Origin of the sequence: Streptomyces sp. CBMA291, from assembly GCF_014596525.1 — a bacterium.
Classification (GTDB): Bacteria; Actinomycetota; Actinomycetes; order Streptomycetales; family Streptomycetaceae; genus Streptomyces.
The window spans coordinates 1-57671 of record NZ_MSJP01000036.1 but is presented as its reverse complement, the minus strand read 5'-3'; the positions used below and the strand labels follow the sequence as shown (position 1 = coordinate 57671).

Sequence of the window (57671 nt, the reverse complement as noted above, 5' to 3'; positions counted from 1 at the left end):
CCGGGGACTGCGACATCGCCCTCGCCGGAGGCAGCGGCGGATCGGTGCCGGAGGCCGGATACCGCTACGAGGCCGGGGGCATCGTCTCCGAGGACGGCTACTGCCGCTCCTTCGACGCCAAGTCCAGCGGTACGGCCCCCGGGGCGGGCATCGGCGTGGTGGTGCTGCGGCGGCTCCAGGACGCGCTCGCCGACGGCGACCACGTGTGGGCGGTCGTCGAGGGCAGCGCCGTCAACAACGACGGCGCCGACCGGCCCGGGTTCACGGCGCCGAGCCCGCGCGGTGTCGCCGACGTCGTCCGCGCCGCGCTCGACTCGGCCGGTACCGACCCCGACCGGATCGCCTACGTCGAGGCGCACGGCTCCGGCACCCCGCTCGGCGACCACGTGGAACTCCAGGGCCTCGCCGAGGCGTTGCGCAGTCCCACGGGCCGCACCGGCTTCGCCGGACTCGGCTCCGTCAAGGCCAACGTGGGCCACTGCGGCTCGGCGGCGGGAATCGCCGGTCTCCTCAAGGCCGTTCACATCGCCCACACCGGGCAGCTGCCGCCCCACCCGCAGTTCACCGCCCCCCGGGACCCCGGGATACTCGCCGGCAGCTCGCTGCGCATCGACACCGTTCCGGGGCGGTGTACGGACCCGGACCGCAGGATCCTGGTCCACTCGATGGGCCAGGGCGGCACCAACACGGCCGTGGTGCTGCGGGCTCCCGACCCGGTGTCCCGCACCGCCGATGCCGACGACCCGGCGCCCGCGACGGTACGGCTGACCGTGTCCGCCCGTACCCGCACCGCCCTGGACGCGCTGTGCGGGCGGCTCGCCGACGCCCTCGACGAAGGCACGTACCGGGTCGCCGACCTGGTCCACACCCTGCGGGTCGGCCGCCGCTCCTTCGAGCACCGCAGAGTCGTCACCGCCCCGCCGGACCGGCTGGCGGGCGCCCTGCGGATGCCCCGGCCGCCGCAGGCCAGGACCGTGCTGTCCCGCCCGCTGACCCCGCTCGTGGTCCGCACCGACCCGTCACCCGGCGCGGCGGCCCTTGAGGAGGCGGTGCTCGCCGCCCTCGGCCCCGGCGCACGGACCGCGCCCGAGGTGCCCGCGTCCCTCCCCGCCGGCACGTACCTCCTGGTCGTGGGGCCGGGGCAGAGCGGCCCCGACCGCCATGCGACGGGCGGGGCGGGCAGCGCGTCCGACCCCGCCGACACCCTCGACGCGGCGCTGACCGCCGCGTGGCTGGAAGGCGTGGACGTCGCGTGGGCCGCGAGGGCGGACGGTTCCGCCCCGGGCGCCCGCCGGGTGCCGCTGCCGACCTATCCCTTCCAGCGGCGCCGGTTGTGGGCCCTCGACCGGATCGGCGACGTCCTGCGCGGGCGGCCGGACGGCCCGGCCGCACCCGGCCGCGACAGCGCCGCGTCCCGAACCGACCGGGACCGGGCCGTCACGGCGGACGCCCGGCCCGACCGGCTCGGCGCCCCGGTGCCCGCGGCCGACGCGCTGGAGGCCGAACTGGTCGCCCTGTGGGAGGAGTTGTTCGGCATCGCGCCGATCGGCGTGGACGACGAGTTCGACCGGCTCGGCGGCACGTCGCTGCTCGCCACCCGGATGGCCCTGGAGATCGGCCGCCGTCACGACGTCCGGCTGAACCTGCACCGGGTGGGCGGCACCCGGGCCACCGTCCGCCGGGTCGCCGACGCCGTCCGCACCCGGCTCGCCGGAGGGGGCCTCGGGGGAGAGGCCCTGGACGGTGACGGGGCCCTGGTCGACGCCGACCTGGAACTGTCCCTCGGCGAGGCGTCGCCGCAGCGCCCCGGCGGCGCGGTGCTGCTGACCGGCGCCACCGGCTTCATCGGCGCCTTCCTGCTGCGTGAACTGTGCGCCGCCGACGAGGCGCCCGTGTACTGCCTGGTCCGGGCCCGCGACGAGGAGCACGCCTGGCGGCGCCTGAGAGCCGCCGCCGACGCCTACTCGCTTCCCCGGCCCGATCCCGCCCGGGTCCGGGTCGTCGTCGGCGACCTCGCCGAAGGCTCCGCCGCCCTCGACCGGGTCCCGGAGGCCGCCGCCCGCGTCGGCCGCGTGGTGCACTGCGCCGCCCGGGTCGTCTTCACCGAGCCGTACCGCGCCCTGCGCGAGGCCAACGTCCTCGGCACCGTCGCACTCCTGCGCTGGATGCGGGCGCACGGCGTCCCCGATCTCAGCTACGTCTCCAGCCTGGCCGCCGCCACCCCCACCGGAACGCCCCGCCGCGTCCGCGAGGAGCGCGACCAGCCGCTGTCCGCCGAATCCGGCGGTTACGGCACCAGCAAGTGGGTCGGCGAGCGGCTGATCGAACGGGCCGAGAAGGACGGCATGCGGGTCCGGGTGTTCCGGCCCGGTCTGGTCCTGGGCGACTCGGTCAGCGGAGCCTGCAACCCGAAGGACATGACCTGGCGGATACTCGCGGGCAGTCTCGCCACCGGGCTGCGCCCCGCCGACGACCGGCCCCTGTTCATGGCTCCGGTCGACACCGTGGCCCGCGCGGTGGTGGCCCTCGCACACCGCCCCGACACCCTGGGCCGGGTCCACCACCTGGTCGACGCCGAGCCGACGACACTGCGCGCCCTGATCGGCGGACTCGTCGCCGAGGGGATGCCCACCACCGAGGCTCCGGTGCGGGACTGGCACGCCGCCGTGGCCGATCTGGCCCTGGACAGCGGTGACGAGACGCTCGCCGCGATCGCCCTGATCCGCACCGAGGACGCCCCGGCGGACACCTCGGGCGCACCGGACGACGCGCACGTCACCGTCGACGCGGACGCGTGGCGCCCCTGGCTGACCGCCGAAGGCGCCTCCTCCGCCGTCGCACCCCGGGCACTTGTCCGGAGCCTGCGCCGTCTCGCCGACCGGCCGGAGTACCGGCGGTCGATCGGTTCCGGACTCACCGACACGAGAGGAGAACGAGGATGAGCGAGCCGACACTGGCGGTGATCGGCGCGGGCACCATGGGCGCCGGGCTGGCCACGCTGGCCGTGGGCCACGGGGTTCCGGTGCTGCTCGTGGACGACAGCGCCGAAGCCCGCGCACGGGCCGGGGACGTCGTACGGCAGAACCTGCGCATGGCCCAGATGCTGGGCAAGCTGCCCGCGGAGGCGAGCGCCGACGGACTCCTGGAGTCCAGTGCCGACCTGCGGGCGGCGGCCGGCGCCACCGTGGTCGTCGAGTGCGTCGTCGAGCGGCCGGAGGTCAAGGCCGCGGTGCTCGCCGGGGTCTCGGCGGCGGTCGCCCCCGGCACCCCGCTGCTCACCAACACCTCCGCCATTCCGGTGGACGAGCTGGCCGGGTCGGCCGCCCGGCCATCGGACGTGCTCGGCGCCCACTTCATGAACCCGCCCTACCTCATCGAGGGCGTCGAGGTGGTACGCGGCCCGCGCACCGCGCCGGAGGTCCTGGAGCGGGCCCTGGACCTGCTCTCCCGGCTCGGCCGCACGCCGGTCGTGGTCGGCGACGGACCCGGCTTCGTGATCAACCGCGTGCTCCAGCGCATGATCAACGAAGCGGCCTCCATCGTCCAGGAGGGCCTGGCCACCCCGGAGCAGGTCGACGCCCTCTTCACGAGCTGCCTGGGCCACCGCACCGGCCCCCTCGCCACCGGGGACCTCATCGGTCTCGACAACGTCGTGGACACCCTCCACGTGCTGCACGAGCGCACCGGATCCGACGGGTACCGCCCCTGTCGGCTTCTGCTGGAGAAGGTCGAACAGGGGCGGTTCGGACGCAAGACCGGATCGGGCTTCTACGCATACGGAACGGGGATGGCATGAGCACCGACACCACCACCGGGATCGAGACCGAGATACTCGCCTTCATCAAGGAGCGCACCGGGATCGAACTCGCCGCCGACGAGGACCTGTTCGCGACGGGTGCGGTCACCTCGCTGTTCGCCATGCACCTGGTGACCCATGTCGAGCGGACCTACGGGGTGAGCGTCACCGCCGGTCTGCTCAGGCTGGACAACTTCCGGTCGGCGTCCGCCGTCGCCGGGCTCGTCACCACCCTGCGGCAGGAGTCGTGACCGCTCGGCGGAGTACCGGTGCGCGGGGTCCGCAGGAGCTGCTGACCCGGTTGGCCGCCCCGCACGCCGACGCCTGGGACCGGGCGGGCGCGATCCCGGAGACGGTCGTCCGGAGCCTCGCGGAGGCCGGTGTGCTCTGCCCGGAGGTGCCGGAGAAGTGGGGCGGTCTCGGTCTCGACTCGCTGGCCGCCGGTCTGCTGACCGCCCACGCGGGCACCCTCTGCGCCTCGGTCCGCTCCCTGATGACGTCGCAGTCCATGGTGGCCTGGGCGCTGACCCGCTGGGGCGACCCGGCCCAGCGCGAACGCTTCCTGCCCCGCCTGGCCACGGGCGCCACCGCTGCCGTGGCGTTCAGCGAGACCGTCGCGGGCAGCGACCTCTCGGCCATGCGCACCACCGTCACCGACCGGGGCGACACGGTGCGCATCGACGGCGCCAAGGTGTGGACGACCGGCGGCACGTACGCCGATCTCGTCCTCGTCTTCGGCCGGTACGGTGACGGCACCGCCATGGTCCTCGTCCCCACCGACGCCCCCGGGCTGCGCGTGGAGCGGCGTCCCGACCCGAGCGGCTGCCGCGCGGCCGGTCACGCCGACCTCACCTTCGACGGCGTCGAACTCGACCGGGGCCATCTGCTGCCGGGTGCGGGGGCGCCGCTGAGCTTCACCGGACAGTCCGTGCTCGCCGCGGGACGTCTCTCCGTCGCCTGGGGCTGTCTCGGCATCGTCCAGTCCTGTCTGCGCGAGGCGGTCCGGCACGCGCGGACCCGTGAGCAGTTCGGACAGCCGCTGTTCCGGCACCAGTTGGTCGCCCGGCACATCGGCGAGACGCGCGCCGCCGAACAGGCCCTGCTGCGTCTGTGCGAACACGCCTCCCGCTGCTGGAACGAGGGCGTTCCCGAGATGTTCGACGCGGCGCTCGTCGCCAAGCACGTCGGCGCGTCCGCCGCCGCGTCCGCCGCGTCCGCCGCCGCCCAGGTACTCGCCTCGGCCGGGGCGCACGACGGGCACCCCGTCGCCCGCGCCCTCCGCGACGCGAAACTGATGGAGATCATCGAGGGCAGCAACGAGATCTGCCAGCTGCGACTCGCCGAAGAGGCCATGGGGGTGTACGCGTGACCACCGCCGCGGCGATCGGCATCGGTCGCATCCACTGCGTGCTCCCGGAGCGGTTCGTCGCCCCCGGCGAACTGCCCGAGGCGGCCGAACTCGACTCCGCCGGGCGCGACTTCCTCTCCGTCTGCGGCATCGACACGGTGGGAGTGGTCGAGGAGAGCGCGGGCGCCCTCGCCGCCCGCGCCACCGCCGAGTTCGTCACCGCCCACGGCGCCCGCCCGGACGTACTGCTGCACGTCGGGGCCCGCTCTCCGGACGTGCTGCTCGGCTCCGACGCCTGCCGTGCCCAGGCCGAGGCCGGGCTCACCGCCGCCTTCGCCTTCACCGTGGACGGGCTGGGCTGCACCGGTTCCAGCGCCGCCTGGGGGCTCGCCGCCGACCTGCTGCGCGCCGACCCCGCCCGCCGGCAGGTGCTGATCGCCCACGCCAGCCGGCCCACCGGGGCGGACCGCGTCCGGCCCCCCGTGACGGTCACCGGCGACGGCGCGTTCGCCATGACGCTCGAACGCGGCGGCCGGCCGGTCCTGCGGGCGCACCGGGGCGAGACCGACGGCACCTTCCACGACCTCTTCCAGGTCGACTACAAGCAGAGCCCCTGGTACGAGTGGCGCGAGGAGTGCTCCTCGCCCGACCGCTACCGCTTCGAACTGGCCCTGCACAGCGGTCAGCGCCTCGGCAGGCTGGTCGACGAGGTGCTCGGGGACGCGGGCGCCGCGCGCGGCGAGGTCGGCGCGGTGCTCATGCAGAACGTCACCGCCTCCGCCTTCGAGTTCTACGAGACGCTGCTCGGCCTGCCCGTCCACGGAGTGTGTCGCGACAACCTGGCCCGCTACGGCCACCTGGGCGCGATGGACGTCGTACTCAACCTCAGGGACCTGCTCGCCAAGGGCGAGATCGCCCCCGGCGGGCTCGTCCTTGTCCTCAACAACAGCCCGGTGGCCGCGTGGGCCGCGACTCTGTGGGAGGTGTGACCATGCCGGTGACCGATAAAACGGGCGGGACGGACGGGACGGCGCAGACCGAGCGCGGGACCGGCGCGGACAGGGCGGCCGGTGCCCCGTCCGCCGCGTCCGCGCCGCCGGTCAAGTGCCTCGTCTGGGACCTCGACGGGACCCTGTGGCAGGGCACCCTCCTCGAAGGCGACGAGCCGGAACTACGCCCGGGTGTACGCGAGTTGATCGCCGAGCTGGACCGGCGGGGCATCCTGCACGCCGTCGCCAGCCGCAACGACCACGACCAGGCGTGGCCGCACCTCGAACGGCTGGGCGTCGCCGAGTACTTCGTGTCCGCGCGGATCGGCTGGGGTCGCAAGCCCGAATCGGTCCGCGGCATCGCCGAACGGCTCGGCTTCGCCACCGCCGCCCTCGCCTTCGTCGACGACACGGAGTACGAGCGGGCCGAGATGGCCGCCCACCTGCCCGAGGTGAGGGTCTACACGCCCGAGGACCTCGCGTCCCTGGCCGAGCGGCCCGAGTTCACCCCCGGCACGGTCACCGCGGAGGCGGCCGGCCGCCGTCGCATGTACCAGGCGGGCATGGCCCGGGATCGGGCCCGCGAGGAGTTCGACGGGCCGGACGAGGCGTTCCTCCGGTCCCTGGAGATCGAGATGAGCATCGGCCGGGCCACCGAGGGCGATCTGGTCCGCCTGGCCGAACTCACCCTGCGCACCAGCCAGATGAACGCCACCGGCGTCCACTATCCGCACGACGCGCTCGTCCGGCTGATCGCCGAGCCGGGCCACGAGGTCCTCGCCGTCACCATGCGGGACCGCTTCGGCTCCCACGGCGCCGTCGGCGTGGTCCTGCTGCGCACCGACACCCCGCAGTGGCACCTCAAACTGCTCGCCACCTCCTGCCGGGTGGTGTCCTTCGGCGCGGGCTCGCTCATCCTGCGCAATCTGCTCGACCAGGCCGCGCGGGCCGGTACCGGCATCGTCGCCGACTTCCGGCCCACGGACCGCAACCGGGTGATGGAGATCACCTACCGCTTCGCCGGGTTCGAGGACGCGCCCGCCGGGGCCACGAGGGGGCTCCCCCCGGCCGAGGACGGCGTCCAGCGGCTGCACGCGCTGCCGGAGCGGCAGCCGCCCGAGCGGGCGGTCACGGTCCGGGCCGTCGACCTCGGGCACGTCGGCGGGGAGGCCGCGTGAGCGCACCGGCCCCGGGCGGGCGCGTCCAGGACCGCGCCGACGGGGAGGCGCGCTTCGGCCCGACGGGCTGGGGCGACTACCGCCGACTGTGGGCCTCCTCCGCCGTGTCGGCGCTCGGTGACGGCATGCGGCTCACCGCGCTGCCGCTGCTCGCCGTCTCCTACACGACCGATCCTCAGCTTCTCGCCCTCGTGACCGTCGCAGGCACCCTGCCGCTGCTCGCCTCCCCCCTCGCAGGCGTCGCCGCCGACCGGTGGAACCGCAAGCGGCTGCTCGTCACCGCGGACCTGATCCGCTTCCTGCTGATCGCGCTGCTCGGTCTCGCCGTCCTCGCCGACGTCGTCGGCCTGGTCCTGATCTGCGCGGCCGCCCTGCTGCTCGGGGTGTGCGAGGTCTTCTTCGTCGTCACCGCCCAGTCGTTCCTGCCGCAGGTGGTGCGGAAGGACCGGATGACCGCCGCGTACGGACGTCAGCACGCCGCCCAGCTGGTCTCCCGGGATTCGGTGGGCCAGCCGCTCGGCGGGCTGCTCTTCGCCGCCGGCATGGCCCTGCCGTTCCTGCTCGACGCGGCCACCTTCCTCGGCGGGGTCCTGCTGCTGCTCGCGGTGCGCCCGGCACCGGCGCCCCGTGCGGCGGGCCCCGGCTCGGCCCCGGGCTGGGGCGTCATGATCCGGGAGGGGTACCGGTATCTGCGCGGCGAGCGGCTGCTGCTCACCCTCGCCGGGATGCTGGGGTTCATCAACTTCTTCGTCGCGGGTGTGGGCGCGATCCTGGTCCTGTACGTGCTGGAGCGGCTCGGCCTGCGGCCGGGAGCGTACGGCTTCTTCCTGGCGGCCGGAGCCCTCGGCGGCGTCCTGGGCGGCACGCTCGCCGCGCGGGCGCGCACCCGGCTCGGTCTGTTTCCCGCCGCGCTCGCCGGACTGGTCCTGACCGGCGGTTCGGCGCTCGTCCTCGGCCTCACCACCGTACCGGTGCTGGCCGGGGCCGCGTTCCTGCTGATGACCTTCGGCGCGGTGGTGTACCAGACGCTGACCGTGTCGTTCCGGCAGACGACCGTGCCGCCCGGGGTCCTCGGCCGGGTCAACGGCGTCTACCGCCTCTTCGGCACCGGTACGGCGCCCCTCGGCGCGCTGGTGGCCGGCGCCGTCGCCGGCCGGTTCGGCATCCGGACTCCGTTCCTGCTCGCGGGCGTCGGCCTGCTGCTCCTCGCCGTCCTCGCCTGGCGTCCGGTGACACGGATGGCCGCGACGGAGGAACGCGGGGAGCGGAAAGGCGAGGAGCCCCCGGGAGCGCCAGGGGACGTCGGCGGGAAGGACGGCGGATCGGCGGCGGACGACCGGGCGGACGGCGGGCCGCCCGGGACGCCCCGGCCGAGGGGGGAGGAGGAATGAAGGCACTGCCCGGAGGCTGGTACGACATGTCCCCGCCCGGCATGTCCCCGCCCGGCATGTCCCCGCCCGGCATGTCCCCGCCCGGCATGTCCCCGCCCGGCGGGGACCCGCCGGTCCCCGAGGAGAGACCTCGGGGACCGTACGCGCTGCTCTTCCCGTTCGCGGGCGGCAACATCCACTCCATGCGCGAGTGGATCACCGAACTCGGCCCCGGATGGCGCCCGCTGGTGGCCCAGTACCCCAGGCGCGGGCGTCGGCTGCGCACTCCCATGCCCGCCGCCCTGACCGATCTGGGTACGGAACTCGCCGACGCGTTCCTGGAGTTCGCCCCCGGCGAGCGGCCCCTGCTGCTCGGGCACAGCCTCGGCGCGCATCTGGCGCACACCGCCGCCGTGCGGTTCGAGGAGCGGGGCGTCACGCCCCGGCTCCTGGCCGTCGCGGCCTCGCGCACCGCGGGCGGCGGCGCCACCGCAGCGGACACGGTGCCGTTGCACCAGCGCTCCGATGCGGACCTCGTCGACGCCCTCGGCCGGTTCGGGGGCATGCCGGAGGCACTGGCTGATCCGAGGTTCGCCCAGCTGTTCCTGCCGGTGGTCCGCGCCGATCTCCGGCTCGGCCACGACCATCTGGCCGGCGGGTACGACCGTACGGTGCACTGCCCCGTGCTGGCCGTGGGCGGCACCGAGGACCCGCTCGCCGTCCCCGACGACGTGGCCCGCTGGTCGAAGGTCGCTGCGGGCGACTTCGCCCTGGAGCTGGTCGCCGGTGGCCACTTCTTCCAGCAGCGCGGCGGCACCGGTCTGCGCGCCCGCTTCGACCGGGTGCTCACCGGCCCCGCCCGGCACCCGCACCACCACCGTGACGAAAGGGAGGACGCCCGATGACCTCGGTCCCGACCCCGGAGGCCGCCTCCGCACCGGCCCCGACCCACCGTGTGCTCGTGAACGACGAGGAGCAGTACGCCATCGTGCCCGTCCACTTCGAGGCCCCGGCCGGATGGCGGGAAGCGCCCTGCGCGGGCGACGCCGAGGCGTGCGAACGCTGGGTCGACGCGCACTGGCCGGACATCCGTCCGCGCAGCGTCAGAGAGGCGATCCGCCGGTCATGAGCGCCCCCACGGCTCCGCCGCCGTCCGACGTCGCCCTCGACGGCGTCGACCTCACCGATCCCCGTCGGCACGCAGAGGAGGATCTCGGACCGCTCTTCGCGCGACTGCGCGCGCGGGCGCCGCTCGCCTGGCACGCGGCCCCGCCCGGCGCACGGCGGGGCTTCTGGGTGGTCAGCAGGCACGAGGACGCGGTGGACGTGCTGCGGGACACCGCCGCCTTCTCCTCGGCGCGCGGCAACATGCTCACCACCCTCCTCGGGGACGGCGACTCGGCGGGCAACCGCATGCTGGTCGTCAGCGATCCGCCGCGCCACACCGAGCTGCGGACCGAGCTGCGCAAGGCGTTCACGCCCCGCGCGCTCGCCGAGATCGGCGAGGGCATCCGCCGCACCGCACGCCGCGTGGTGCGCGAGGCGGTCGAGCGGGGCGCGGCCGGGGAACCGGTGGACATGGCCGACGACATCGCCGCCCGCATCCCGCTCTCCGCGATCTGCGACCTGCTGGGCGTGCCGGAGCAGGACCGCGCCTTCATCCTGCGGCAGACCAGCGTCGCGCTCGGCTCCCACGAGCCGGTGCCGGCCACCCTCCAGGCCCGGCTCGCCCAGGCCGAGATCCTGATGTTCTTCTCCAAGCTCGCCCGCAAGCGCGGCAGCGGTCCGGCGCTCGACGTCATCTCGCTGCTCGCCCGCGCCGAGATCGGCACGCGCCGGCTGAGCGAGGACGAACTGGTCCTCAACTGCTACAGCCTGATCCTCGGCGGCGACGAGACCACCCGGCTCTCCATGACGGGCGGCGCCCACGTCCTCGCCCACCACCCGGAGCAGTGGCATGCGCTGCGGGACGGCGCGACCGGGGTCGGCGGCGCCGTCGAGGAGATCCTGCGCTGGACCTCGCCGCTGCTCCACGCGGGCCGCACCGCCACCCGGGACGTGGAGCTGCACGGCCGCACCATCGCCGCCGGGGACGTCGTCAGCGTGTGGCTGAAGTCGGCCAACCGCGACGAACGGGCTTTCACCGCGCCCGAGTCGTTCGACGCGGGCCGTGCCTCCAACCGGCACCTCACGTTCGCCCACGGTCCGCACTTCTGCCTCGGTGCCCATCTGGCCCGCATCGAACTGGCCGCTCTGCTTGAGGAGTTGTGCGAGCAGGTGGCCGAGATCGAGCCGGCGGGCCCGCCGAGTCCGGTCTACTCGGCCTTCGTCTCGGGGCCGGCTCACCTCCCCGTCGTCCTGCGCCCCCGCGCGCGGCGCCCGGCGGCTCCGTAGCGCCGCCGTTCCCCGCCCCGTTCCGCCGCGCGGTGCGCCGCGAGCCGGGGCGCCCACTGACACGACCTGGCAGCCCGGCCTCGGACCGGGCCTCACGGAAGGGCAAGCTCCTCATGCGCGACCATTCCCTGCACGGTGTCTTCGACTCCGTGGTGACGCGCTCGCCCGAGCGCACCGCCCTCGTCTCCGGCCGGGAGCGGATCGGCTACGGGGAGCTGAGGCGACGCGCCGACGCGCTCGCCGCCCGGCTGGCCGGGCGGGGCATCGGCCCCGAGGACCGGGTGGCGATCCATCTGGAGCGGTCGGTGGACCTCGTCGTCGCGATGCTCGGCGTGCTCAAGACGGGCGCCGCGTTCGTACCGGTGTCGCCGGAGTACCCGCGTGAGCGGATCGACTTCATGCTGCGCGACAGCGGGGCGGCGGCGGTCGTGGCGGAGCCGGGCGGCGTGCTGCCCGGCGGCGCACCGGTGGTCCCGGTCGCCGACCCGGCGGACGCGGACGGGCCGCGCGGCGAAACGCCCCCCGCGTACCCCGGGCCGCCGACCGCGGGGGCGCCGGGCGACGCCGCCGCGTACGTGATCTACACGTCCGGCTCCACAGGGCGTCCCAAGGGCGTGGTGGTCACCCACGCCAACGCCCTCGGGCTCGTCCGGGGACAGGAGTACGTCCGCTTCGGCCCCGACGAGACGTTCCTCCAGCTCTCGCCGACCTCGTTCGACGCCTCCGCCTTCGAGATCTGGGGCGCGCTGCTGCACGGCGCGCGCCTGGTCCTGCCCGGTTCGACCTACCAGGCGATCGACGAACTCCCGGAGGTCGTGCGGGAACACGGGGTCAGCACCCTGTTCCTCACCCCCGCGCTCTTCCACGAACTGGTCCGCTCCAAGGTCGAGGTCTTCGACGGGGTCGGCCAGGTCGTCGTCGGCGGCGACGTCCTCTCGCCCGCCAGGTCGGGGCAGTTCCTGCGGTACGCCGCCGGGCAGGGCCGCCGGGTCGTCCTGGTGAACGGGTACGGGCCGACCGAGACCACCACCTTCGCCACCGCCCACCCCGTGACGCCCGAGGACACGGCGGCGGACCGGCTGCCGGTCGGACGTCCGCTCGCGGGTGTCCGCGTCCACGTCCTGGACGAGGCCCTGCGGCCGGTGCCCGCCGGTGAGCGGGGGCAGATCTTCGTCGCGGGCGGCGGTGTGACCCGCGGGTACGCGAACCGGCCCGGCGCCACCGCCGCCGCGTTCCTGCCCGACCCGTGGTCCGCCGTCCCCGGCGCACGCATGTACCGCACGGGGGACCTCGGGCGGCTGCGTCCCGACGGCACCGTCGAGTACCTCGGCCGCGCGGACGAGCAGGTCAAGGTCCGGGGCTTCCGCGTCGAACCCAAGGAGGTCGAACTGGCGCTGCTCGGCCTGCCCGGGGTACGGGAGGCCGCCGTGGTCGCGGAGGAGGTCGCGGACGGCGGGAAACAGCTGGTGGCCTACGTGGTCGGGCACCCCGGCGAGGAAACGGACGCGCCCCGGCTGCGTGCGGCTCTCGCCGGGACGCTGCCGCCCCATCTCGTCCCGTCCCGTCTGGTGATCACCGCCGAGCTGCGGCTGGGCCCTTCCGGCAAGCTGGACCGCCGCGCCCTCGCGGAACAGGCCGCCGCCACTGCCGCGCAAGCCGAGGCCGGGCCCGAGGACGGGCGCGGGTCCCCGGCCGGTACGGCTCCGGTCGGCCGCAACCAGGCGATCCTGGCCGAGGTCTGGGCGAAGGTGCTCGACGTGCCGCACGTCGGACCGGACGACGACTTCTTCGCCCTCGGCGGCGACTCCATGCTGGCCATCAGGGCCGTCGCCGACGCCGAGGAACTGGGCGTCACGGTCTCGCTCGCCGACATGTTCCACACCCCCGTACTGCGCGAGGTGTGCCCGGCGGACGACCAGGACACCCCGGAGCCCGTACCGGAGACCGCGGTGGCACCGGACCTGACGGCACCGGACGAGGCCGTACGGAACGAGGGAGCGCCGGACCCGGCGGCCTCGGCCGGGCGGCCTTCGGACCCGGCCCCGGACAGCGGGTCCGGGGACCGGCGGAGAGCCGGAGAAACAAGGGGGCCGGCAGCCGGGGAATCGGTCCCTCCCGGGGCGGCCTCGGCCGGGCTCCCCGACGGGTGCGAGGCGGCCTATCCGGCCACCCGGCTCCAACTCGGCCTGATCTTCGAGGCGGTGAGCAGTCCCGACCAGTCGCTCTATCACGACGTGATGGCCCACCGGGTCGCCGCTCCGCTCGACGAGAGCGCTCTGCGCACGGCGCTGGACCGGACCGCCCGGACCCACGAAGTGCTGCGCACCCGCTTCGACCTCGGCGCGGAGGGCGGACCCCGCCAGGTGGTGGAGACCGTGCCCGCCCTGCCCCTCGCCACCGCCGACCTGAGGGGCCTGGACGAGGCCGCGTTCGAGGCCGAACTGGAGCGGCTGGCCGGCGAGGCGGGCCGTCCCTTCGACGTGGCGCGGGCCCCGATGATGCGCGTGTGCGCCGCCCGGCGGGACGACACCTCCTTCTGGCTGCTCTACGGCTTCCACCACGCGATCATGGACGGCTGGAGCGACACCGTCTTCCTCGCCGATCTGATGGACGCCTACGCCGACGCCCTCGCGGGGAAGGAGACCGCGCCCCGCCGTCCGGCCCTGCCGTACGAGGAGTTCGTACGCCTGGAAGAACGCGCGCGGGAATCGGAGGGCACCCGGGAGTTCTGGCGTGCCCGGTGCGCGGAACTGCGTCCGACGCCGCTGGCCCGGCGCACGGCCGCGCCGAGCACCGGACGGCTGCGCGTCGCCCGTGACGTCCCGGCCGGGCTGCGCGAGGAACTGACCGCCGTATCCGCCCGGTTGAAGGTTCCGCTGAAGAGCCTCGTGGTCGCCGCCCACCTCGCCGTGGTCGCCGGACTCGCCGACACCCGCAGGCCGGTGGTCGGCCTGCCGGTCAACGGGCGTCCCGAGGCTGCCGGAGCCGACCGTCTGGTGGGCCTGTTCCTCAACATCCTGCCGGTCTCCGCCGACCTCGCGGGGGCCAGCTGGGAGGGCCTGGCACGCCAGGCGTTCGACGCCGAGCGCGACGCCCTGGAGCACCGGCGTTTCCCGCTCCAGGACATCCGTGCCCTGGCCGGCGGCCCGCTCTTCGACGTCATCCTCAACTTCGCCCACTTCCGTCTCTGGGCCGAGCTGTCCGACGACCGCGACGGCACTCCCGGCGGCCGCATCCGGGTCGACTCCACCCGCATGTGGGACAAGACCAGCTATCCGCTGGTCGTGGACGCCGTGCTCGACGCCGTCGGCGGCGGTCTGCGCCTCGACGTCACCGGCGACACCGGCCAGTGGGACCGCGACGGCCTCGAACGGGTCTGGACGCTGCACCGCGACGCCCTCGTGGCGCTCGCGGCGGATCCGGCCGGACCGGTGGTGTGACGTGGCGGAGGAACCCGGCACCCCGCTCAGCCCGGCCCAGCTCGCCATCTGGATGCACGAGCAGGTCTCCGCCGAACCCACCCTCTACATCGAACACGCCTGTTACGAGATTCTCGGCGAGCTGGACGAGGACGCCTTCGCCGCCACCGTGGAGAAGGCCCTCGCGTCGCATCCGGCGTTCACGGCGGCGCTGCGCCTGCACCGACGGGTCCCCGGGATGCTGTTCGGCCAGCACACCGTCACCGTGGAGCGCCGCGCGGTCGCCGCCGACGAGCTGGACGCCACGATCGAGCGCGAATCGCTCACCGGCCCCGCCCTCGACGGAGGCCCCCTCAGCCGCTGTCTGCTGCTGTCGGCCGGACCGGGGCGCCGGGTGCTGCTCCTGGTCTGGCACCACCTCGTCGCGGACGGCGCGTCGCTGCGCGTCTTCCTGCGTACCCTCGAAGCCCTCTGGAGCGGGGCGGCGACGACCCCGCCCACCGAAGCCCCGCTTCCCGGGGCCGTCCCGACCCTCGCCCCGGCAGATGCCGCCGCCCGTGCCCGAGCGGTGGCCGAGCGGGTCGGCGGTCTCCCGGTGCGCTCCCTGCCGCCGCTGGAGGACGGACCGGGCGCTTCCCGCTGTCTGGTCCTCACCGAAGGGGAAGGCGCCGTCCCCGGGCTCGCCCGTGCCGCGACCACCGCCCGGGTCACGGTGCCGATGCTCCTGAACGCGGCCTACCAGCGGGCCGTCGGCGAGGTGCTGGGCCTGGAGGAGTTCCTGCTCGGCTGTGTGGCGGCGGGCCGCTGGGCGCCGGGGACCGAGGACGTGGTCGGCTGCTTCGTCAACACCATCCTGCTGCGCGCCGACGGCCGCCCCGGCCCGCAGGACCGGGACCGGCTGCGCTCCCGCGGCAGGGAACTGGCGACCGCCCTCGCCGACCAGGACGTCCCCTTCGGCGCGGTCGCCGGACTCCTCCTGAGGGACGCCCGGCCGCGCCCCCGCTACTTCCCGCAGATCTATCTGAGCATGGACGGCCCGCACCCCCTCGACCTGCCGGGCCTGGACTGCCGCCGGGTGCGCGTCCACCACCCCCAGGCCAAGTTCGAGGTGGCCCTCATCGTGGAGTTCACCCCCGACGCCGTCCAGGGTGTCCTCCAATACCGCACCTCGGCCCTCACGGACCCCGCCGCCCGCCGCCTCCTGAACGCCTTCACGACCGAGGTGCGCCGGCTCGCGGGCACGGTCACGGCGTGAAGGGGACCCTGACGGCCTCGGCGGGCCCGAAGCGGGACACGTCGTAGGCAAGGGGGGAGGCCCGGCCGCACGTCGGCCGGGTGGGGGCGGGGGCGGAGAAGACGGGCGCGGCCACCGTCGACCACCGGTGCGCGAAGCCCGAAGATCGTGCGGCAGCCCCGGCTCACGGCGTGGACCCTGCCCGCCGGCACTCACGCAGGGCGTCACCCTCCGCGCCACGCCGGCCTCGGGGGCTGAGCCGCGATCTGGCCCGTGTATGGCCCGGGACTGCTGGTCAGGACTGGGATACCGATGGGATGGACTGGGAGGAGGAGCGGTATTTCGATACCTCCGCCATGGGAAGGTCCGGGCGCTCCGAGGAGGCGCCTGAGCCGGGGAAATCCCCAGGTCAGGCGCCTTCTTCCGTTCCGCTAGAAGAAGCCCAGCTTCTTCGCCGAGTAGCTGACCAGCAGATTCTTCGTCTGCTGGTAGTGGTCCAGCATCATGTGATGACCCTCCCGGCCGATCCCCGACTGCTTGTAGCCGCCGAAGGCCGCGTGGGCCGGGTAGGTGTGGTAGCAGTTCGTCCAGACCCGGCCCGCCTGGATCGCCCGTCCCGCGCGGTACGCGGTGTTCGTGTCGCGGGTCCAGACGCCCGCGCCCAGACCGTACAGGGTGTCGTTCGCCGTGCGGATCGCGTCGTCGAAGTCGGTGAACGAGGTCACCGCCACCACCGGGCCGAAGATCTCCTCCTGGAAGACCCGCATCCGGTTGTCGCCCTCGAAGACGGTCGGCTGGACGTAGTAGCCGCCCGCCAGTTCACCGTCGTACTCGATGACCTGGCCGCCGGTCAGGACCTTCGCGCCTTCCTCCTGGCCGATCTCCAGATACGAGACGATCTTCCGGAGCTGCTCCGCCGATGCCTGGGCCCCGATCATCGTGGTGGTGTCCAGCGGGTGCCCCGGCACGATGAGTTCCGTGCGGGCGACCGCCGCCTCCATGAACTCGCCGTAGTGCCCGCGCTGGACGAGAGCGCGCGACGGGCAGGTGCAGACCTCGCCCTGGTTCAGGGCGAACATCGTGAACCCTTCGAGCGCCTTGTCCCGGAAGTCGTCGTCCGCCGCCCACACGTCGTCGAAGAAGATGTTGGGCGACTTCCCGCCGAGCTCCAGCGTCACCGGCTTCAGGTTCTCGGAGGCGTACCCCATGATCAGCCGGCCGGTCGCCGTCTCACCGGTGAACGCGATCTTGGCGACCCTGGGGGAGGAGGCGAGTGGCTTGCCCGCCTCCTCGCCGAAGCCGTTGACGACGTTCACAACCCCCGGCGGCAGCAGATCGGCGATCAGGCTCAACAAGTAGTGCACGGAAGCAGGGGTCTGTTCCGCCGGTTTGAGGACCACCGCGTTGCCCGCCGCGAGTGCCGGAGCGAGTTTCCAGACCGCCATCAGGATGGGGAAGTTCCACGGGATGATCTGAGCGACCACCCCCAGCGGCTCGTGGAAGTGGTACGCCACCGTCTCTTCGTCGATCTGGCTCAGCGTCCCCTCCTGCGCCCGCAGCGCCCCCGCGAAGTAGCGGAATTGATCGATCGCCAGCGGGATGTCGGCGGCCAGCGTCTCGCGGACCGGCTTGCCGTTGTCCCAGGTCTCCGCGACCGCCAGCGCCTCCAGATTCGCCTCCATGCGGTCCGCGATCCGCAACAGGACCGCCGCCCGCTCCGCCGCCGCCAGCCGCCCCCACGCCGGAGCCGCCGCGTGCGCCGCGTCCAGGGCCCGTTCCACGTCCTCGGCGGTGCCGCGCGCCAGCTCCGTGAAGGGACGTCCGTCCACCGGGCTCGGGTTCTCGAAGTAGCCGCCCCGCGCCGGGGCGACGTACTCGCCGCCGATCCAGTGGTCGTAGCGGGGCTCGTACGACATGAGCGCGCCCTCGGTGCCGGGTGCGGCGTAACGGGTCATGGACATGGCCTCCCTGGGTCACGCCGACCGTCCCTGACCGGCGCTCACCGGCGAGTGTGGGGGACCGGACGTTGCAAGAGCGTTGCACCGGCCGACAGCTCGGCCTCCAGGCAGTCGAGCCTGGCCCGGACCGGAGGCAGCAGCTCCGCCGGAACGGCCGCGCAGAGCGCCCGCCAGACCGTCACATCGTCCTCCCCCCACGTGCTGTACGCCCAGTCGGCCAGCAGTCCCGGGTCGCCCCGGTCCACCAGGGCGGCACGCATCCGGGCCGCGAGCCGCTCCCGGAGCCGTACCACCGCGGGAGCGGACGAGCCGGGCAGCAGCGGACCCGCGTACGCCCCGGCAGCCGCCGCCACCGCCCCCGAGGCCAACCGCCGTTCCACCGTCGCGAAGTCGGTGTCCACCACGCCCGCGAGCCGGTACGGACGCGAGCGCAGCACCCCGGGACCGAGCACCGCCCGCAGCCGGGACAGCTCCGCGCGCAGCGTCACCGGGGTGACCGACTCGTCCTCGTAGAGCAGCGTGAGCAGTTCCTCGCCGCCCACCCCCTCCGCCCGGTGCGCGAGGAGCACCAGGATCTCGCTGTGCCGACGGCTCAGCCGGACCCGCCGCCCGCCCGCCGAGAGAATCGCCTCGTCCCGCCCCAGCGTGGTCAGCCGCAGCCCGCCGGGCTGCGGAGCGGGCCCCGCGAGCGCCAGCTGGGACTCCGCCGCCCGCGCCACCGCCTGGACGAACCCCAGACTGTGCGGGTGCGCCAGACCGCTGCCGCCCGTGATGTCGACCGCGCCCAGGACCCGCCCGCTGTGCGGGTCGTGCACGGGGGCGGCGGCACAGGTCCACGCGCGCACCGGATGCCGGAAATGCTCGGCCGCGACGACCTGCACCGGCCGGTCGACGGCGAGCGCCGTCCCCGGCGCGTTCGTCCCCACCGCCGTCTCCGACCAGCGGGCCCCGGCCACGAAGTTCATCCGGCGTGCCTTGCGCAGCACGGACGGATGGCCCTCCACCCACAGCAGCCGCCCGGCCACGTCGCAGACCGCGACGAGATGCTCCCCGTCCGTCGCGTACACCCCCGTCAACTCGCGGATCAGCGGCATCACCGCCGCCAGCGGATGAGCGTCCCGGTGCGCGGCCAACTCGTCCTCGTCCCACTCGACCCGCGCCGATCCGTCCGGGCTCACGCGCGCGCGTGCCGAGCGCCGCCACGACGCGGCGACCAGCGGGCGCGGCTGCCGGGCGTCCGCCTCGCCTCGCGCGGGTGCTCGCCCGGCCCCCGCGCCCCTGCCCGCCCCCGACGCCGGCCGTCCGGCCGTACCGTCGGGGGACGGTGGGTCTCCGGCCTCCGGGTCCCCATCCGTCCGCCCGGCCACCCGCATACCGCTCAACTCGGCCTCCCCGTCGAGGTCGTCCCGGCCTGTCGCGCTCATCGTCGTGCGCGAGCGAGCCGCCGACAAGCACTCCGACGGCTGACGGCGGAGACTCGCCGGGACACGCCTGTGCCGCCTGTGTCGGCTGTGCCGGCTGCGCTGTCGGAGTCGGAGTCGGAGGCGGCGGGACGAGCCTGTACCGCCGGACGCACAGCCCGCGCAGGACGCACCGGATACGCCGAGTCTGCTCGGCCCACCGGGCCGCCGGGCCGGTCTGGTCTGTCGTCCCCGCTCTCGCCCGGCCTGTTGCGTGTAGATGGTCAGTCTGTCCGTCCCCGTCTGGCTCTTCCGGGTCTGAACGGCGGCCAGCCCTGCCCATTCCGCAAGCCTGTCCGGTCTGCCAGACCCCTCTGTTCTGCCGTTCCTGCCGTTCCTGTCGGGCCTCGGCGGTCAGTCGCGAAGGGCCGCGCCGAGTCCGGCCGTCCGCGTGGTGTCAGGCCCGGGGGAGTGCGCCCCGTGCAGGAGTCGGCCGCGACCTGCCCTTCAAGTCCGGCGGCGACGGCGGTAGCCGGGCCCGGTCCGGGTGGGCAGGCCCCGCCGCCCCCAGAGTGCTCACGTAGAGTTGGCCTCGGGCCGTGACTGGCGCTTGAGGTGGACGACCACCGGGGAGCGGCCCGACGGGGCCGCGCCCGGCGCGGCGCCCGTACCGATGCCGTGCGCCTGGGCGAGCCACCGGTCAGACACGACGCCCAGGAGTCGCCATGTCCCCCAGCACCGCCACCCTCATGGACGGCACGGCCCTCGCCCGCCGTACGGTCGAGGAGACCGCCGCCCGCGCCGCCGAGATCACCCGCCGCACCGGCGTCACCCCCTGTCTCGCCACGGTCCTCGTCGGCGCCGACCCGGCCTCCGTGACGTACGTGAAGATGAAGCGGAATCGTTGCGCCAAGGCCGGAATCCGCTCCCGGCACGTCGAGCTGCCCGCCACCACGACGACAGAGGAACTCGTCGCCGAGATCACCGCGCTGTCCGCGGATCCCGAAGTCCACGGCATCCTCCTCCAGCACCCCGTCGGCCCGCACATCGACGAGCGAGCCGCCTTCGAGGCGATCGCCCCGGAGAAGGACGTCGACGGCGTGACCATGACGTCCTTCGCCGCCATGGGCTTCGGCCTCCCCGGCTTCGTGTCCTGCACCCCGGGCGGCATCATGCGCCTCCTCGACGCGTACGACGTCGACCCACGCGGCAAGCGGGCCGTCGTCGTCGGACGCAGCGCGATCCTCGGCAAGCCCGCGGGACTGCTCCTCCTCGGCCGCGACGCCACCGTCACCTACTGTCACTCCCGCACCGAGGACCTCTCCTCCGTGGTCCGCGAGGCCGACATCCTCGTGGCCGCCGTCGGCAAGCCGAACTTCATCAAGGGCGCCGACATCAAGCCGGGAGCCGTCGTCGTCGACGCCGGGTACAACCCGGGCAACATCGGCGACGTCGACTTCACTTCGGCCGCCGAGCGGGCCTCCCTCATCACCCCGGTCCCGGGCGGCGTCGGCCCGATGACCATCGCCGTGCTCCTCGCGCAGACGGTCGAGGGTGCCGCCCGTCAGCTGGGTCTGCGGGTCGCCTGATGACGGGACGGGCGTCGGGGAGCCGCTGGACGCGAGCGCGGTCGGTGATTGTCACGGTTCTGTACGGGGAGGGGCCGGTGGCCGAAAAAAGGTGGCCGCGAAGGCGCCGACGGGTGAACCTTGACGGCGTGCCCCACCCGCCGACCGCCGCCCCGCCGCCGGAGCGCGAGCCCGCCCCCGTATCGCCCGCGCAGCCCCCGGCGGCGTCCCCGGCTCCGTTCCCGCCCCTGTCTTCACCAGCCGCACGTTCCGGCCGGCCCGGGGCCGATTCCGGCTGGTCCCCGCGGATCGCCCGGCTCGGCGCGCCCCGGCCCGGACCGGCCGCGCGGCGTGCCTGCCGGTTCGGCGTGCCGGTCGTCCCGATGCTGGTGGCAGGTCTTGTGGCAGCCGCCTTCCTGACCGTCAGGTCGGGGCAGACGCCGGTCCTCGAAGGACGGCCGGGCGGCGATCCGCCCGCCGTCGCCACCGACGATCGGACCACCGACACCCCGAACGGCGAGCCGGGAGCATTCGGCGGTGCCCGGCCCGACGGCACCACGGTCACCGTCGCGCCCCTGGCCGAGACGGCAGCCCCCGGCGCGTCCGGACTCGACACGCCCACGACCGACACGCCCACGACCATCCTGTCCACGAGCGGCACGCCCTCGGCCGAGGCGGGCATGACGGGCCCGCCCGGCGGGGAAACGCCGAAGGCGCCCGTCGGCACCACGCCCTCGGCGGACTCCCGTACCGAAGCCACCGGTCACGGCCCAGCCCGCCGCTCGCACACGCCGACGGCACCCGCGCCCGGCCGGGCCGTCTCCTTCGAGCGTCTGCGCGTCGGCGACTGCTTCGACATCGACCGCGCCGCGCCGGGAACCGCCGTCCGCCACGACTGCGACACGCCGCACCAGGCCGAACTCGTCGCCCGGCCCCGGCTGACCGGCCGCTACCCCACCGACGACGAGATCAGGGAAGCGGCCACCCGGCTCTGCCGCGAACCGCTGCGGCTCAAGGCCGCACGCCAGCCGCTCGGCACCCGCTGGACCACCTTCGTCCAGTACCCGTACCGCACGAGCTACCTCCTCGGCTCACAGCACGTCGCGTGCAGCCTGGCCGCCACCGCCGCCACCGGGGGCAAACTCAACCACCGACTCCGCTAGCGCCACCGGCCCCCACCCCCGTATCGGCCGAGGCGAAGGCGGTCGCCAGCGCCGTCGACGGATCGCGGTCCGGGGGACCGGCGGGCGACCAGCGCGCACCGGACTTGGCATAAGGCCACCAGCGCCCGTCCGCGCCGAGCCGCACCTGCGCCTCCGTGCCCACCGCCGTCCACCGCGCGCCCCCGGCGCGCCGCAGCGCCGGCCGGTCGTCGTCCTCCCAGGACTCCGCGAGTCGGGTCCCGGCCCACGCCAGGGTCTCGGCGTCCGGCGTCCACTCCTCCTCCAGTACGGCGAGACCGGCGGCGCCGCCGAACCGCCACGCGCGCGTGGCCAGGTCCAGATCCGCCCGAGACCGACCCGAACCGGTGGCGAGCCGGGTCGCGATCCACGACGCGGGGAAGCCCGCCGCGAGCCGCACCGCGTCCTGGGCGACCGTCAGGGGCGGCCCGGCAAACGCCGCCCCGGACGCCCCCTCCGCCAGCGCATCGGCCAGCAGCCGGTACGCGCGGGCCGCCGTGTCCGCCGCCAGGAACTCCAGGGCCGTCGGGTCCACTCCCGGCTCCGGGTCCGTCTCGGTGTCCAGCGACGGCGTCGCACCGGGCGCCCCGGGGAGGGCCGGAGGCTCGGGCAGCGGCGGCAGGAGGAACCCGCACGCGTAGGCCTCCTCGGCCGACACACCGGGCATTCCGCCAGGGTCGGCGTCCCCGTCCGCATCCGGCGTGTCGCCCGCGCCGGTCGCACCATGAGCCGCCCGCGAGGCACTGCGCGCCTGGAGTTCGTCGACGAGGGCGCGCTCGCCGCGCCCGCGCAGGAGCAGCAGGACGAAGGGGTCCTCGTCGAGCAGCCGCGCCACCTGGTAGCAGAGCGCCGAGGTGTGCGGGCAGTGGTCCCAGGCCTCGCAGCCGCACTCCGGGTCGAGATCGCCGATCCCCGGCAGCAGGTCGAGCCCCACCCCCGCCGCGTCCTCCACGAGGTGCGGCGGCATCTCCCGGTCGAGGAGCGCCGCGATGTGCCCCGCGCTGTCCACGGCCAGGTCGAGGAACCGGTCCCACTCCTCGTCGGCGAACTCCCGCACCAGGACGTCGCTCCGGTACGCGGTGCCGTCGGGGTCCTTGACCACGGCGGTGATCCGGCCGGGCCGCACCGACACGGCACCCACCGCGCCCGCCCGCGCGTTCCGGCGCCCCGCCTTGAGCTGCTGCCCGTCGAGCGCCGTGTCCTCAAGCGCCTTGAGCCACGCCCTGCCCCACCAGGTCCGGGTGAAACCGCCGCCGAGAGTGGGCGGCAGCGCGGCGAAGGTCCGCTCCTCGTCCCCGTGTGCGTAGCCGGTCATCGTCCGTCCCCTCGCAGTCGTACGAGCTCCGCCAGCTCGGCGTCGGTCAGTTCGGTCAGTTCGGGGGGCGTGTCGCCGCCCGCGCCGAGGACGGAGTCCGCCAACGCCCGCTTGCGGTCGAGCATGGCCGCGATCCGGTCCTCGATCGTGCCCTCGGCGATCAGGCGGTGTACTTGGACGGGCCGGTCCTGGCCGATCCGGTAGGCACGGTCGGTGGCCTGCGCCTCGACGGCGGGGTTCCACCAGCGGTCGTAGTGCACCACGTGTTCGGCGCGGGTGAGGTTGAGGCCCGTGCCCGCCGCCTTGAGGGAGAGCAGGAAGACCGGTACCTCTCCGTTCTGGAAGCGGGCGACCATGGCCTCCCGTTCGGCCACCGGGGTGCCGCCGTGCAGGAACTGTGTCCGTACGCCCCGCGCGGACAGATGGGTCTCCAGGAGCCGCGCCATGGCGACGTACTGGGTGAAGACGAGCGTGCCGGCGCCCTCGGCGAGGATCGTGTCGAGGAGTTCGTCGAGCAGTTCCAGCTTGCCCGAGCGGCCGGCGATGTTCGGCCGCTCCTCCTTGAGGTACTGGGCGGGGTGGTTGCAGATCTGCTTGAGGCCGGTGAGGAGCTTCACGACGAGTCCCCGGCGGGCCATGCCGTCGGCCTCGGCGATGGCCGCGAGCGTCTCGCGTACGACGGCTTCGTACAGGCCGACCTGTTCCGGCGTCAGGGAGACGGCCCGGTCGGTCTCGGTCTTCGGAGGCAGTTCGGGCGCGATGCCGGGGTCCGACTTGCGGCGCCGGAGCAGGAACGGGCGGACGAGCGCCGCGAGCCGTGCGGCGGCCGCCGGGTCCGTACCGCCTTCCACGGCGGTGGCGAACCGGGTCCTGAAGGCGCCGAGACCGCCGAGCAGCCCCGGTGTGGTCCAGTCGAGGATGGCCCACAGTTCGGAGAGGTTGTTCTCCACCGGCGTGCCGGACAGCGCCACGCGCGCGCGTGTGCCGATGGTCCGCAGTCGCCGGGCCGTCGCCGAATACGGGTTCTTGATGTGCTGGGCCTCGTCCGCGACGACGAGTCCCCAGCTTCGCTCGGCGAGCCGCGCCGCGTCGAGCCGCATGGTGCCGTACGTGGTGAGGACGAAACCGCCGCGGGGGAGGTCGTCGAGGGTGCGGGTGGCGCCGTGGAAACGCCGGACCGGGGTGCCCGGCGCGAACTTCTCGATCTCGCGCTGCCAGTTGCCCATGAGGGAGGTCGGACAGACGACCAGGGCGGGCCCTGCGGTGTCCGGATCCGTCTGCCGGTGCAGATGCAGGGCGATCAGGGTGATGGTCTTGCCGAGCCCCATGTCGTCGGCGAGGCAGGCCCCGAGACCGAGCGAGGTCATCCGGTGCAGCCAGTCGAGCCCGCGCAGTTGGTAGTCGCGCAGGGTCGCGGCGAGCGCGGCGGGCTGGGCGAGCCCGGTCCTGGCGTCCTCGGGCGCGGTGATCCGCTTCCGCAGCCGTTCGAGCGGGCCGGTCGCCGTCACCTCGACCGTACGCCCGTCGACCTCGGTGGTGCCGGTGAGAACGGCGGAGAGGGCGTCCACAGGAGTGACCTTGCGGTCGTGCCGGTCGCGGGCGCGGCGCACGTCGGCCGGGTCGACGAGCACCCAGCGGTCCCGAAGCCGCACCAGGGGACGTCCGGCTTCGGCGAGCCGGTCCAGTTCGGTCCGGGTCAGTTCCCGGTCGCCCACGGCGAAGCGCCAGTGGAAGCCCAGCACGGCGTCGGCGGAGAGGAAGGAGGGGAGGCCGGATGCGGCGAAGCCGGTGGAGGACTCTTCGGCCTCCCCGGACGTGGGGGAGGCGTGCGCGGTGACGCCCTCGGGGCCGGTTCCGGGGGTGGGTCGCCCTTCGTCCACCGGGCCGATCACCGCGCTCGCGGTGAGCCGGTCGCCCAGTTCACGCGGCCAGTGCACCTGGACCCCGGCCGTTGCGAGGGCGGGGCCCGCCGGGCCGAGGAGTTCCGCGACGTCCTCGTCGGCGAGTTCGACGGTGTCCGGCACGGCGGCCGAGAGCAGCGGGGCCAGCGGGGGCCAGGCGCGGGCGGCACGCCGCAGGGAGAGCAGAGCGTCCATCCGGGCCCGGGGGCCGAACGCCGCCGCGGTGCGTCCGGCGCCCGCCCACACCTCGGCCGCGTCCGCGACAAGCGCGGGATCGGCGACGTCGTGCAGTTGCAGGACGGCCCGGAAGGCGGGCGCCTCGCGCGACGCGGAGGTGAAGCCGGGCAGTTCGAGCCGGAGCGAGAGCCGTACCCCGGCGTCGTGCACGGCCGCCACGTCGGCGGCCCAGGCCCGGTGTTCGGGGACGGGCCGGGACGCTTCGGTGGCGGAGTCGGCGAAGGCGGCCCCACCGGCCGCGAGCGGAGCCGCGGGAGTGCGGGGCAGGACGTCCGCGACCGCGTCGACGAAGGACCGGAGCAGCGCCTCGGGTTCGGGCAGGAACGGCGCGCCGTCCGCCGTCGAGGGCGGCAAGGGTACGGCATGGGCGGTGGGCGGCATCGAAGCGGCGAGCGTACGGAGTTCCGCCAGCTCGTCGGGGCCCAGCGGCCCCGCCCGCCAGGCGTCGTGGTCGCCGGGGGTGAGGCCGGGCAGGATCAGCCCCCGGGCGAGGAAGCCGAGGGCGAGGAGCGTGGCGGCGCCCCAGAAGGCGGCGGCGGGCGAGGCGGTGTCGGCGAACCGGGCACGGATGAGCAGCGGCAAGGCGTCCCGTACGGGGAGGGCGTACGCCGGGACGGCCACGGCCTTGAGGGTGGCGCCGTCCACGACCGTCAGCTCGGTGGTGCCGTACGGAAGGTCGGGCAGCGGCTCGCCGTCCGGTGCCCAGAAGGCGATCCGGCCGGCCCGGGGCGGGTCGGCGGGGAGGAGGACGGCGGAGTGGCGGACGAGTGCGCGGTCCGGCTCCTGGGCCGGGTCGAGGGCGGTTTCACGGGAGGGTTCGCGGGTCGGATCGTCGAGTCCGGGCGACAGTGACAACACATTCCTCAAATTTGACTACCTGAAGACTGAGCGGCCGAGGATACCCCGCGCCCCCGATTTCATGCAGACGGTCGACCTGTGATCCCCGTCACGACTGATGGCGGGAAGGAAGTGGCGGAAAACGACCGGGGGATCTCCCTACCCTCCGCCCCCGGCGTGCCCCCGGCGCGGGCCGGGTGGTGACGCCATGGCTCGAACCGACCCCTTCTCCGTACGTTCTCGGTAGGCGCCCACCGACCGTTTCACCCACAGAACCCGGAGCCCCGCCATGTCCCAGGCCACTGTTCCGCCACCGGCCGTCACACCCGTCCTGGCAACCGCCCCCGGTGCGGCGTCCGCCCCCGTCGTCACGCCCCCTGCCGCCAGGACCGGCAGCGAGTTCGCCCCGCTCCTGCGCGTGGTCAGGGAACAGGGACTCCTCGAACGCCGCCCCTGGTGGTACACCCGCGGCATCGCGGTCAACCTGCTCGGCATCGCCGCCGTGGTCGCCGGGCTCGCCCTGACCGGCCCTTCCTGGTGGGCCCTGCCGCTCGCCGTACCCCTCGCCCTGCTCTCCGCCCGCGTCGCCTTCGTCGGCCACGACGCCGGCCACGCCCAGATCACCACCGACCGCAGGATCGGCCGGATCGTCCAACTCGTACATGCCAACCTTCTCCTGGGCATGAGCCGGGACTGGTGGAACGACAAGCACAACCGCCACCACGCCCACCCCAATCACCTCGACAAGGACCCGGACGTCGCCGCCGACATCCTCGTCTTCGCCGAGCACCAGACCACCGGCCGCACCGGACTGCGCGGCTTCCTCACCCGCCACCAGGCCCGGCTCTTCTTCCCCCTGACGACCCTGGAGGGCATCGCGCTCAAGGTGTACGGGGTGCGCTCCCTGCTCGCACAGGACGGCCCCTGCCGCACCCGGCGTGAACGGTTCGTCGAAGGCGGCCTCCTGCTCGCTCACTTCACGGGGTACACGGCCCTGCTGTTCGCCTTCCTCACCCCCGCCCAGGCACTCGCCTTCGCCCTGCTCCACCACATGCTCTTCGGGGTGCACCTGGGCATGGCCTTCGCCCCCAACCACAAGGGCATGGAACGTCCCGACGAGCACCCGGACGGCGACAGCTGGGGTCACCTCCGACGCCAGGTGCTCACCTCGCGCAACATCCGGGGCGGGGCGCTGACCGACTGGTTCCTCGGTGGTCTCAACTACCAGATCGAGCACCACCTCTTCCCGAGCATGCCCCGCCCGCACCTGCGACTCGCCCAGTCCGCCGTACGCGCGCACTGCGCCGCCCTGGGCGTCCCGTACACGGAGACCGGCTTCGTGGACTCGTACCGTGAGGCCCTCGGGCATCTGCACGAGGTGGGGGCCCCGCTGCGGTCCGAGGGGGCGGAGTAGGGTCGAGCAGGATCACTCACCACCACCGATGTGATCATCGGTTCGACGAGGGGGCTCCTCATGAGCGACGCAACGGTCACCACAGTCAGCAGCAACGGTGACTACTCGTTCACCAAACCCAACCGGGAGAGCATCACCCTCCTCGCCGGGCTCGGTGTGGAGGGCGACGTCCACGCGGGCGTGACCGTCAAGCACCGCTCCCGTGTCGCCCAGGACCCGACCCGCCCCAATCTGCGCCAGGTCCACCTCATCCACGCCGAACTGTTCGACGAGGTCGCGGGCGCGGGCTTCGAGGTGGCCCCCGGCGACCTCGGCGAGAACGTCACCACCCGGGGCATCGACCTCCTCGCTCTGCCGACCGGGGCTCTGCTGTACCTCGGCGCCGACGCCGTCGTCGAGGTCACCGGTCTGCGCAACCCGTGTGCCCAGATCGACAACTTCCGCCACGGGCTCCTCAAGCAGGTCCTCGGCCGGGACGAGAACGGCGAGATCGTCCGCAAAGCCGGGATCATGGGCATCGTCCGCACCGGCGGCGAGATCCGACCCGGCGACCCGATCCGCGCCGAACTGCCCGAGGGCCCGCACCGCCCGCTGGAACGGGTCTGAACCCGGCGGAAGAGCGGCACCTGCCCCGTTCGGCATCACCCGAACCCGACAGGGGACCGGTTCAGTCCTTCAGCGAACAGGAGTTGACCGGGTCACCGCCGACGGGCCGGTCGATCGTCCGGTCCCGGGGAGGCTCCGCACCCCGTTCGACCCAGCGGGTCAGCGCGTCGAACGCGGAGCGGTAGCACGGCAGGATCGGCCGCAGCCGCTCCGGATACGTGTCGTACAGACCGTCGGAGTGCGTGCCGCCCCGCACCGTGTAGTACCGGTGCAGCCCGCCCCGGCCCTGACCGTCGATCATCCGCGCGTACACATCCGAATCGGTGCCGATGGGCAGCAGGGTGTCCAGATCCCCGTGGAGCGTGATGAGCGGCTTGCCGATCCTGCCCGTGAGCGAGACCCGCGCCACCGCGCGGTGGACGGCGGCGGGACGCCTGGCGTAGTCGTACGAGGCATCCGAGGCACAGGGCGCGAAGATCTGCTCAGTGGTGCCGCCGGCCGTGGTACCGGGGCACGCCGGATCGTACGACGGGTCGAACTCGGCCCGGAAGACCTTCTGCGTCAGCCCCCAGTAGACCTTCTCGTGGTACGGCCACAGGAACTGCGATCCGGGCGCGAAGCCCGCCCGGATCAGATCCTCGTCAGTGGCCCGGCCCAGCGACCGGGCCACCGTCACGGGCAGACTCGCGAACGGGTTCGGCCCCTGCGCCGTCCACAGCACCCCCTCCCAGTCGACCCCGCCGTCGTACAGCTCGGGCCGGTTCTCCAGCTGCCAGCGCGTCAGATAGCCGCCATTGGAGATGCCCGTCATGTACGTCCGCCCGGGGGCCCGGCCGTAGCGCTGCCGTACGGCCTGCCGGGCGGCCAGGGTCAGCTCGGTCACCCGACGGTTCCACTCGGCGACCGCGTCCCCCGGCTTTCGGCCGTCCGTGAAGAAGTCCGGACCGGTGTTGCCCTTGTCGGTGGCGGCGTAGGCGTAGCCCTGGGCCAGGACCTGGTCGGAGATCAGCACGTCCGTCGCGTATTGCCGACGGGTACCCGGCGCGCCCGTGACGACGAGTCCGCCGTTCCAGTGGTCGGGCAGCCGGATGACGAACTGTGCGTCGTGCGCCCAACCGTGGGTGGCGTTGAGGTGCGAGTCGTCGGGGAAGTAGCCGTCGATCTGGACCCCCGGCACACCCGAGGGGGTACGGGTCGCCCGCGCGGCCAGACCGGCCTGGTCCGCCGTGTCGGTGTACGGGGTCCCGGCGAGCCCGGTGGTCGTCAGGTCGCCCAGACAGGCGGACTGCTGGTGTTCGGCTCCGGGAACGCGGAGCCGGTCCTGCCGGGCGCAGTGCCCGGCGGTCCGTTCCTGTGCCCCGGCGGGGCTCGCGGGAGCGAGGACGGTGACCCCGGTCAGGAGTGCGGCGAGCAGGGAGACGCCTGGGAACAGGCGCATGGCGGGCCTCCGGTGGGACGAGGGGAAGAGGTGGGCGCCACATCGTGCGGCGCACACCCACCTCCGGGCCATGGCTTCGGCCCACATCACCGACCGGTTTCCTATGGGGCGCGATGACTCCCTCCGAGCAGGCGGACGAGTGGGGAGGCAGAGCGGGAGCGGAGAGTGGGAGGGGCGAGTGGGAGGGGCCGTTCAGGACTGGCGAACGGCCATCGCGTCGAGCCCCGCGAGCAGGGCGGGCAGCCGGGCTCCCCGGGCCACCGGAAGTACCTCGCGGGGCAGTTCGTCGAGGAGGACGAAGGCCATGTCGTCACTCCGGGCCACCAGAGACCAGCCGGGACCGTCGGCCCGCAGTGTCCGTCCGCCCCCGTCCGGCTCCGCGTCGGACCGCACCCGGCCGACCGGAGGCGGCTCCCTGAGATAGCGGCGGAGCTGATCGAGCGCCTCTCGGACACCGGCGTAGGGGTCGGGAGCGGGCGCAGGGGCGGCCGGGACACCCGTGACGGGGACGGCGGACGAGAGGAAAGGGACGGCAACGGTGGGGGCGGCGGACGAGAGGGTGCCGTCGACGGCACCGGGCCGACCGAGAGTCCCGTCCTCGTCCACCCGGGCCCGCCAGAGCGACCACTGGCGCGCCACCTCGTCGGCGCCCAGACGGCGCTGAGCGGGCCCCCAGACCTCGCCGGAGGGCGGCACCAGCGGAGCGGGATCGCCCTCCTCGGGTTCCGGATCGTGAGGCGCGGGCACCCCCGGCGCGTGCGTCGCCACGGGAAGCGGCCAGCCCGGCAGCCCGGCGACCACCGCACGCTCGTCGGGCGACAGGTCGTAGGCCATGCCGCAGTCCCAGGAGGCGATGGCGACCGCGACCAGCGGCACGTCGTCCACGACCACCGTCCAGCGCGCCCCGAGCCCGTCCTGCCCGAACAGCAACCCGTACCCCTCCGCGTACGGCGCGAGCCCCAGCGCGGCACAGGCCGCCGGATAGTCGTCGCCGAGCACGCTCGGGAAGCGCGCGGGTGTCAGAAGCGCCGCAGTGAGCACGAACAAGGCGTCGGCGTCACCCTCGGCGATCGGGTCCGTACCATCCACCACGGCCTCCCGTCCGGTAGTCGGCGCACCTTAACCGGCCCGGAGGGAGAACTGTCCATACTCCGTCGCCGTGACCTCTATCGCCGAAACGACCCCTTGCGCGGTGGCTGGGAATCAGGATCCGCACGGCGGGGAAGCCAGGCACCGCTCGGCCGGAAGACAGGCTCCGTGTGCGGGAATCAGGCTCCGCCTGCGGGGTGCCGGGCCGGTTCCTCCCGGAGGCCGAGGAGCGAGCGTGCCACGGCGCCCGGCGACTCGTTCCGCTCCCGGGCCAGCGTCAGCAGTGCCCGGCAGGCCAGTTCGTTGACGCCGAACGACAGCATTCCCGGGGAGACCCGGCTCGCCGCCTCCTCGGCCCGCGCCTGATCGTCCTCTGCGCACGCGGCCACGTACTCCGCCGCCGCCTCGAAGAGATTGTGTCCCTGCCGGGGGCGCGCGGGGGCGGGTGCTTCGGCCCCCGGCGCGCGCCGGGCGGAGGGAAGGAGTCCGCGCAGTTTCCCGGGTACTCGTGCCACACTCCACCGCCTCTCCCGGGCACGACTGCCCGGCATGTCCACCGTAGACAGTGAAGTGCCCTGGCAGAAGGGTGCGTTGACATCGAACATCGGGAAGTGGTTCCGCTTCCGCCGTCTCCGACCGAAGCCAGTTGATCCGCATCAGGATTCGGCCAGGTGGGCAGGGTTCCTGGCGGAACGCGCGGCGGTGTGCAGTGCTTGCTCTGTCCACGACAGTGCGTAAGGCTTGCGGCGATACGGCGGACCATGGCGGCCCGGACCACGGGGGTCCCGGCCGGAGGGAACGCACCATGCAGGGGGAGGACCACTGATGGCACTGGACAAGGGACTGGACTGGCTGCTCGACGACCTGACCCAACGCGTCGGCTCCATACGGCACGCACTGGTGCTGTCGAACGACGGCCTGGTGACGGGGGCGAGCAGCGGGCTCGCGCGGGAGGACGCCGAGCATCTGGCGGCCGTCTCCTCCGGGCTCCACAGCCTCGCGCGGGGCTCGGGCAGGCACTTCCGGGCGGGCAGGGCACGCCAGACGATGGTCGAGTTCGACGAGGCGCTGCTCTTCGTCACCGCGGCGGGGGAGGGAAGTTGCCTGTGTGTGCTGAGCGCGGCGGAAGCGGACGTCGGTCAGGTGGCGTACGAGATGACGCTGCTGGTCAACCGGGTCGGCGAGCACCTCGCCGTGGAGGCGCGACAGCCGGGCGGTGGGGTGTTCTGAGGCCCTGAGGGAAGTTATCCACAGAGAGTTATCCACAGGTCGTGCACACTTCCTCACTCTGAGTTACTTTCGTGGGGCGGGTCCGAGAGGTCCGCGACACGGAGAGCACACAGACATACGGGGGAGGGCCACGGCATGACGGTCGACGAGGGCATGCGCACGGTGACACCGGGGCGGGCCGCACAAGAACTGGAGTTGAGGCGCGACGAGTTCCAGCTCGCGGTCCAACTGGGCCTGGTGAGGACGGTACCGGCGGGGGAGAGCGGGCGGCGGCGGGTCGAACAGCGTGAGATCGACCGGTTCAAAGCCGCGCCCGACTTCCCTGCGGGGCTGCGCGACCGGGTGCGGGCGATCGGCACGGGCGAGGCCGCCGCGCTTCTGGAGATCACGCCCGAGCGGTTCACCCGGCTGGTCAGGACCGGGCACCTCAACCCGGTGCGGTTCTCCCTGAACCGCTACCGGGCGGTGGTGTGGACGTACCTCGCCGAAGAGGTCGCCGAGTTCGGCCTCCTCTGCCCCGAGCTGCTCACCGGGCGGCTCCCCCGGGAACTCCGGGACCGCCTCGCCGCCGGCGAGGACCTGCGCCCCAGGAACTGGCGGGCCCGCAGGCTCGGAGTGCAGCTCCGAGCCACGGGCGACCCGTGGGCCAAGGCCGCGGCCATCGCCGCCCTGCTCGACCCGGTCCAGGTGGCCGAGGTCGTCGACGACCCGTACGAGCGTCATCACCTCGACCGGCTGCGCCCGCCGCCGCCCCCGGGGGTCCCGGCGCGGGCCGAGTCGACCCGGGACCTCGTCGAGCGGCTGATGAGGGCCGACGACCCGGACGAGATCCTCTGGCATCGGCTGAGCCTGGCGCTGGCCCTGGACGAAGCCCGAGGCGACCGGCAGGCACCGCATCCGGGCGAGTGGGGCGTGAGGAGCGGGCTGCGGTCGTGGACGGACGTGGCGCCCTCGGTGCCGCCCGTCCGTTCGGTGCCGCCCACGCCTGCGATGCCGCCGACTGCGGGACCGTCCGTGCCGCCGGTCGCGGCGCCGCTCTCGGTGGCACCTGTCGCGGTGCCGCTCTCGCTGCCGTCGACCGTGGCGTCGTCGCCGGCCGTGGTGCCCTCACCGGCCGTGGCAGTGCCTTCGCCTTCGCTTTCGTCGGCGTCCCGGTTGCCGGACGCGGTGGCTTCGGCAGGGGTGCCGTCGATCGGGACGGCGGTGCTGGTCGAGCGAAGGCCCGGCAGGTCGACTCGGGGCGGGCTGCTCGCCCGGTTCCGGCGTGGGAAGGCGGCGAGGGGTCCCCGGCGGGGTTCCCGGCGCGGGCGCGCGACCACATGGCCCTGAGTGGCGGGACCGCCGACGGGAAGGAGGCCGGGCCTCGCGGGCGGGGGTCCCGAGAGGGATGCTGGAGACGTGACATGAGGAGTGGGCCGGTATGCCGGGCGCGAGGGGGGACGCAGGGCGCGACCGGCGGGCGCGAGGAGATGAGCGACGTGGCCGACATGCACATCGACACCGACGTCACCGTGCAGCTCAGTGGCTGCTGCCAGGAGGACGCCCAAGCCGTCTTCGACGTCCTCGACGGCGTCTACCAACTGGAGGACGGGGCGCCCCCGAGCCCGGAGGGGTCCACGGGCCCGGCTGTCACCGTCTGGGCGGCCACCTTCGACACGGCGGGAGGGCCACACCGGGGCGTGCGCCCCACCCACCTGTCGGCGCCGGTCGGCGCCACGCTCACCGGCGGCTACCACGCCGTCGACGAGGTCGAGAAGGTGCTTGCCGTCGGCTTCGACATCCAGTCCCTGCAAGCGGTCTCCGGCGACCAGGAGACCGAGGCTCGACTGCTGCTGGCCTCCCGCTGAGGGCGGAACCGTGGGTTGTGGAAGTAAGCGGCCCATGACACATGTGCGGCCTATGACACATGCGTGGCCTATGGCGCGTGTGCGTCCGTGAGGTGTGTGCGGTCCGTGAATGTCTGCCTGTCCGTGACGTGTGCGAGAACCGTGACGTGTGCGCGAAGGGGCTGCGCCGCGTAGAACGTCGGCTTCGCTCTGGTCCTGGGGACCGAGGCTGGGGGAGTCCTTGGGCGGGGTACCGCGATGTCCCGGCCTGTCGGGGGCGGCGAACGCCGTGCTGTCGGTCCCATGTGCTCGAACGGGAGCAGAGGGCGCGGCACTCCTCGGGCGAACCCGCCACGAGCCGATGGCGGCCCCGAGTCGGAGCGGAGGCTTCGCAGGTGCCGCAGGTGTCCGGCAGGGGCCGCGCCTACCCCGCCCGTGATGGCGCTATACACCGTGTGTAGAGTTCTTGATCGGTTGAGTGAACCGCCCTGACCAGGCGGTTCCGGCTGTCTCGAAGGACTGACGGGGAAGGCGGGTTACGACATGTTCCGATCCAGGCTGGCGCGACGCAAGGGAGCGGGCGTCGCGGTGCTCGCCGCTGTGTCGCTGGCGCTGACGCTCGGCGGCTGCGGCATGGACACGGTGACTCCGGAGGACGCCCGGTCGGACGGCAAGACGGGCGGCGACGCGCGCCGCGTCGACTGCGCCAAGGTCAAGTGCATCGCGCTGACCTTCGACGCCGGGCCCGGCAAGGACACTCCCCGGCTCCTCGACATCCTCAAGGAGAAGCAGGTCCCCGCGACCTTCTTCCTGCTGGGCAGCAAGCACGTCGACCGCTACCCGCAGGTCGTCAGGCGCATAGCCGACGAGGGGCACGAGGTCGCCAACCACACCTGGACCCACCGCATCCTGACCGACCTCGACGCCTCGGAGGTCCGCGACGAGCTGTCCAGGACCCAGGACGCCGTCGAGAAGATCACCGGCCGCAGGCCCACCCTCATGCGCCCGCCCCAGGGCCGTACCGACGACACGGTCTCCGAGGTCAGCCGGGAACTCGGTCTCGCCCAGGTCCTGTGGAGCATCACCGCCAAGGACTACTCCACCACCGACTCGGATCTCATTCGACAGCGCGTGCTGGACCAGGCGCACGGCGACGGCATCATCCTGCTCCACGACATCTACGACGGCACGGTCCCCGCCGTGCCGCCGATCATCGACGAACTGAAGCGGCGCGGCTTCACGTTCGTGACGGTCCCGGAACTCCTCGCCCCCGGCAAGGCGGAACCGGGTGCCGTCTACCGGCCCGAAAAAGACTGACGAGAACCGGCGAAATCGGGTGAGGTGACTCACATCACCCACACGGGAATGCTCGGAACATTCGGGAAAGGTTTACCGTTCATACTTGTGTGACGGCGAAGGGGCCCGGTCCCCAGGTCCCCCCCAGAGGTGACCGCTCTTCCCGTCGCGGCAGATCGGCCCCGGTTGGAATCCCCCGTCCAGCCGGGGCTCTGTCGTTCCCGGACTTCCCGAGGCGCCACCGAGGACACCGAGACCGCCGGAGGTGCCGCCGGGCGCACGCCCCGGAACCGGCCGCGTCCGGGGCCGACGGGTAGGGTGGCGGCCGTGGAGCGGGTTGTGGAGGCGGGGCGGCAGTGACGGACTTCGACGCGGTCGACGCACTCCTGGCGGGCGTCGTGCCGGAGGCGGAACTACCCGCCCCCGAAGAGCGGGTACGGCTGCGGGAGACCGCGCGGCTGACCAAGGCTCAGGTGGCCAGGGCGCTCGGCGTCAGCCCGTCCACCCTGACCGGCTGGGAGACCGGCCGTGAACCGTCAGGCGAGACCAGGACGCGCTACGCCTACCTCCTCGACGGGCTGCGCACCCGACTCGAAGCCGCCGAGACGGAGCCCAGCCGAGGGCCCGCCGCCCTGGAAGGTGCGACCCGGGAGGCCCTGGCTCCGGAAGGCGCGGCCCCGGAAACCGTAGCCCCGGAAACCGCAGCCTCGGAGGAGGGCCTCGAGGAGGCGGCCGTACCGCGTCCGTGCGTGCTGTGCGGGCATCCGGCGCGTGACGAGGTCGAGGGGTTCGCCCAGCACCTCGACCCCGCCGAGTGCGGCGGCGCCGCGCCGACCGTCCCGGCCCCGGTTCCGGCTTCCGTCCCTCTTCTTGCCCTTGCCCCGGCGGAGCAGGAACCGACTTCTCAAGCCCCTGCGAAGGAGGCCCTCGCCATCCGGGGCTCGGCCCCCGCGAAGAGGGACCCCGCCACCCCTGGCCCGGACCCCGCGAAGAAGGACCCCGCCCCGGCCTCGACCCCCGGGAAGAAGGAGCGTCCGGTGCGGACGCCGACCCGGCGGGCGTTCCAGGATGCCGCGCCCACGCCCCTGGGGACCGTCCAGGAGTCCGTGCGCGAGGCGCTGGAGCGGCACGGCGGCGACACCGAGGCGGCCACCGCCGACCTCGTGCGGACGGCCATTCCCGACGCCATGGCCCTGCTTGATCTGTGCCGCACCGGAGCCCGCTACGAGATCGTCGGGCACCCCCCGCTCCCCGGCATCCTGCGGAAGAAGACCTCGCGCGGAGCGGACGAGATCTGGGAGGCGCGCCCCAAGTGGACCCGTTCCGCACTGCCCGAGGGTCCGCAGGAGATCACGGCGCTCGACATCAACGGCGCCTACCTCAGCGCGCTCAAGACGCATCTGCCGCTGGGCGCGCTCGAACACCACACGGGCGGCGCGCACGACCGGCGGCGGGCCGGGGTCCATCTCGTCACCCCGTCCGAGTGGAAGCACGACGAGCACCTTCCGAACCCGCTCGGCTCCCGCGACGAGCCGGGACCGCTCTGGATCACCGAGCCGACCCTCCGGCTGCTGCTGCGGCTCTCCTCGCCCGCGTACGGACTGTGCGAACCGCCCGTGGTGCACGAGTCCTTCACCTCGGGTGCGACCGAGAACCTCCTGGAGAAGTTCCGCAACGCGCTGCGTGACGCGCGTGCCGAAGCGATCGGCTCCGGAGACGAGGTCACGGTGGAGTACGTGAAGGCGATGTACTCCAAGTTCGTCGCCACCATGGGCGAGTCGAACTTCAACCGGGAGCTGTACCGGCCCGACTGGATGCACATCATCCGTTCCCAGGCCTTCGCCAACCTCTGGACGAAGGCCTACAAGGCGCATGACGCCGGGCTCGCCGTCGTCCGCGCCATGGGAACCGACGAACTGCACGTCATCGGCGACTGGCGACGGGTCTTCCCCGAGGGCCGGGGCGTGTCGGAAGTGAAGGTCAAGGACGTCTACACGGCGCAGGAGGAGAACTGAGTGCCCGAAAACACCCATGACTTCGGGCACTACGGTGCCCGGGGAATCAAGGGGAGCGCCGCCGCCGCGCGACAGCTGGACCGGCTCGTCGAGGGCATCGCCTCCCCGGTGACCAGTCGGCGCGGGCTCCTCGCCCGGCTGCACTATCTGAGCAAGTCGCCGCACGCCCTGCGGCAGGCGCGGGCGGCGGGCCTGACCGTCACCGACCGCACGCTCAAGGCCTGGCTGGCGGGGGACCGCCGACCGAACAGGGTCAATCTGGACCGGATCGACCGCGCCTACTGGGCGGTGCGTCGGCTCAACGTCGCCCGGTACCTCCTCACCCGGCTCAACTCCCGGGGCGGCACCCGTGTCGAACTCCACCCGGTCAACCAGTCCCAGGTGGCCCAGCCGCACCAACGGGTGCTGGGATTCCGGAGCCTGAACATCCGGCGCTGGGACGGGATCGTCGCCGCCTGGGTCACGGGCGACGAGCGAGCCCTGGACGACGCCTGGGTGGACCAGATCGCCGATCTGGGCTCCGACTGGGGCAAGTACGAGTACGTGACGAACCTCGGGTTCGCCGCCTGAGGCCACCCGGCCCGGGGACCGGCCGTACGAGCCGTAGCGGCCAGTGAAGCCAGTGAAGCTCGTGAGGCCCGTGGAGGCCCGTGGAGGCACAGCCCCCGAGGAACGCCGAAGGCCGCCGCCCGCGAAGGACGGCGGTCTTCGGCGTGAGGCCGGCGTGAGGCCCGGCGTGAGGGTGCGAGGTCGTGAAGGAGTCCCTGAGGGCGGCGTCCGGCCGTCAGGCCCGGGGAGGCGTTCCCGCCGGGTGCCGCAGTGCCGAGGCCAGCATCAGACCGGCGCCCCTCACCACGCTGGTCTGCGGGTCGTTGGCCAGTCGGACCCGGGCCCGCAGGAGATGCGCCAGACGTCCGGTCACGTCCAGGCACAGTGCGCCGCCGCCCGTCACCAGGACGCCTCGGCGCAGCGCGCCCCGGACCGCGCCGGTGCGGTCGCGCCGCCACAGGTCGCTCACCATGTCCGCGGCGGTCCCGGCCACCGTGTCCGGCACGCTGCCGGACACGGGGAGGTCGTCGACGCCGACCTCGGCGAGCCGGGCGTCGGTGACGTTGCCGTCCACCACGAGCGTGACCTCCGTCAGCCGGGCGCCGAGGTCGACCACGAGGAGGGGGCCGTCGCCCGCCGGAGCGGCGTAGGCGGCCGCCGCGCGGGCGCTGTCCACGGCGATCACCCGGGTCGGGCCCAGGGCGTCCACCAGACGCCGCGCGGCCGCCCGCTCCTCGGGGGCGGCGAGCACCGGATGGGTCAGCATGACGACGGTGTCGTGGCCGTCGCCACCCGGCGCCGCCTCGGCGAGCCTGCGGAGCAGCCGCAGCTGCGAGTCCGGTTCGGTCACGCGACCGCGCCGGACCGGGCCGGACGGAACGTTCGCGAAGACGCCCGCGCCCGGGGTCCAGGCGCGGGTCCTGGAGCTGCCGATGTCCAGGGCGATTCCCCGTACGGGGCGTTCCGCGCCCTGGACACCGAGCATCGATCCGAACGATCCCGTCGATCCAGACGATCCGAACGATCCCATCGCTTCCGCCGCTTCCGTCCGTGCCTTACAGGCCCGCTGATTGCGAGGCCCATATGGGGCCTCACTATGCAGTATCCGGGGCGGGAGCGCCATGATGCTTATGGATCGAAGGATCGATCAAGGTCGGTTCAGGCGTCGGCGCCCAGCCACAGGTCGGGACCGAACACCTCGTAGTGGATGTCGGCGGCGGCGGTGCCCCGGCCGATGAGGTCGCCGCGGACCCCGCGGAGGAAGGGGAGCGGGCCGCAGAGGTACGCGGTCGTGCCGGTCGCGAGGTCGAGGGTGGTGACGTCCGCGAAGCCGGGGCGGGCGCCGGAGTCGCCGGGCTCCTCGTACCAGAGGTGCAGCGTGCCCTGCGGCAGCGCGTCCACGAGGCGGCGCATCTCCTCGGAGTGCGCGTGCGTCACCGGGGCGCGGTCAGCGTGCACGACCACGACGGGGCGCTTCGAACCGGTGGCCGCGAGGTGGTCGAGCATGGCCAGCATCGGCGTGCTGCCGATGCCCGCCGAGGCGAGCAGCAGGGGAGAGTCGCCCTCGGGCAGGACGAGGTCGCCGAACGGGGTGGAGACCTGGACGAGGTCGCCGGGCCGGGCGTGGGCGTGCAGCCAGGAGGAGACCTCGCCCGCCGGGTCGCCGTCGACGCGCTTCACGGTGATCCGCCACTGCGGGTGGCCGGGGGCGGTGGAGAGGCTGTACTGGCGGATCTGCCGGGCGCCGTCGGGCAGGGCGACCTGGACGCTGACGTACTGGCCCGGACGGAACGGCGCCGTGGGGGTGCCGTCGGGGTGGCGCAGGACGAAGGAGACCGTGTCGGGGGTCTCCTCGTGCCGCTCGGCGATCTCCATCGAATGCCAGACCTGGCCCTCGCCGACGCCCGCCTCCCGGTAGAGCCCGGCTTCGATGGCGATCAGGGCGTTGGCCATCAGCCAGTACACCTCGTCCCAGGCGCTGGCGACCTCCGGGGTGACCGCCTCGCCGAGGACCTCCACGATGGCGGCGAAGAGGTGCTCGTGCACGATCTTGTACTGCTCCGCCGTGACGCCGAGCGAGGCGTGCTTGTGGGCGATCCGGGACAGCATGGCGTCGGGCCGGGTGTCCGGGTGCTCAAGGAGGGCGACGGCGAACGTGGCTATGGAGCCGGCCAGGGCCTTGGGCTGCTCGCCGGCAGCCTGGTTGCCCCGGTTGAACAGGTCGCGCAGAAGCTCGGGGTGGGCGGCGAAGAGACGCCCGTAGAACCGCTCGGTGATCTGGTCGAGCGCGCCGCCGACGGCGGGCAGGGTGGCGCGGACGACCGGAACGGCCTGCTCGGACAGCATGGCAACTCTCAATCTGGTAGATGATCTACCTATTTAACGGTGAACGTGTCGCACCGCGGGCGCGGCGCCTGGGGGAGAGGTCAGTCGGTGGGGCGTGGGCTGAGGGTGAGCAGCAGGGGACCGGTGGGCGAGCCCACGAGGTCCTCCACCGTGATCGGGTCGAGCACCCGGTAGAACGCCTCCTGCGCCTGGCGCAGGGTGCCGCGCAGTCGGCATCCGGAGCGCAGTGGGCACGGAGGGTCGCCCTCGCAGGCGACGACTTCCTCCTCGCCCTCCAGGGTGCGGGTCAGCCAGCCCACCGAGGCGTGTCTGCCACGCTCGGTGAGGGCCAGGCCGCCGCCCCTGCCGCGCCGCGCCTCCACCACGCCGAGGTGCTGGAGCCGGGTCACCACCTTCGCCATGTGGGCGTAGGGCACCTCCATGGAGTCCGCCACCTCCCGGGTGGTGACGGACTCGTCCGGAGCGGTGACCGCCAGGCGCATCACGGCACGGAGCGCCAGATCGGTGAACTTCGTCAGCCTCACGCCGTGACCGTATCAAACAGGTATCCGGCATTCGTATTAAGGGGTGGGTCTCTGCGGAGACCTGGGGTGGGTCCGGGGGACGCCCCCCGCACCTCGCGGCCGAGACCGGTGGCGGACCGGCCGGTGGCGGACCGACCAGAGGCGTGCTCGCTCAGGCCGTGCGCAGGGCGGCCAGGGCCCGGTCGGCGTGCGCGTTCATCCGCAGTTCGCTGCGGACGACCTCCCGCACCCGCCGGTCCCGGCCGATCACGAACGTGACCCGCTTCGTCGGCGCGAGCGAGAAGCCACGCGTGACGCCGAACCGGTCCCGTACGACACCGTCCGGGTCGGAGAGCAGCGGGAACCCCAGCGAGTGCCGCTCGGTGAACTCCCGCTGCCGCTCCACGTCGTCCGCGCTGATGCCCACGGGCAGCGCCCCGACCGCCCGGAACTCGGCCGCCAGATCGCGGAAGTGACAGGCCTCCGCCGTGCACCCCGGGGTCAGCGCCGCCGGATAGAAGAAGAGGACCACCGGCCCCTCCGCGAGCAGCCCCGTCAGGGAGCGCGGGGCGCCCGTCTCGTCCGGGAGGGTGAAGTCCTCCACCAGGTCACCGACGTTCACCGTGGTCGTCCCCGATCGTGCCGAGCCGCCACCGGCGCATCCGGTGGCCGGCCGGTGACGTTACCGCAGCGCCCGGACCGGCGTCACTCCGCCGGGAAGCGGTCAGCCCTGCCCCGCCGTGACCGCGCTCCGGGCGGCGGCGCGCCGGTCGAGGACCGCCAGCGCCTGCTCGCCCCACCGCAGGTTCTCCTCCTCGAAGTACCGGCCGCGCATGAGCGTCAGATACGGGCCCACCCGTTCGGCCTCGTCCAGATAGCACTCCTCGTCCCGGCCGTTCAGCATCCAGTCGCGCAGCCGGTCGTAGCGGGCCAGCTTCGCCCGCGCCGTCTCCATCCGCTGGGCCACGAACGACCTGACGGCCACGGTGTCGCCCCCGTCGCAGGCCTGTACCTGGACCAGCAGCTCGTCACGGATCGCGCTGGGACGCGGCGGCGCCGACGTGTAGACGGCCAGATCCCGCAGCCCCGGCTCCGTGAGGCTGAACACCCGCTTGTTGGGGCGCCGCTCCTGCTCCACCACGCGCGCCGCGATCAGACCGGCCTCCGCGAGCCGGTCGAGCTCGCGGTACAGCTGTTGGGGAGTGGCGGCCCAGACGTTGGCGACGGACACGTCGAAGAGCTTGGCCAGGTCGTATCCGGAGGCCTCGCCCTCCAGGAGAGCAGCGAGGACGGCGTGCTTGAGCGACATCCGGACACGCTAGCAGCATGGAGAACGCTTTCCTCCGTGCCCGTTCACCGCCCGCCCGGGGGCCGTACGGGCGCCCAACACTGGCACGTCCGTACCCCGCCCGCCTAGGCTGGAGGAGGGGACGGCAGATCCGAGGGGCAGCACGATGGACAGCGACACGTTCGTCTACACCACCTACATCCGGACCACTCCGGACGAGCTGTGGACGGCACTCACCGACCCGGCGATCACCCGCCGGTACTGGGGTGTGGCCTTCGAGACGGACTGGACGCCGGGCGCCCCCATGGTCTGGGAGGAGGGCGGACGCCGGGCCGTCGACCCCGAGCAGGTCGTCCTCGCCGCCGAACACGGACGGCTCCTGTCGTACACCTGGCACACCTTCACCCCCGCCTGGGCGCAGGCGGTACGCCTTGAGCCGGACCTCTACCAGCGGCTGCTGCGGGAGCCCCGCTCGCGGGTGACCTTCGAGATCGAGCCCGCGGGCGACACCGTCAAACTGACGGTCACCCATGGGGGTCTGGAGCCCGGCGGCCTGATGAAGGGGCTGATCGGAGAGGGCTGGCCCGCGCTCGTCTCCAGCCTGAAGTCCCTCCTGGAGACCGGCGAGGAGCTTCCCGAACCGCCCCGCTGAGCCGCCGCTGCCTTTCCGTTGCCGCCCTCACGGACCGGCCGCAGCCCCCTGCGGAGGATCGGACGGGGTCTCCGGCGCGGGGGCCGGAACGGTCCCCGGTTCCAGGGGTGCGGCGGGGGCCGGGGGCGGCGGGGTCGGAGCCGACGCCGCGGCGGGCTCGCCCAGGCTCAGCCGGGGGCGCCGCTGGAGCCCGGCGCCCACCAGGACGCCCAGCGCGATCGCCGCCACCGTGATCACCGTACTGACCAGACTGTCCAGACCGCCGCCGGTATCGCCCTGCACGACGATCTCCGACACGCTGGTGAGCCCCACCGCGCCGGGCACGAGCAGCCAGAAGCACGGGAGGAAGACCACCTGGTCCGGGGTGTGCGAGTGGCGCGAGATCCAGCGTGCCATCGGCGGCAGCAGCATCCCGGCGGCGAACGCGCCGAAGGCGGCTCCCGCGAACTCCGTGGCCACCGACTGCGCGAGCCGTTCGGTGAGCAGCGCGCCGAGCAGCCAGAGGGCCACCCGGGGCGGCGCGGAGAAGTACAGCAGGAAGCCGAAGCCCAGCAGCAGCACCCCCACCCACGGCGCCCACTCGCCGAGCGGTCCCGCCGGGGTCCCGGGCGACGGGTGCGGGCGGACGAGTTCGGTGCCGACCAGGATGCCGAGGGCCAGCAGGAACAGGACGTTCGCCGCCCCGGCCAGCCGGGTCACACCCGAGAGGGCCGCCCCGGTGGCGAGTTCGATGGCGCCGAGCGTCAGGGCGGCACCCGGTAGGAAGGCGATCAGCGGCGGGACGTACAGCACGGCGGGCGGCTCGTGCAGCAGCGGCCCCGCCCAGCGCAGCGACGCCGCCGTCACGAGGATCGCCGCCGCCACCGGCAGCGCCGTACGGGCCGCCGGGAGCCGGTCGCCGAGCAGCCGGAGCAGACCGACCGCCGCGCCGAGCACCGCGTACCCCAGGACGGCGGGGACGGTGGCGTGCCGCATCGAGCCGAGACCGACGGTCAACAGGACGTAGCCGAGGACCGTCGCGGCGGGACTGAACCGCTCGGGGCGCTCCCTGACCTCCCGCAGCGCCAGGGCGACCTCGGGGAACGGGAGCGCCTCGGCGCGCATCCGCGTCACCAGCGACTGCAACGCCTCCACTTGGTCGAGCCGGAGGTCGGGGCCGTCGACCGGGGCGAAGTCCAGCTCGCCGCCCCGGCCGTCCGGCCCGCCGCCGACGCGTACGAACAGGCCGGTGGGGACCACGAAGGAACGCACCCGCATCCCGTAGCGCGCGGCCACGTCGGTCAGCAGCCGCTCCACCTCGGAGGTCTGCTCCCCGGCCTGCAGCAGCTCCGCGCCGAGTTCGCACAGGAGCGCGGCCAGGTCACGCAGCCGCTCCCGTCCCGCGTCCTCCGCCTCCGGCACGGTGACGGTCTCCCCGCCGCGCCGCCAGGGCCGCAGGGAGACCGTCCGGCGGGCGAGGGTACGCACATCGAAACGGGGCAAAGGGCGCATTCTGAAAAGCTAGCAGTGCGCTGCCGGGAAGCCGCCCCTTGACGGGGAGAGCCCCGCTCACTCGTAGGCGACCGTCAGCGTCACCGGAGCGTCCCGGTTCACGAAGAGGTACGCGGTCCCGGCCGGAGCGGCGGCGAACCCGAGCCGGAACTGGGTCACCCCGCCCCGGTTCAGCGCCGCGAGCGCCTCCGCCGACAGGTCGGTCGACACCGCGCCGCCCGAGGTGAACGCGCCGATCCGCGCCGCGTCCGGCACGGTCGCCGCCGCCGACCAGTCCCCGGCCTCCACCGCGCAGCCCCCGAAACAGCCGGTGCGCAGGTCCGCCTGGAGCCGGTTGCCTGCGGGGGAGGCCCACGGGTCGCCGGAACCGCTGGAGCGCGTGACGGTCAGCCAGGCGCGGGTGATCCGCTTCCCCGCGGGGACGCGCGAGGTGTCGAAGGAGACCACCGACCGGTTCACCTTGCCGTCCGTGCCCCGGCCGAGCGCCAGACCGTACAGCTCCTCCAGGGTGCCGACCGACGCCCCCGAGCCGTCCGCCGCCGCCTTCACATAGCCGTCCTCGGCGTCGGTGCTCGAAAGCACCACCCGGTCGGCGGACGGCGTCCCGGCGCCGCCCAGCGCCCGGACCATCCCCATGACGGCCTCGATCTGCCTCCCGCCGTGCCGGGCGTACGCCGTGTCCCCCTGATACCCCCACCAGTTCCAACAGCCGTTCGGATTCTCCAGGGTCGCGGTGGGCGCGGCCTGCGGGTACAGCACGATCAGACCGTTGGTGTCGGCGTACTCGTTCAGATACGCGCCCTCGACGAACCGGGTCCCGAACCCCTGGTACGCGTACCCCTGCTTGCAGCCGTGCAGGGCCACCAGAAGTCGGCAGCGAGCCCCCTGCTCGCAGGAGGCCGGCACGTACGCGAAGCCCTCCGCGCCCATCGACACGGCGGCGGCCGACCCGCCCGGCGCGTAGGCGTTCTGGTCGAACCGGACCAGTTCGCCGCCGGTGCCGGAGCCGGGCGGCGCCACCGCACCGAGGAGGTGTCCGAGCAGCGCTCCCTCGGCGTCGGTTCCGCAGGCGTTCAGGAACGGGCTCCGCGTCTCCGTGCACGCGTTGGGGCCGAGCGGGGTGATCCAGGCGTGTCCGGCGGCCGTCGAACGGTCGTACAGGACACGGGCGCCGAACCGGCCGTAGTAGTCGGCGAGCGCGTCGGCCACCGGCCGCCTCACCGTGGTGTCGTTCGAGCCGCTGAACACGTACACCGGATCGCCCGCCAGGTTCTCCACCGGATCGACCTGACCCTGCGCCGCCCGCTCGCGGGTGGCCTGCTCCAGAGCGGGGAGCTGAAGGCTCTGCGTGGTGTCCATACAGGCGTTGAGCGCCGTCGCGAGCAGACCGCGCGCGCAGTCGTACGGCCCCGAGGCGAACACGGCGGAGCCCTCGAACGTCCCCGAGTACGCCACGTGCAGCTGGGTGGCCATGTATCCGCCGGACGAGACGCCCGCGCTGAACACGGACCCGATGTCGTACGCGCGCAGCACCCCGGACACCGGCGGGGGAGCGGCGGCCCCGGCCGGAGGCGCGGCGGGGAACAGGCTCGCGGCGGCGCACAGCAGCAGCGCCGCGAGACGGCGTGGCCCGCGGGGGCGGGTGGGACGGGGTGAACGCATGGGGTCTCCCGGGCGGCTCGTTCCTGACGGAGTGGGTCGGCCGGGAGGCTACGGGCGCTCCCGAGGCCCCTCCATGGGGCAGGACGCCACAATCGGGACCCACCGCTATGGAGCCCCCTCACCTGGCGGCCCGCCGTGGGAACACCCCCTGCGAGCTGCGAGGATGACGCCATGACGCATCAGGAAGACAGAGACGCGCGGCTGGCAGAGGCCATCGCGCTGCGCACCGGGGGGCAGCGCGAGGAAGCCCGCGAACGGCTCGTCGCCCTGGCCGCCGAACACCCCGGCGACGCTCCGATCGCCTACCAGACCGCCTGGGCCCACGACGTCCTCGGCCTGGAGGCGGAAGCCGTCCCCTACTACGAGAGCGCCCTCGCGGGCACCGGGCTCGCCGCCGACGACCGGCGCGGCGCGCTCCTCGGCCTCGGCAGCACCTACCGGGTCCTCGGACGGTTCGAGGACTCCGTCGCGCTGCTCTCCGGCGCGGTCGGGGAGTTCCCCGAGGACGGCTCCCTGCGGGCCTTCCTCGCCATGGCCCACTACAACACCGGCCGTCACCACGAGGCGGTCGGTTCGCTGCTCGGGCTCCTTGCCGCCACCAGCGAGGACCCCTGGGTGCGGGAGTACCGGGGTGCCATCGAGCACTACGCGAAGGACCTGGACGCGCTCGGCTGAGCGGGGCGTACGAGCCGGATGCGGGCGGGCACGGGGCGAGCGGGCACGGGGCGGGCCGCGCGGGCGGGTAGGGCCGTCAGTCGTTCACCGCAGTCAGGAGCACCACCGCGTCCTCCAGGGCGGTGAGCCCGTGCCGTTCCTTGGGGATCATCCGGAGCGTGCCCGTCCGCAGCTCCTCGGCCCGCCCGGACGCCGTCAGGTTCACCCGGCCCCGGAGGACCTGGAGGCTCGCGGCGGGCGGTGCGTTGTGCTCGTCGAGGGAGGTGCCCGAGGTGAGCGCGATGACGGTCTGCCGCAGTACCCCGTCGTGCAGCACCAGACGGGCACTGCGCCCGTGCGGCGCCGTGTGGGCCGCGCGCAGGTGCTCGTCGGCGAGATCGGTGAGATCGGCGAGGTCAAGGCTCATGTCTCTCCCTGCGGGGTGCGCGTCCGGATACCCCAAGACTCCCGTGCGGCGCCCCGGACGCAACTCGGGACCCGCCCCGGGGCGCGAACGGCGCACGGCCCGCGGGGAAGAGCGGGACCGTGCGCCGTTCGCGCGGGCGTGTGCCGTCAGCCGGTGAAGACCTCGGTCAGGGACCAGATCGCGAGACCGGCCATGCAGATGCCGCCGATGCGCTGCACGACCTTGAGCGGGACGCGCTTGGCGATGAACCGGCCCGCGACCAGGGCGAGCGCGGAGACGCTCATCAGGGCGGCGAGGGAGCCGATCGCCGTCGACCAGGTGCCGTTGGTGGCGGCCAGGTTGGCGGTGGTGATCTGGGTGAGGTCGCCCCACTCGCTGATGAAGACGGCCATGAAGGCGGTCGAGAAGACGGGGAGGAAGCCGGTGACGGTCCGGCCGTTCTCGTCGGAATCGTCGTCGTCGCCCCCGCCGCGCAGCAGCATGAACGCACCGAAGCCGAACAGGAGGGCGGAGACCAGCTTCACCGACCAGCCCGGGAGCAGCCCGAGGAGGCTGCCCGCGCCGACGGCGATGGCGACGTGCGCGAGGAAGGCGGTCGAGGTGCCGATCCAGACGTACAGGGGACGCATCCGCGTGCCCATCGCGAGGGACGCGAACATCGTCTTGTCGGGAAGCTCGGCGAGGAAGATCAGCCCGAAGGCGGTGAGGATCGCCAAGGGGTCGAGGTGCATACCGGGGCTCTCTGCTCGTTCCGGGCCCCTCGGTCCGGAACGGCGCCCCGGAGGGCGGCGGGAGGACCACTCGGCCCGGCATGACGGACCACGCCCACGGATGCGCGGACGCGGTTGATGCCTGGCCGAAGGTCTCGCCCGTCCGCGTCACACACGGACCCGGTCACCGGGAACCCGGGGGTTCCAGTATGTCGACGGCCGGTTCGCAGGGCTACTCCCCTTCGCTTCGGCCCAGTGTAGCCGACCAGCCCGAACGGGTGAGTAGACGGTGTCTACTCGATCTTGGTGGACACGGCTCATGCCTGACTCACCCCGAGCACACCACCATCCGGCCGACGAGACCGGCCCCGCCCCCTCCGACGAGGGCGGACTGCGCGAACGGCTCGTCAGGGCCGGTGTCGCCCTCGTCCACGCCGAAGGATCACAGGCCCTCTCGCTACGGGAGATCGCCCGGCGCGCGGGCGTCTCCCACGGCGCTCCCCGCCGCCACTTCCCGACCCACCTCGACCTCCTGTCGGCCATCGCCCGCGAGGGCTTCGCCGAACTCGCGGCCCGCGCCGAGGCGGGGGAGGCGGGGGAGGCGGGTCGTGCGGAGGCGACGGCAGCGACGGAGACTGCCGGTGCGTCCGGTGCGTCCGGTGCGTCCGGTGCGTCCGGTGCGTCCGGTGCGTCCGGTGCGTCCGGTGCGTCCGGTGCGTCCGGTGCGTCCGGTGCGTCCGGTGGGTCCGGTGGGTCCGGTGGGTCCGGTGGGTCCGGTGGGTCCGGTGGGTCCGGTGGGTCCGGTGGGTCCGGTGGGTCCGGTGGGTCCGGTGAGGCTGGAAAGGCCGGTGAGGTGAGAGATGCCAGTGCGGCCGGAGGTGCCGAGGGCGGCGGGGGGTTCGAGGGGCCGCCGCCCCGCGCGAGGATCGCCGCCCTCGCCCGCGTCTACCTCGACTTCGCCGAGGACCGGCGCGGCATGTACGAGCTGATGTTCCGCCACGACCTGCTGGAGAGCGGCACACTCGGACTGCGCGGGACGAGCCTGCCGCTCTTCGAGCGGCTCGTCGCCCTCGTCGCCCGCGTCCGCCCCGACGACGCCCCCGTCGTCGTCGCCGGAACCCTCTGGGCCAACCTCCACGGCATCGCCCGGCTCCGGCACTGGGGCAGCCTCCGGCTCGCGACCGGCGACGACGCCCCCGGCTCCTTCCTCACGGCCGCCCTCGACGCCCACCTCGGCCCCGAGAAGCGAACCCCGTGACCACGCGCCGCGCCCCCGTCCTCGCGTGCAGCGTCGTCGGCGCCGCCGTCGTCGCCCTCGACGGAACCGTCCTCACCGTCGCCCAGCCCGCCCTCGCCCACGATCTGGGCGCCACCCTCGGCCAGGTCCAGTGGACCGGCACCGGCTACCTCGTCGCCGTCGCGAGCCTCCTCGTCCTCGCCGGACGGCTCGGCGACCGCCACGGACACCGGAGGGTCTTCGCCACCGGAGCCCTCGGCTTCGCCGCCGCCTCCACCGGCATCGCCCTGGCCCCCGACATCCGCACGGTGATCGCCTTACGCGTCCTCCAGGGCGTCTGCGGGGCCCTTCTCCAGCCCGCGACCCTCGGCATGCTGCGCACCGACTACCCACCGGACCGGCTCGGCACCCCCATCGCCGTACGCACCGCCGCCATCGGCCTCGCGGCGGCGACCGGCCCGCTCGTCGGCGGCGCGCCGGCCACCGCGTACGGCTGGCGCGCGGTCTTCCTCCTCGGCGTCCCCCCGACCCTCGCCATCGGAATCCTCGCCCTCGCGACCGGGGAACGACCGAACCTGCGGGAGGCGGCGGGACGGCCGAGGCCTCCGAGGCGGCCGAACCGACGGGAGGCGCCGGGACCGCCGCGACGGACGGCGAAGGACGGGCCGAAGGCCGGTTCGCCGCTCGACCCGGGCGGGGCGCTGCTGCTCGCCCTGACCCTCGGCCTGCTGGTGCACGGTCTCGTGGCGGTCGCCGGAACGGGCGCCACAGCCGGCGGCACGCTCTCCTGCGCCGCCGCCCTCCTCGCCGGACTCCTCCTCGTCCGGCACGAGCGCCGGGCCATCTGCCCCCTGCTCCCCGCGGAGCTGCTGCGCGGCCGGTCCGTCGTCGCCGGTCTCGGGGCCCTCCTCGCCGCCTCGGCCGCCCTCACCGGCACCCTCTTCGTCGCCACCTGGTTCCTCCAGGACGTCCAGCGGCTCGACCCCCTCGACTGCGCGCTCCGCTTCCTGCCGCTCGCCGCCCTCATGGTGCCCGGCGCCCTGCTCCTGCCCTCGCTCCAGCGCCGCCACGGCCCCCGGCGCACGGCAGCCGCCGGAGCCGTCCTGCTGACCCTCGGCGTCCTGCTCCTCTCCCGCCTCGGCGCCGACGCGGGCGCGCTGCCGGTGGGGACCGGCGCGGCCCTGCTCGGCGCCGGATTCGTCACCCTGATGGTCACCATGACCTCGGGCGTCGTACGGGCCGCGCCCGAGAGCCACGCGGGGGTCGCGGGCGGACTCCAGCAGACCGCGATGAACATCGGCCCCGCGCTCGGCACCGCCATCGTGACCCTGCTGGTCGCCCTCGTCCCGCACGGCGGCTTCGTCCCGGCGGACGGCGCCGCCCTCCCGGCCCTCGCCGTGCTCGCGGCACTCACCCTCCCCGCCGTGCTCCGCGCCTGCCCGGCCGACCCTGCCCCGGAGCCGCCCCACCCGGCCGTCCCCGGACACGCCGGAGGCCCGCTCAAACGGTGACCGGATGGTCACCCTGCGTACGATCATGAAATGCCCGCAGGTCACCAGGCCCGTCCCGGCTCGGCGACGCGCACCCAGTTCAACCTCGGCCGCGCACTGCCGTTCCTGGTGCTGGTCCTGACGTTCGTCACCGATCTGACCACCTCCGACCGGGAACGCTTCGAACGGTTCCTCGTCGCCGCCCCCGCGCTCGCCGCCGTCACCTGGAGCGTGCGCGGAACCCTCGGCATCGGCCTGCTCGCCATGGGCGCCCGGCTGCTGCTCGGCGCCATCCGGAACGACGTGCTCACCCTCGAACTCCTCGCCAGCGAGGCGGTCCTCGCCGTCGTCACCCTCGCCTCGGCCTGGGTCAGCCGGACCCGGATCCGCTACGAGCAGGACATGAGGGAACTCAGCGCGGTCGCCGAGGTCGTCCAGCGGGTCGTGCTGCGCCCACTGCCCGCCCACCTCGGCCGCTACGACCTCCATCTGCTGTACGTGGCCGCCGCCGCCAAGGCCCGGATCGGCGGCGACTTCTACGAGGCGGTCCGGGTGCACGGCGCGGTCCGGGTCATGCTCGGCGACGTCCAGGGCAAGGGCCTCGGCGCCGTCGAGACCGCCTCCGTCCTCCTCGGCTCCTTCCGCGCCGCCGTCAACGACGCCCACGACCTCGCGGACCTCGCCGACCGACTGGAGGAGGGCCTGGCCCGGTACGGCGCCTGGTACCCCGACTCCGACGCCGCCGAACGCTTCGCCACCGTCGTCCTCGTGGAACTCCCCGACGGCCGGGACATCGCCCGGCTCCTCAGCTGCGGCCACCCGGCCCCGCTGCTCCAGCGCGGCGCCGCCGTCGAACAGGTGCGGTTCGCCGATCCCTCGCTGCCGGTCAACCTCGCCGGGCTGCACGTCTCCCGGCACCGGATCGAGGAGGTGCCCTTCCAGCCGGGGGACCGGCTGCTGCTCTACACCGACGGTGTGAGCGAGACCCGCGACCGGGCCGGGGACTTCTATCCCCTGGAGGAACGGCTGCGGGGCTGGGCGGCCGAACCCGGCGGGAACCTGCCGGAGATCCTGCACCGGGACCTCACCCGCTACGGCGCCGCCGGACTCGACGACGACGTCGCCGCCCTGCTCGTGGCCTACCCGGCGGAGGGAACCGAGCGCGCTCCCGCAGAGGAGGCGGCCGGTACGGGATCGCGATGAGCGGGGACGGCCGAGCGCGGAGAGCGCCGAGAGCGAGGACGGCCGAGCGTGGAGAGCACCCGAGCGCCCGAGCAGCGAGCACCGAGCGCGGAAGGCGCCGAGTCCGGACCTCCTTGAGCCCGGCATGCCCCAAACCTCGCCGCCCGGGGCGTCTTGTGTCGTTCACCCGACGCCGGGTGTCCCGTGCGCCGCCCGCGCGCTCTGGCCGCTCCGCCCCGCATGCGTGAGGCTGACGAGCGTGTCGCGGACCGTCACGAGTCCAGTCGAGAGGAACGGGTGCCCGTGCCCCAGAAGAACCCCTTCGCCACCGGCTCGACCGAACGCTTCCCCGGCTTCCCCGGCATCACGGCCGGACTCACCGACGCCGAGACGGCCCGCATCGCCGCACGCGGTCCCTGGGCCCCCGACGGGACGGTGGAGCCCGGCGCCGTCCGGCTCGGCCAGACCCTCGCCCAGGCCCTTCTCGACGGCACACCGGACGCCGTGGGACCCGAGCCCGCCGGACTGACCGCCACCGCCCGCGAGCTGCTGCCCGCCGGACTCGCCGCCGTCGCCGAGGAGGTACTGCGCCGGGCGCGGCCCGCGTACCACCGCGTCGAGGGCGGCTCCGACGACGTGCGGCTCTCCGCGTTCAGCCTCCGCCAGCGCGGACCGGGACCGCACCCGCTCGTCGTCCTCCCGGCCGGCTGGACCCCGTACGGCTGGCCGCTCTTCCTCTGGACGTACCTCGTCCTGGCCCGCAAGGGCTACCACGTCCTCGCCTACACCCCGCGCGGCCTGGGCATCCCCGGACTGCCGTCCACCTCGGGCGGCCTGATCGACGTCGCAGGGCCCCACGACTGGGCCGACGGCTCCGCCGTGATCGACTTCGCCGTCGACCACTTCGCGCCGGGCGTCATCGGCTTCATGGGCGAGTCCTACGGCTCCGGGATCAGCCAACTCGTCGCCGCCCACGACGACCGGGTCTCCGCCGTCGTCGCCCTCAGCACCTGGGGCAACCTCGCCACCGCCCTCTACGACCACGGCACCCGCCACCTCGCCGCCGTGCGGACCCTCCTGCGACTGACCGGCGGACCCGCGGAGACCAAGTTCGACAAGGAGAACCAGCGGGTCCTCGCCGACTTCCAGGCCGACCGGAACCTCGCGGACATCGTCGAATGGGGCCGCCGCCGCGCCCCCGAGTCGTACGTCGACCTGACCAACGACAAGGGCACGCCGACCTTCTTCTCCAACACCTGGCACGAGAGCCTCTTTCCGGTCAACCAGGTCGTGACGACCTTCGACCGGCTGGACGTCCCCAAACGGCTCAACCTGTGGATCGGCGACCACGCCGTCCCGGAGGGGCCCGGACTCATCGGCCCGCCCGGCGAGACCGACACCCCTCTGGCGGAGGCGTACGCCTGGCTCGACCACCACCTCAAGGGGGAGCAGGCCGGTGTGGCACGGTGGCCGGAAGTCTGCGCCCAGGTGATGTTCACGTACACCACCGCGCGGGACCCCGGCGGTGGCGGACGGCGGATCGTCACCCCCGCCCGCCGCGAGACCCACGCCCGCTGGGGCGATCTCACCCGCACCACCGAGGTGTTCGCCCTCACCGGAGACGGCGCGGGCGGCGCCGACGGCCGGCTCCTGCCCACCGGGGAGGGGCGGGAACCCGCTGAGACCGGCTGGCGCCGTGCCTTCCTCGCCGGGGTCGGCACCGAGGCCACCGCCATGGACGCGATCATGGAGACCGGCCGGGCGGAGTGGACGGGCGATCCGAGGACCTACGACACCCGCAAGTTCGACCGCAGGCACTCCGTCGTCTGGACCACGGAGCCCTTCGCCCCACAGACCGCCGAAGGAACGGGCGGAAGGACCGGAACGGGCGGTACGGGTGGAGCCGACGGCCCGCCCGCCCTCCGCATCAGGGGCGTGCCGAGGCTGCGCCTCACCGTCCGCTCCACCACCGCCTCCGCCAGCCTCTACGCGTACCTCTTCGATGTCGCCGAGGACGACACGGCCCGGATCGTGACCCACGAGCCGCACAACCTCCGGGGGCTCGCCCCCGACCGGGACGCCACCGTGACCTGGCGGCTCCAGGCCACCGCGTACGACCTGGCCGCCGGGCACCGGCTGATGCTCGTCGTCGACAGCAAGGACCCGCTGTACGCCGACGTCTCCGTCACCTGGACGCGGACCGCGATCGGTTCCCCGGCGGCGGAACCCTCCTTCCTGGAACTGCCCCTGGGCTGACGGACCGGCACCGGCTCACCCCACCGGGGCGAGTTCCAGATGCTCGCGGAGCGTGCTCCCCGTGTACGCCGTCCGGTACAGACCCCGCTCCTGAAGCGCGGGGACGAGCAGGTCCACGATGTCGTCGAGCCCGTCCGGCACCAGATACGGGGAGATGTTGAAGCCGTCGAGCGCCCCGTGCCGGACGAAACGGCCGAACCGCTCGGCGAGGCCCGCCGGGGTGCCCACGTGCCCGTGCTGCGGCCCCAGTTCGATCACCGTCTCGCGCAGCGACCACCGGTTGGCCTCGGCCTTCGCCCGCCACTCCGCCACCACCGGGTGCGGGTCGGACACCCAGCGGGTGCCGAATTTCCCCGTGTGGGCGGTGGTCACCGGGTCCTCGGCGGGCAGCGGCCCCTCGGCGTCCCGCTCCGACAGGTCGATGCCCCACAGGCGGCTCGCGATGCCGAGGGCCACGGCGGGCGTCACCTGGGACAGCCGGACCCAGCGGGCCTTCTCCTCGGCCTCCTTCTCGGTGGCCCCGATGACGATCTCGGTGCCGGGCAGAACACGCAGCGCGTCCTCGGCCCGGCCCACCGCCCGCAGCCGCCGCCGGAGGTCGTCGGCGAAGGCCAGGGCGTCGTCGAAGTCCCTGCCGTGCGCGGAGAAGATGACGTCCGCGTGACGGGCGGCGAAGTCCCGGCCCTCCCCGGAATCGCCCGCCTGGAAGATCACCGGATGCCCCTGGGCGCTGCGCGGCAGCGTCGGCGCCAGGTCGACGTCGAACTGCGCGCCCCGCCGCCGTACCCGGCCGACCGCGTCCGGCACCGACCAGGCGCGGGCCTCGGCCGAACCGGCCACCGCGCCGTCCGCCCACCCGTCCCACACGGCGCGCGCCACGGACAGGAACTCCTCGGCCCGTCGGTAGCGGTCGGCGTGGTCGAGGTAGCCGCCGCGCCGGAAGTTCTCCCCGGTCCAGGCGTTGTGCGTGGTCACGATGTTCCAGCCGGCCCGGCCGCCGGACAGCAGGTCAAGGCCTGCGAGCCGCCGGGCGAGGTCGCCCGGCTCGTTGAAGGTGGTGTTGGAGGTGGAGACGAGACCGATCCGCTCGGTCGCGGCGGCGAGCGCCGACAGCTGCGTGATCGAGTCCGGGCGTCCCGCCACGTCGAGTTCGTGGATGCCGCCCTCCGACTCCCGCAGCCGCAGCCCGTCGCCGAGGAAGAAGGCGTCGAAGAGACCGCGCTCGGCGGTGCGCGCCACCTTCAGGAAGGAGGACGGGTCGATCTGCGAGCCGCTGGCCGGATCGGACCAGATCGTCCAGTGGTTGACGCCCTGGAAGAACACCCCGAAGTGGAGCCGGGCGTCCGGGCGGGGCACGTCGGTCGGGTCGGTGCGGGTCATCGGGACTCCTCCCGTACGGGCGCGGGCGCGGCGGCGGTCGTGAAGCGGTTCAGGGGCCGGGGAAGGCCCAGGGACGTACGCAGGGTGGTGCCCGGCAGCGGACGGGCCGCGAGCCGCCGGACGAACAGCTCGGGCAGGACGAGCCGTGAGAGCACCGCCAGGTCCTCGTCGAGGACGAGGGGCCGCAGCCGTACGCCGTCGACATGCTCGGCCAGCTCGGCGAGGAGGGACACCAGACCCTCGGCGGGTCCCGTGTACCGCAGCCGGTCCGGGCGGGCGGTCCACGGGGAGTAGCGCTCCAGGTCCGCTATCCGCTCCCGGGCCGTCCCGCCGGGGGTGTCGAGGGCCACCTCCACCTCGGCGAAGGCCCGGGGCGTCCCGGCGGCCGAGGCGGACCGCGCGGCGGCGGCCACCTCCGCGGGACCGGCGCCGCCGACCAGCGCCACGTCGACCAGCTCGGCCGGTACGAGACCGGGCCGGGCGAGGACCACCGGCCGCCCCTGCGGCGGACGCGGCACGATCGAAGGGCCCTTCACCGTGTACGTGTCCCCGGTGAAGTCGACCGGATGCAGCCGGGAGCGGTCCAGATAGCGGCTTGTGGCCACCGACCGGATCACCGCGTCGTCCTCCCACGAGTCCCACAGGTCCCGGACGACCCGGAGTCCGTCACGGGCCTCACGGGCGATCGCCCCGGCCCCCTCGACCAGGGGCCGCCCCCAGGCGCGGGCGGCCGCCGGGTCGTCCTCCACCCCCACCACCCAGCCGGACCGGCCCGCCGACACATGGTCGAGCGAGGCGAGCTGCGAGGAGACGTGGAACGGCTCCGCGTAGGTGGTCGCCACCACCGGCGCGATGCCGAGGACACTCGTGGAACCGGCCACGAACGCGGCCCGTTCCACCGCCCCGATCCGGCCCACCGGATCGGGGCCCGGACCCGGCGGAAGGATCGAGTCGTCCAGGGTGACCAGGGTGAACCCGGAGTTCTCGGCGACGGCCGCGACCCGGGCGAGCCGACGCGGGGTCAGCAGCTCGCCGGGGGAGTGCGCGGCACGGCGCCACGCGGCCGGATGGGCGCCGTCGCCGTCGATCTCGACGGCCAGGCGCAGGGCGGGGCGGGGCATGGGAGGTCCTTCCGGAAGACAGCGGCGCGCACCGGGACCACGGGCGCGCGAAGGCACGCCGACACCGGGCCGGGCGACGGGACGTCGGAACCGCGCGGACCCTCGCGATGCGGGGTCAGGCGCGGGTGGAAGGACAGATGGCCGACGAGGTACGGCAGAAGTCGACATGCCGTCGGCAGACGAGCGGAGCGCCCGCCGGGGGAACGGACCGCGAGAGGCGTGTCGCCGTGACCATCGTGCGCACGTCCACCTCCCCATGGCTCCGGACCGGACCCCCGTCCACGTCCGGAGGGGGATCACCCCACCTTAGGCAGGCGGACTTCCGCACTGTCAAGGCCGTTCCGGGCGGTGGACGGGAGCCCGGGGAAAGGGAGTTGAGCACGGGGCCGAGGGGGTCCGGTCACGCGATCGCGCGGCGACCGGGCTGCGGGCCCGCGGCCCGCGGAGCGTCACGGCTGCCGGTGCCTGGGGGCGCACCCGCACGTCGCCGACCACCGCGCGCGTTCTCTTCGGTACCCGCGCACTCGTCTGCCGCCCGCCTTCCTCCCGCTCCGGGCACGGTGGTCGGCCTCCGGCCCGGCTCCCGGTCACGATCAGCCGCCGCTCGCACCCCGACCCTGAAGGTCCGCCGGGCGGGTGGCTTCGCGTCGATAGGCTGCCCGGCATGACCGACTCATACGCGGGCTCTGACGACGTCGCGGTCGCGATAGCCGGGGCGCGGGCCGGCGCGGACGTGGTCCGTGACATGTACGGCCGGCGGCTCGGCCGTACCGACAAGGGCGCCGGGGACTTCGCCACGGACGCCGACGTGGAAGCCGAGAAGACGATTCTCGGCGTCATCCGCGCCGCACGGCCCGACGACGAGGTGCTCGGAGAGGAAGGCGGGCGGCAGGGCGCCGTCGGCGCGGCGCGCCAGTGGTTGGTGGATCCCCTGTGCGGCACGCTGAACTACGCCGTCGGCACCGCGCTGGTCGCCGTCAACGTGGCGCTGCGCGAGGGGCCTGCGGCGGTGGCCGACCCGTTCGGCGGCGAGGTCTTCTTCACCGACGGGGAGTCCGCCTGGCTGCGGCGCGACGGGGCGGATGACGTACGGCTGGCTCCCTCGCCCGCCACCCGTCTGGTGGACGTCAACCTGGATCCGCCGTTCCCGAGCGCGCCCGGGTTCCGGACGGTGGACCTGCTGGCCCATCCGGGTTTCGTCGAACGTTTCCGGCCGCGCGTGGTGTCCACGACGCTGGCGCTGGCCTGGGTCGCCGCCGGCAAGCGCGCCGCGTACGTCACCGATGGCGGTGATCTCTCCAGGAGCGTGCACTTCGCGGCCGGTATCGCCCTGTGCCGGGCTGCCGGGTGCGTGGTCACCGGCATCGACGGTGCCCCGACAGGCGAGGCAGGGCGCGGGCTCGTGGTCGCCGCCGACGACGAGACCCACGGGCTGCTCGTGTCGATGCTGCGCGGCCGAGGCTAGTACGGGGTCTGCGGGGGTCGCGGGGCCCGTGGGGTCCGCAGGGGTCGCGGCGGGCCGGGTCGGGCTGCGATTCGGAGAGCCCTGCCGCCCGGCGGATACCTTTGCCGCCGCGGATCCGAACACGTTCACGGCGTAGAGCCGGGCCGGCTCGGGACGCGCCCCGTCGGCGCGGCGGCAGGCCGTGGGTCGCGGCGTGCAGGGCGCGGCGGACGGCGCGGG

Annotated in this window: 47 protein-coding genes and 2 pseudogenes (1 of these 49 running past the window's edge); 30 read left to right on the top strand and 19 right to left on the bottom strand. The window is 73.9% G+C overall.

The genetic code is table 11. The features are described from left to right. The 12 genes from BU197_RS10700 to BU197_RS10645 all read left to right on the top strand — a co-directional run. On the top strand, positions 1 to 2942 hold the 3' portion of the coding sequence (locus tag BU197_RS10700) for a thioester reductase domain-containing protein (RefSeq protein WP_188268031.1). 583 nt of this gene lie to the left of the window's left edge; only the last 2942 of its 3525 coding nucleotides appear in the window; its start codon lies off the left edge, out of view; its stop codon occupies positions 2940 to 2942. Continuing rightward, entirely contained in the window at positions 2939 to 3796 is an 858-nt protein-coding gene (locus BU197_RS10695; protein ID WP_188268030.1) for a 3-hydroxyacyl-CoA dehydrogenase family protein, read from the top strand. The genes BU197_RS10700 and BU197_RS10695 overlap by 4 nt, the downstream gene beginning before the upstream one ends. Further along, positions 3793 to 4047 (top strand): phosphopantetheine-binding protein, encoded by a 255-nt coding sequence (locus tag BU197_RS10690; protein WP_188268029.1) that lies wholly within the window; start codon positions 3793 to 3795, stop codon positions 4045 to 4047. The genes BU197_RS10695 and BU197_RS10690 overlap by 4 nt, the downstream gene beginning before the upstream one ends. Beyond that, positions 4044 to 5165 (top strand): acyl-CoA dehydrogenase family protein, encoded by a 1122-nt coding sequence (locus tag BU197_RS10685; RefSeq protein ID WP_317452265.1) that lies wholly within the window; start codon positions 4044 to 4046, stop codon positions 5163 to 5165. The genes BU197_RS10690 and BU197_RS10685 overlap by 4 nt, the downstream gene beginning before the upstream one ends. Further along, the gene (locus BU197_RS31280) at positions 5162 to 6133 is read left to right on the top strand and encodes a 3-oxoacyl-[acyl-carrier-protein] synthase III C-terminal domain-containing protein (RefSeq protein WP_188268028.1); all 972 of its coding nucleotides are present in this window, start codon (positions 5162 to 5164) and stop codon (positions 6131 to 6133) included. The genes BU197_RS10685 and BU197_RS31280 overlap by 4 nt, the downstream gene beginning before the upstream one ends. 8 nt (positions 6134 to 6141) lie before the next feature. After that, the gene (locus BU197_RS10675; RefSeq protein WP_317452266.1) at positions 6142 to 7311 is read left to right on the top strand and encodes an HAD-IIIC family phosphatase; all 1170 of its coding nucleotides are present in this window, start codon (positions 6142 to 6144) and stop codon (positions 7309 to 7311) included. Continuing rightward, positions 7308 to 8702, top strand: a complete 1395-nt coding sequence (locus tag BU197_RS10670; protein WP_188268026.1) for an MFS transporter — start codon at positions 7308 to 7310, stop codon at positions 8700 to 8702. Before BU197_RS10675 ends, BU197_RS10670 begins: the two co-directional genes overlap by 4 nt. Next, positions 8699 to 9586 carry a thioesterase II family protein gene (locus tag BU197_RS10665; RefSeq protein WP_188268025.1) on the top strand — a complete coding sequence of 296 codons (888 nt, stop codon included), beginning with the start codon at positions 8699 to 8701 and terminating at the stop codon, positions 9584 to 9586. The genes BU197_RS10670 and BU197_RS10665 overlap by 4 nt, the downstream gene beginning before the upstream one ends. Next, positions 9583 to 9810 (top strand): MbtH family NRPS accessory protein, encoded by a 228-nt coding sequence (locus BU197_RS10660; protein ID WP_188268024.1) that lies wholly within the window; start codon positions 9583 to 9585, stop codon positions 9808 to 9810. The genes BU197_RS10665 and BU197_RS10660 overlap by 4 nt, the downstream gene beginning before the upstream one ends. Further along, on the top strand, positions 9807 to 11075 hold the full coding sequence (locus BU197_RS10655) for a cytochrome P450 (RefSeq protein WP_188268023.1): 1269 nt from the start codon (positions 9807 to 9809) through the stop codon (positions 11073 to 11075). The genes BU197_RS10660 and BU197_RS10655 overlap by 4 nt, the downstream gene beginning before the upstream one ends. Before the next feature lie 113 nt (positions 11076 to 11188). Next, a complete protein-coding gene (locus tag BU197_RS10650; protein WP_188268022.1) occupies positions 11189 to 14515 on the top strand; it encodes an amino acid adenylation domain-containing protein in 3327 nt (1108 codons plus the stop codon). Between the two features lies 1 nt (position 14516). Then, positions 14517 to 15749, top strand: a complete 1233-nt coding sequence (locus BU197_RS10645) for a condensation domain-containing protein (protein ID WP_188268021.1) — start codon at positions 14517 to 14519, stop codon at positions 15747 to 15749. A 410-nt stretch (positions 15750 to 16159) separates the two neighbouring features. On the opposite strand, the gene BU197_RS10640 is transcribed toward BU197_RS10645, so the two are convergent. The 3 genes from BU197_RS10640 to BU197_RS30965 form a co-directional block, all read right to left on the bottom strand. Continuing rightward, a complete protein-coding gene (locus BU197_RS10640) occupies positions 16160 to 17683 on the bottom strand; it encodes an aldehyde dehydrogenase family protein (RefSeq protein WP_188268020.1) in 1524 nt (507 codons plus the stop codon). 44 nt (positions 17684 to 17727) lie between these two features. Continuing rightward, positions 17728 to 19059 (bottom strand): GAF domain-containing protein, encoded by a 1332-nt coding sequence (locus tag BU197_RS10635; RefSeq protein ID WP_188268035.1) that lies wholly within the window; start codon positions 19057 to 19059, stop codon positions 17728 to 17730. 603 nt (positions 19060 to 19662) lie between these two features. Beyond that, complete coding sequence (locus tag BU197_RS30965; RefSeq protein WP_262928238.1) at positions 19663 to 19794, bottom strand: hypothetical protein; 132 nt, start codon at positions 19792 to 19794, stop codon at positions 19663 to 19665. A gap of 17 nt (positions 19795 to 19811) precedes the next feature. Here BU197_RS30965 and BU197_RS10630 point away from each other — a divergent pair, with 17 nt between their 5' ends. Continuing rightward, positions 19812 to 20675, top strand: coding sequence for a bifunctional 5,10-methylenetetrahydrofolate dehydrogenase/5,10-methenyltetrahydrofolate cyclohydrolase (locus tag BU197_RS10630; protein ID WP_188268019.1), 864 nt, complete (start codon positions 19812 to 19814; stop codon positions 20673 to 20675). Positions 20676 to 21037: 362 nt separating this feature from the next. Beyond that, the gene (locus tag BU197_RS10625; protein ID WP_188268018.1) at positions 21038 to 21817 is read left to right on the top strand and encodes a hypothetical protein; all 780 of its coding nucleotides are present in this window, start codon (positions 21038 to 21040) and stop codon (positions 21815 to 21817) included. On the opposite strand, the gene BU197_RS10620 is transcribed toward BU197_RS10625, so the two are convergent. Next, on the bottom strand, positions 21798 to 23150 hold the full coding sequence (locus BU197_RS10620; RefSeq protein WP_188268017.1) for an SWF or SNF family helicase: 1353 nt from the start codon (positions 23148 to 23150) through the stop codon (positions 21798 to 21800). The genes BU197_RS10625 and BU197_RS10620 overlap by 20 nt on opposite strands. Further along, positions 23147 to 26137, bottom strand: a complete 2991-nt coding sequence (locus tag BU197_RS10615; protein ID WP_411158475.1) for an SNF2-related protein — start codon at positions 26135 to 26137, stop codon at positions 23147 to 23149. The genes BU197_RS10620 and BU197_RS10615 overlap by 4 nt, the downstream gene beginning before the upstream one ends. Positions 26138 to 26414: 277 nt before the next feature. Between BU197_RS10615 and BU197_RS10610 the strand changes: the two genes are divergently transcribed. Continuing rightward, a complete protein-coding gene (locus BU197_RS10610; protein WP_188268015.1) occupies positions 26415 to 27539 on the top strand; it encodes a fatty acid desaturase family protein in 1125 nt (374 codons plus the stop codon). A gap of 60 nt (positions 27540 to 27599) precedes the next feature. Next, positions 27600 to 28145, top strand: a complete 546-nt coding sequence (locus BU197_RS10605) for an MOSC domain-containing protein (RefSeq protein WP_188268014.1) — start codon at positions 27600 to 27602, stop codon at positions 28143 to 28145. A 61-nt stretch (positions 28146 to 28206) separates the two neighbouring features. Here BU197_RS10605 and BU197_RS10600 read toward each other — a convergent pair whose 3' ends face one another. The 3 genes from BU197_RS10600 to BU197_RS10590 all read right to left on the bottom strand — a co-directional run bounded on the left by BU197_RS10600 (position 28207) and on the right by BU197_RS10590 (position 31187). Next, positions 28207 to 29583, bottom strand: a complete 1377-nt coding sequence (locus BU197_RS10600) for a tannase/feruloyl esterase family alpha/beta hydrolase (RefSeq protein ID WP_188268013.1) — start codon at positions 29581 to 29583, stop codon at positions 28207 to 28209. A 192-nt stretch (positions 29584 to 29775) separates the two neighbouring features. Beyond that, positions 29776 to 30672, bottom strand: a complete 897-nt coding sequence (locus BU197_RS10595) for a hypothetical protein (RefSeq protein ID WP_188268034.1) — start codon at positions 30670 to 30672, stop codon at positions 29776 to 29778. A 179-nt stretch (positions 30673 to 30851) separates the two neighbouring features. After that, entirely contained in the window at positions 30852 to 31187 is a 336-nt protein-coding gene (locus BU197_RS10590) for a hypothetical protein (protein WP_188268012.1), read from the bottom strand. Positions 31188 to 31497: 310 nt separating this feature from the next. Here BU197_RS10590 and BU197_RS10585 point away from each other — a divergent pair, with 310 nt between their 5' ends. The 6 genes from BU197_RS10585 to BU197_RS10560 all read left to right on the top strand — a co-directional run bounded on the left by BU197_RS10585 (position 31498) and on the right by BU197_RS10560 (position 37609). Continuing rightward, entirely contained in the window at positions 31498 to 31902 is a 405-nt protein-coding gene (locus tag BU197_RS10585; protein ID WP_188268011.1) for a roadblock/LC7 domain-containing protein, read from the top strand. Between the two features lie 135 nt (positions 31903 to 32037). Then, the gene (locus BU197_RS10580; protein ID WP_188268010.1) at positions 32038 to 33231 is read left to right on the top strand and encodes a DUF6397 family protein; all 1194 of its coding nucleotides are present in this window, start codon (positions 32038 to 32040) and stop codon (positions 33229 to 33231) included. A 140-nt stretch (positions 33232 to 33371) separates the two neighbouring features. Further along, positions 33372 to 33749, top strand: a complete 378-nt coding sequence (locus tag BU197_RS10575) for a hypothetical protein (RefSeq protein WP_188268009.1) — start codon at positions 33372 to 33374, stop codon at positions 33747 to 33749. Positions 33750 to 34271: 522 nt separating this feature from the next. Further along, positions 34272 to 35045, top strand: a complete 774-nt coding sequence (locus BU197_RS10570) for a polysaccharide deacetylase family protein (protein ID WP_188268008.1) — start codon at positions 34272 to 34274, stop codon at positions 35043 to 35045. Positions 35046 to 35380: 335 nt separating this feature from the next. Next, the gene (locus BU197_RS10565) at positions 35381 to 37039 is read left to right on the top strand and encodes a helix-turn-helix domain-containing protein (RefSeq protein ID WP_188268007.1); all 1659 of its coding nucleotides are present in this window, start codon (positions 35381 to 35383) and stop codon (positions 37037 to 37039) included. After that, positions 37040 to 37609 (top strand): transcriptional regulator, encoded by a 570-nt coding sequence (locus BU197_RS10560; RefSeq protein ID WP_188268006.1) that lies wholly within the window; start codon positions 37040 to 37042, stop codon positions 37607 to 37609. Between the two features lie 214 nt (positions 37610 to 37823). On the opposite strand, the gene BU197_RS10555 is transcribed toward BU197_RS10560, so the two are convergent. From BU197_RS10555 to BU197_RS10535, 5 genes are all read right to left on the bottom strand, one after another. Continuing rightward, the gene (locus BU197_RS10555) at positions 37824 to 38573 is read right to left on the bottom strand and encodes a rod shape-determining protein (RefSeq protein WP_188268005.1); all 750 of its coding nucleotides are present in this window, start codon (positions 38571 to 38573) and stop codon (positions 37824 to 37826) included. A gap of 173 nt (positions 38574 to 38746) precedes the next feature. Beyond that, a complete protein-coding gene (locus tag BU197_RS10550) occupies positions 38747 to 39934 on the bottom strand; it encodes a globin domain-containing protein (RefSeq protein WP_188268004.1) in 1188 nt (395 codons plus the stop codon). 80 nt (positions 39935 to 40014) lie between these two features. Beyond that, on the bottom strand, positions 40015 to 40458 hold the full coding sequence (locus BU197_RS10545; RefSeq protein ID WP_188268003.1) for an RrF2 family transcriptional regulator: 444 nt from the start codon (positions 40456 to 40458) through the stop codon (positions 40015 to 40017). A 151-nt stretch (positions 40459 to 40609) separates the two neighbouring features. Further along, the gene (locus BU197_RS10540; RefSeq protein ID WP_188268002.1) at positions 40610 to 41059 is read right to left on the bottom strand and encodes a peroxiredoxin; all 450 of its coding nucleotides are present in this window, start codon (positions 41057 to 41059) and stop codon (positions 40610 to 40612) included. A gap of 102 nt (positions 41060 to 41161) precedes the next feature. Next, entirely contained in the window at positions 41162 to 41746 is a 585-nt protein-coding gene (locus BU197_RS10535) for a PadR family transcriptional regulator (protein WP_188268001.1), read from the bottom strand. A 145-nt stretch (positions 41747 to 41891) separates the two neighbouring features. Between BU197_RS10535 and BU197_RS10530 the strand changes: the two genes are divergently transcribed. Next, a complete protein-coding gene (locus BU197_RS10530; protein WP_188268000.1) occupies positions 41892 to 42377 on the top strand; it encodes an SRPBCC family protein in 486 nt (161 codons plus the stop codon). A gap of 27 nt (positions 42378 to 42404) precedes the next feature. Here BU197_RS10530 and BU197_RS10525 read toward each other — a convergent pair whose 3' ends face one another. Further along, entirely contained in the window at positions 42405 to 43859 is a 1455-nt protein-coding gene (locus BU197_RS10525; RefSeq protein WP_223184064.1) for a threonine/serine exporter ThrE family protein, read from the bottom strand. 66 nt (positions 43860 to 43925) lie between these two features. Further along, positions 43926 to 45530, bottom strand: a complete 1605-nt coding sequence (locus BU197_RS10520; protein WP_188267998.1) for a PHB depolymerase family esterase — start codon at positions 45528 to 45530, stop codon at positions 43926 to 43928. Positions 45531 to 45701: 171 nt separating this feature from the next. Here BU197_RS10520 and BU197_RS10515 point away from each other — a divergent pair, with 171 nt between their 5' ends. Then, positions 45702 to 46205, top strand: coding sequence for a tetratricopeptide repeat protein (locus BU197_RS10515; protein WP_188267997.1), 504 nt, complete (start codon positions 45702 to 45704; stop codon positions 46203 to 46205). 76 nt (positions 46206 to 46281) lie between these two features. Here BU197_RS10515 and BU197_RS10510 read toward each other — a convergent pair whose 3' ends face one another. Further along, positions 46282 to 46611 (bottom strand): cupin, encoded by a 330-nt coding sequence (locus tag BU197_RS10510; protein WP_188267996.1) that lies wholly within the window; start codon positions 46609 to 46611, stop codon positions 46282 to 46284. Between the two features lie 146 nt (positions 46612 to 46757). Then, the gene (locus BU197_RS10505; protein ID WP_188267995.1) at positions 46758 to 47342 is read right to left on the bottom strand and encodes a TMEM165/GDT1 family protein; all 585 of its coding nucleotides are present in this window, start codon (positions 47340 to 47342) and stop codon (positions 46758 to 46760) included. Positions 47343 to 47640: 298 nt separating this feature from the next. Here BU197_RS10505 and BU197_RS10500 point away from each other — a divergent pair. The 5 genes and pseudogenes from BU197_RS10500 to BU197_RS10475 form a co-directional block, all read left to right on the top strand. Then, positions 47641 to 47937 (top strand): annotated as a pseudogene (locus tag BU197_RS10500) (TetR/AcrR family transcriptional regulator); the annotation flags it as partial. Between the two features lie 297 nt (positions 47938 to 48234). Continuing rightward, a pseudogene (locus BU197_RS10490) lies at positions 48235 to 48579 on the top strand (TetR-like C-terminal domain-containing protein); the annotation flags it as partial. Continuing rightward, on the top strand, positions 48576 to 50069 hold the full coding sequence (locus tag BU197_RS10485; protein WP_188267994.1) for an MFS transporter: 1494 nt from the start codon (positions 48576 to 48578) through the stop codon (positions 50067 to 50069). The pseudogene BU197_RS10490 and the gene BU197_RS10485, both read left to right, overlap by 4 nt. Before the next feature lie 30 nt (positions 50070 to 50099). After that, complete coding sequence (locus tag BU197_RS10480; protein WP_188267993.1) at positions 50100 to 51251, top strand: PP2C family protein-serine/threonine phosphatase; 1152 nt, start codon at positions 50100 to 50102, stop codon at positions 51249 to 51251. A 282-nt stretch (positions 51252 to 51533) separates the two neighbouring features. Further along, complete coding sequence (locus BU197_RS10475; protein ID WP_317452267.1) at positions 51534 to 53486, top strand: CocE/NonD family hydrolase; 1953 nt, start codon at positions 51534 to 51536, stop codon at positions 53484 to 53486. Between the two features lie 15 nt (positions 53487 to 53501). Here the strand turns inward: BU197_RS10475 and BU197_RS10470 are convergent, their stop codons facing one another. Together BU197_RS10470 and BU197_RS10465 are read right to left on the bottom strand one after the other, a co-directional pair. Next, positions 53502 to 54866, bottom strand: coding sequence for an NtaA/DmoA family FMN-dependent monooxygenase (locus BU197_RS10470; protein WP_188267991.1), 1365 nt, complete (start codon positions 54864 to 54866; stop codon positions 53502 to 53504). After that, a complete protein-coding gene (locus BU197_RS10465) occupies positions 54863 to 55987 on the bottom strand; it encodes an LLM class flavin-dependent oxidoreductase (RefSeq protein ID WP_188267990.1) in 1125 nt (374 codons plus the stop codon). The genes BU197_RS10470 and BU197_RS10465 overlap by 4 nt, the downstream gene beginning before the upstream one ends. Positions 55988 to 56651: 664 nt before the next feature. On the opposite strand from BU197_RS10465, the gene BU197_RS10460 reads away from it, so the two are divergent. After that, positions 56652 to 57452 (top strand): inositol monophosphatase family protein, encoded by an 801-nt coding sequence (locus BU197_RS10460; protein ID WP_188267989.1) that lies wholly within the window; start codon positions 56652 to 56654, stop codon positions 57450 to 57452. Positions 57453 to 57671: the final 219 nt, after the last annotated feature.

Coding starts and splice junctions, on each gene's coding strand:
- BU197_RS10610 (WP_188268015.1), top strand. CDS start 26,415: ATGTCCCAGGCCACTGTTCCGCCACCGGCCGTCACACCCGTCCTGGCA.
- BU197_RS10690 (WP_188268029.1), top strand. CDS start 3,793: ATGAGCACCGACACCACCACCGGGATCGAGACCGAGATACTCGCCTTC.
- BU197_RS10650 (WP_188268022.1), top strand. CDS start 11,189: ATGCGCGACCATTCCCTGCACGGTGTCTTCGACTCCGTGGTGACGCGC.
- BU197_RS10480 (WP_188267993.1), top strand. CDS start 50,100: ATGCCCGCAGGTCACCAGGCCCGTCCCGGCTCGGCGACGCGCACCCAG.
- BU197_RS10535 (WP_188268001.1), bottom strand. CDS start 41,746: ATGTCGCTCAAGCACGCCGTCCTCGCTGCTCTCCTGGAGGGCGAGGCC.
- BU197_RS10600 (WP_188268013.1), bottom strand. CDS start 29,583: ATGCGCCTGTTCCCAGGCGTCTCCCTGCTCGCCGCACTCCTGACCGGG.
- BU197_RS10665 (WP_188268025.1), top strand. CDS start 8,699: ATGAAGGCACTGCCCGGAGGCTGGTACGACATGTCCCCGCCCGGCATG.
- BU197_RS10570 (WP_188268008.1), top strand. CDS start 34,272: ATGTTCCGATCCAGGCTGGCGCGACGCAAGGGAGCGGGCGTCGCGGTG.
- BU197_RS10470 (WP_188267991.1), bottom strand. CDS start 54,866: ATGACCCGCACCGACCCGACCGACGTGCCCCGCCCGGACGCCCGGCTC.
- BU197_RS10580 (WP_188268010.1), top strand. CDS start 32,038: ATGACGGTCGACGAGGGCATGCGCACGGTGACACCGGGGCGGGCCGCA.
- BU197_RS10510 (WP_188267996.1), bottom strand. CDS start 46,611: ATGAGCCTTGACCTCGCCGATCTCACCGATCTCGCCGACGAGCACCTG.
- BU197_RS10505 (WP_188267995.1), bottom strand. CDS start 47,342: ATGCACCTCGACCCCTTGGCGATCCTCACCGCCTTCGGGCTGATCTTC.
- BU197_RS10585 (WP_188268011.1), top strand. CDS start 31,498: ATGGCACTGGACAAGGGACTGGACTGGCTGCTCGACGACCTGACCCAA.
- BU197_RS10695 (WP_188268030.1), top strand. CDS start 2,939: ATGAGCGAGCCGACACTGGCGGTGATCGGCGCGGGCACCATGGGCGCC.
- BU197_RS10660 (WP_188268024.1), top strand. CDS start 9,583: ATGACCTCGGTCCCGACCCCGGAGGCCGCCTCCGCACCGGCCCCGACC.
- BU197_RS10655 (WP_188268023.1), top strand. CDS start 9,807: ATGAGCGCCCCCACGGCTCCGCCGCCGTCCGACGTCGCCCTCGACGGC.
- BU197_RS10550 (WP_188268004.1), bottom strand. CDS start 39,934: ATGCTGTCCGAGCAGGCCGTTCCGGTCGTCCGCGCCACCCTGCCCGCC.
- BU197_RS10620 (WP_188268017.1), bottom strand. CDS start 23,150: ATGACCGGCTACGCACACGGGGACGAGGAGCGGACCTTCGCCGCGCTG.
- BU197_RS10530 (WP_188268000.1), top strand. CDS start 41,892: ATGGACAGCGACACGTTCGTCTACACCACCTACATCCGGACCACTCCG.
- BU197_RS10555 (WP_188268005.1), bottom strand. CDS start 38,573: ATGCTCGGTGTCCAGGGCGCGGAACGCCCCGTACGGGGAATCGCCCTG.
- BU197_RS10515 (WP_188267997.1), top strand. CDS start 45,702: ATGACGCATCAGGAAGACAGAGACGCGCGGCTGGCAGAGGCCATCGCG.
- BU197_RS10625 (WP_188268018.1), top strand. CDS start 21,038: ATGCTGGTGGCAGGTCTTGTGGCAGCCGCCTTCCTGACCGTCAGGTCG.
- BU197_RS10520 (WP_188267998.1), bottom strand. CDS start 45,530: ATGCGTTCACCCCGTCCCACCCGCCCCCGCGGGCCACGCCGTCTCGCG.
- BU197_RS10465 (WP_188267990.1), bottom strand. CDS start 55,987: ATGCCCCGCCCCGCCCTGCGCCTGGCCGTCGAGATCGACGGCGACGGC.
- BU197_RS10635 (WP_188268035.1), bottom strand. CDS start 19,059: ATGCGGGTGGCCGGGCGGACGGATGGGGACCCGGAGGCCGGAGACCCA.
- BU197_RS10640 (WP_188268020.1), bottom strand. CDS start 17,683: ATGACCCGTTACGCCGCACCCGGCACCGAGGGCGCGCTCATGTCGTAC.
- BU197_RS10460 (WP_188267989.1), top strand. CDS start 56,652: ATGACCGACTCATACGCGGGCTCTGACGACGTCGCGGTCGCGATAGCC.
- BU197_RS10630 (WP_188268019.1), top strand. CDS start 19,812: ATGTCCCCCAGCACCGCCACCCTCATGGACGGCACGGCCCTCGCCCGC.
- BU197_RS10575 (WP_188268009.1), top strand. CDS start 33,372: ATGAGCGACGTGGCCGACATGCACATCGACACCGACGTCACCGTGCAG.
- BU197_RS10605 (WP_188268014.1), top strand. CDS start 27,600: ATGAGCGACGCAACGGTCACCACAGTCAGCAGCAACGGTGACTACTCG.